The sequence below is a fragment of the Mycobacterium decipiens genome (assembly GCF_963853665.1).
Classification (GTDB): Bacteria; Actinomycetota; Actinomycetes; order Mycobacteriales; family Mycobacteriaceae; genus Mycobacterium; species Mycobacterium decipiens.
The window spans coordinates 2,705,187-2,760,208 of record NZ_OY970459.1; the positions used below are offsets into that span (position 1 = coordinate 2,705,187).

Annotated in this window: 61 protein-coding genes and 2 pseudogenes (1 of these 63 only partly in view); 29 read left to right on the plus strand and 34 right to left on the minus strand. The window is 64.7% G+C overall.

Annotated elements, in window-relative coordinates; translation table 11 throughout:
* On the minus strand, positions 1-1,136 hold the 5' portion of the coding sequence (locus tag AADZ55_RS12000) for an alpha-hydroxy acid oxidase (RefSeq protein ID WP_085326115.1). The gene continues 115 nt to the left of window position 1, outside the view; only the first 1,136 of its 1,251 coding nucleotides appear in the window; it begins with the start codon at positions 1,134-1,136; the stop codon falls past the left edge of the window.
* A 33-nt stretch (positions 1,137-1,169) separates the two neighbouring features.
* Here AADZ55_RS12000 and AADZ55_RS12005 point away from each other — a divergent pair, with 33 nt between their 5' ends.
* The 4 genes from AADZ55_RS12005 to AADZ55_RS12020 are packed head-to-tail and all read left to right on the plus strand — an operon-like array spanning position 1,170 to position 3,584.
* Entirely contained in the window at positions 1,170-1,607 is a 438-nt protein-coding gene (locus tag AADZ55_RS12005; RefSeq protein WP_085326029.1) for a DUF1810 domain-containing protein, read from the plus strand.
* A gap of 38 nt (positions 1,608-1,645) precedes the next feature.
* Complete coding sequence (locus AADZ55_RS12010; protein ID WP_207569118.1) at positions 1,646-2,347, plus strand: EthD domain-containing protein; 702 nt, start codon at positions 1,646-1,648, stop codon at positions 2,345-2,347.
* Positions 2,348-2,356: 9 nt separating this feature from the next.
* A complete protein-coding gene (locus AADZ55_RS12015) occupies positions 2,357-2,800 on the plus strand; it encodes a TIGR03618 family F420-dependent PPOX class oxidoreductase (RefSeq protein ID WP_085326027.1) in 444 nt (147 codons plus the stop codon).
* A gap of 28 nt (positions 2,801-2,828) precedes the next feature.
* A complete protein-coding gene (locus AADZ55_RS12020; protein WP_085326026.1) occupies positions 2,829-3,584 on the plus strand; it encodes an enoyl-CoA hydratase/isomerase family protein in 756 nt (251 codons plus the stop codon).
* On the opposite strand, the gene AADZ55_RS12025 is transcribed toward AADZ55_RS12020, so the two are convergent.
* On the minus strand, positions 3,565-3,777 hold the full coding sequence (locus AADZ55_RS12025; RefSeq protein WP_085326024.1) for a (2Fe-2S)-binding protein: 213 nt from the start codon (positions 3,775-3,777) through the stop codon (positions 3,565-3,567). The two genes, AADZ55_RS12020 and AADZ55_RS12025, sit on opposite strands and share 20 nt — an antisense overlap.
* Positions 3,778-4,110: 333 nt before the next feature.
* Here AADZ55_RS12025 and bfrA point away from each other — a divergent pair, with 333 nt between their 5' ends.
* From bfrA to AADZ55_RS12060, 7 genes are all read left to right on the plus strand, one after another.
* Complete coding sequence (bfrA, locus tag AADZ55_RS12030) at positions 4,111-4,590, plus strand: bacterioferritin BfrA (protein WP_085326111.1); 480 nt, start codon at positions 4,111-4,113, stop codon at positions 4,588-4,590.
* Positions 4,591-4,683: 93 nt separating this feature from the next.
* Positions 4,684-5,178, plus strand: coding sequence for a carboxymuconolactone decarboxylase family protein (locus tag AADZ55_RS12035; protein WP_085326022.1), 495 nt, complete (start codon positions 4,684-4,686; stop codon positions 5,176-5,178).
* 35 nt (positions 5,179-5,213) lie between these two features.
* The gene (locus AADZ55_RS12040; protein WP_085326109.1) at positions 5,214-6,566 is read left to right on the plus strand and encodes a glutamine synthetase family protein; all 1,353 of its coding nucleotides are present in this window, start codon (positions 5,214-5,216) and stop codon (positions 6,564-6,566) included.
* 2 nt (positions 6,567-6,568) lie between these two features.
* Positions 6,569-7,690, plus strand: a complete 1,122-nt coding sequence (locus AADZ55_RS12045) for an amidohydrolase family protein (RefSeq protein WP_085326020.1) — start codon at positions 6,569-6,571, stop codon at positions 7,688-7,690.
* Positions 7,691-7,850: 160 nt separating this feature from the next.
* Complete coding sequence (locus AADZ55_RS12050; protein WP_165759422.1) at positions 7,851-8,378, plus strand: 6-pyruvoyl trahydropterin synthase family protein; 528 nt, start codon at positions 7,851-7,853, stop codon at positions 8,376-8,378.
* 112 nt (positions 8,379-8,490) lie between these two features.
* Positions 8,491-8,979, plus strand: a complete 489-nt coding sequence (locus AADZ55_RS12055; protein ID WP_085326016.1) for a 6-pyruvoyl trahydropterin synthase family protein — start codon at positions 8,491-8,493, stop codon at positions 8,977-8,979.
* A 79-nt stretch (positions 8,980-9,058) separates the two neighbouring features.
* A complete protein-coding gene (locus tag AADZ55_RS12060) occupies positions 9,059-9,901 on the plus strand; it encodes an LLM class flavin-dependent oxidoreductase (protein WP_085326014.1) in 843 nt (280 codons plus the stop codon).
* Between the two features lie 58 nt (positions 9,902-9,959).
* Here the strand turns inward: AADZ55_RS12060 and AADZ55_RS12065 are convergent, their stop codons facing one another.
* The 8 genes from AADZ55_RS12065 to AADZ55_RS12100 all read right to left on the minus strand — a co-directional run bounded on the left by AADZ55_RS12065 (position 9,960) and on the right by AADZ55_RS12100 (position 15,652).
* On the minus strand, positions 9,960-10,421 hold the full coding sequence (locus AADZ55_RS12065; RefSeq protein ID WP_085326012.1) for a nuclear transport factor 2 family protein: 462 nt from the start codon (positions 10,419-10,421) through the stop codon (positions 9,960-9,962).
* Positions 10,418-11,734 (minus strand): cytochrome P450, encoded by a 1,317-nt coding sequence (locus AADZ55_RS12070; protein ID WP_085326010.1) that lies wholly within the window; start codon positions 11,732-11,734, stop codon positions 10,418-10,420. The genes AADZ55_RS12065 and AADZ55_RS12070 overlap by 4 nt, the downstream gene beginning before the upstream one ends.
* A gap of 63 nt (positions 11,735-11,797) precedes the next feature.
* On the minus strand, positions 11,798-12,220 hold the full coding sequence (locus AADZ55_RS12075) for a lipoprotein LpqH (protein ID WP_085326008.1): 423 nt from the start codon (positions 12,218-12,220) through the stop codon (positions 11,798-11,800).
* A 41-nt stretch (positions 12,221-12,261) separates the two neighbouring features.
* On the minus strand, positions 12,262-13,095 hold the full coding sequence (locus AADZ55_RS12080; protein WP_085326007.1) for an SDR family oxidoreductase: 834 nt from the start codon (positions 13,093-13,095) through the stop codon (positions 12,262-12,264).
* A gap of 52 nt (positions 13,096-13,147) precedes the next feature.
* Positions 13,148-13,624 carry an SRPBCC family protein gene (locus AADZ55_RS12085; RefSeq protein WP_085326005.1) on the minus strand — a complete coding sequence of 159 codons (477 nt, stop codon included), beginning with the start codon at positions 13,622-13,624 and terminating at the stop codon, positions 13,148-13,150.
* Positions 13,625-13,662: 38 nt separating this feature from the next.
* Positions 13,663-14,085, minus strand: a complete 423-nt coding sequence (rpfC, locus tag AADZ55_RS12090; RefSeq protein ID WP_278248621.1) for a resuscitation-promoting factor RpfC — start codon at positions 14,083-14,085, stop codon at positions 13,663-13,665.
* 118 nt (positions 14,086-14,203) lie between these two features.
* Positions 14,204-14,788: a chorismate mutase gene (locus tag AADZ55_RS12095; RefSeq protein WP_423202396.1), complete on the minus strand. Its 585-nt coding sequence runs from the start codon at positions 14,786-14,788 to the stop codon at positions 14,204-14,206.
* Positions 14,789-14,806: 18 nt separating this feature from the next.
* Positions 14,807-15,652: an alpha/beta fold hydrolase gene (locus AADZ55_RS12100; RefSeq protein WP_085326000.1), complete on the minus strand. Its 846-nt coding sequence runs from the start codon at positions 15,650-15,652 to the stop codon at positions 14,807-14,809.
* 60 nt (positions 15,653-15,712) lie between these two features.
* Here AADZ55_RS12100 and AADZ55_RS12105 point away from each other — a divergent pair, with 60 nt between their 5' ends.
* Positions 15,713-16,363 (plus strand): TetR/AcrR family transcriptional regulator, encoded by a 651-nt coding sequence (locus tag AADZ55_RS12105; RefSeq protein WP_085325998.1) that lies wholly within the window; start codon positions 15,713-15,715, stop codon positions 16,361-16,363.
* A 397-nt stretch (positions 16,364-16,760) separates the two neighbouring features.
* On the opposite strand, the gene ag85B is transcribed toward AADZ55_RS12105, so the two are convergent.
* Complete coding sequence (gene ag85B / locus AADZ55_RS12110) at positions 16,761-17,738, minus strand: diacylglycerol acyltransferase/mycolyltransferase Ag85B (RefSeq protein ID WP_085325996.1); 978 nt, start codon at positions 17,736-17,738, stop codon at positions 16,761-16,763.
* Between the two features lie 517 nt (positions 17,739-18,255).
* Between ag85B and AADZ55_RS12115 the strand changes: the two genes are divergently transcribed.
* A complete protein-coding gene (locus tag AADZ55_RS12115; protein ID WP_085325994.1) occupies positions 18,256-19,413 on the plus strand; it encodes a DUF7159 family protein in 1,158 nt (385 codons plus the stop codon).
* On the opposite strand, the gene AADZ55_RS12120 is transcribed toward AADZ55_RS12115, so the two are convergent.
* From AADZ55_RS12120 to AADZ55_RS12140, 5 genes and pseudogenes are all read right to left on the minus strand, one after another.
* Positions 19,380-20,105: a DUF4389 domain-containing protein gene (locus tag AADZ55_RS12120; RefSeq protein ID WP_085325992.1), complete on the minus strand. Its 726-nt coding sequence runs from the start codon at positions 20,103-20,105 to the stop codon at positions 19,380-19,382. The two genes, AADZ55_RS12115 and AADZ55_RS12120, sit on opposite strands and share 34 nt — an antisense overlap.
* An 89-nt stretch (positions 20,106-20,194) precedes the next feature.
* Positions 20,195-21,130 (minus strand): class I SAM-dependent methyltransferase, encoded by a 936-nt coding sequence (locus tag AADZ55_RS12125; RefSeq protein WP_085325991.1) that lies wholly within the window; start codon positions 21,128-21,130, stop codon positions 20,195-20,197.
* A 101-nt stretch (positions 21,131-21,231) separates the two neighbouring features.
* Positions 21,232-21,762: a YceI family protein gene (locus tag AADZ55_RS12130; RefSeq protein ID WP_085326107.1), complete on the minus strand. Its 531-nt coding sequence runs from the start codon at positions 21,760-21,762 to the stop codon at positions 21,232-21,234.
* A gap of 61 nt (positions 21,763-21,823) precedes the next feature.
* Positions 21,824-22,651: pseudogene (locus AADZ55_RS12135) on the minus strand (alcohol dehydrogenase catalytic domain-containing protein).
* Positions 22,627-23,907 carry a cytochrome P450 gene (locus tag AADZ55_RS12140; protein WP_085325989.1) on the minus strand — a complete coding sequence of 427 codons (1,281 nt, stop codon included), beginning with the start codon at positions 23,905-23,907 and terminating at the stop codon, positions 22,627-22,629. The pseudogene AADZ55_RS12135 and the gene AADZ55_RS12140 overlap by 25 nt, the downstream one beginning before the upstream one ends.
* Before the next feature lie 370 nt (positions 23,908-24,277).
* Here AADZ55_RS12140 and AADZ55_RS12145 point away from each other — a divergent pair, with 370 nt between their 5' ends.
* From AADZ55_RS12145 to AADZ55_RS12155, 3 genes are all read left to right on the plus strand, one after another.
* On the plus strand, positions 24,278-24,685 hold the full coding sequence (locus AADZ55_RS12145) for a hypothetical protein (protein WP_085326105.1): 408 nt from the start codon (positions 24,278-24,280) through the stop codon (positions 24,683-24,685).
* A gap of 22 nt (positions 24,686-24,707) precedes the next feature.
* The gene (locus AADZ55_RS12150; RefSeq protein ID WP_085326103.1) at positions 24,708-24,998 is read left to right on the plus strand and encodes a hypothetical protein; all 291 of its coding nucleotides are present in this window, start codon (positions 24,708-24,710) and stop codon (positions 24,996-24,998) included.
* 73 nt (positions 24,999-25,071) lie between these two features.
* A complete protein-coding gene (locus tag AADZ55_RS12155; RefSeq protein ID WP_085325987.1) occupies positions 25,072-25,290 on the plus strand; it encodes a hypothetical protein in 219 nt (72 codons plus the stop codon).
* 49 nt (positions 25,291-25,339) lie between these two features.
* Here the strand turns inward: AADZ55_RS12155 and AADZ55_RS12160 are convergent, their stop codons facing one another.
* Together AADZ55_RS12160 and AADZ55_RS12165 are read right to left on the minus strand one after the other, a co-directional pair.
* A complete protein-coding gene (locus AADZ55_RS12160) occupies positions 25,340-26,470 on the minus strand; it encodes a nitronate monooxygenase (protein ID WP_085325985.1) in 1,131 nt (376 codons plus the stop codon).
* A gap of 123 nt (positions 26,471-26,593) precedes the next feature.
* The gene (locus AADZ55_RS12165) at positions 26,594-27,058 is read right to left on the minus strand and encodes a hypothetical protein (RefSeq protein WP_085326101.1); all 465 of its coding nucleotides are present in this window, start codon (positions 27,056-27,058) and stop codon (positions 26,594-26,596) included.
* 198 nt (positions 27,059-27,256) lie between these two features.
* Here AADZ55_RS12165 and AADZ55_RS12170 point away from each other — a divergent pair, with 198 nt between their 5' ends.
* From AADZ55_RS12170 to AADZ55_RS12185, 4 genes are all read left to right on the plus strand, one after another.
* Complete coding sequence (locus tag AADZ55_RS12170; RefSeq protein ID WP_085325983.1) at positions 27,257-27,997, plus strand: glucose 1-dehydrogenase; 741 nt, start codon at positions 27,257-27,259, stop codon at positions 27,995-27,997.
* A gap of 114 nt (positions 27,998-28,111) precedes the next feature.
* Positions 28,112-28,651: a GNAT family N-acetyltransferase gene (locus AADZ55_RS12175; protein WP_085325982.1), complete on the plus strand. Its 540-nt coding sequence runs from the start codon at positions 28,112-28,114 to the stop codon at positions 28,649-28,651.
* Between the two features lie 128 nt (positions 28,652-28,779).
* Entirely contained in the window at positions 28,780-30,711 is a 1,932-nt protein-coding gene (locus tag AADZ55_RS12180; RefSeq protein ID WP_085325980.1) for a flavin-containing monooxygenase, read from the plus strand.
* A gap of 10 nt (positions 30,712-30,721) precedes the next feature.
* The gene (locus AADZ55_RS12185) at positions 30,722-31,747 is read left to right on the plus strand and encodes an alcohol dehydrogenase family protein (RefSeq protein ID WP_119185023.1); all 1,026 of its coding nucleotides are present in this window, start codon (positions 30,722-30,724) and stop codon (positions 31,745-31,747) included.
* On the opposite strand, the gene AADZ55_RS12190 is transcribed toward AADZ55_RS12185, so the two are convergent.
* Positions 31,737-32,648 carry a class I SAM-dependent methyltransferase gene (locus tag AADZ55_RS12190; RefSeq protein ID WP_085326099.1) on the minus strand — a complete coding sequence of 304 codons (912 nt, stop codon included), beginning with the start codon at positions 32,646-32,648 and terminating at the stop codon, positions 31,737-31,739. The two genes, AADZ55_RS12185 and AADZ55_RS12190, sit on opposite strands and share 11 nt — an antisense overlap.
* A 45-nt stretch (positions 32,649-32,693) precedes the next feature.
* Complete coding sequence (gene dtd, locus AADZ55_RS12195) at positions 32,694-33,125, minus strand: D-aminoacyl-tRNA deacylase (RefSeq protein ID WP_085325978.1); 432 nt, start codon at positions 33,123-33,125, stop codon at positions 32,694-32,696.
* 57 nt (positions 33,126-33,182) lie between these two features.
* On the opposite strand from dtd, the gene AADZ55_RS12200 reads away from it, so the two are divergent.
* On the plus strand, positions 33,183-33,524 hold the full coding sequence (locus AADZ55_RS12200; protein ID WP_085325976.1) for an MTH1187 family thiamine-binding protein: 342 nt from the start codon (positions 33,183-33,185) through the stop codon (positions 33,522-33,524).
* Here the strand turns inward: AADZ55_RS12200 and AADZ55_RS12205 are convergent.
* On the minus strand, positions 33,502-33,996 hold the full coding sequence (locus AADZ55_RS12205; protein WP_085326095.1) for a macro domain-containing protein: 495 nt from the start codon (positions 33,994-33,996) through the stop codon (positions 33,502-33,504). The two genes, AADZ55_RS12200 and AADZ55_RS12205, sit on opposite strands and share 23 nt — an antisense overlap.
* Before the next feature lie 79 nt (positions 33,997-34,075).
* Between AADZ55_RS12205 and AADZ55_RS12210 the strand changes: the two genes are divergently transcribed.
* Positions 34,076-34,384 (plus strand): hypothetical protein, encoded by a 309-nt coding sequence (locus AADZ55_RS12210; RefSeq protein WP_207569117.1) that lies wholly within the window; start codon positions 34,076-34,078, stop codon positions 34,382-34,384.
* Here AADZ55_RS12210 and AADZ55_RS12215 read toward each other — a convergent pair.
* Positions 34,381-35,745 (minus strand): adenylate/guanylate cyclase domain-containing protein, encoded by a 1,365-nt coding sequence (locus tag AADZ55_RS12215; RefSeq protein WP_085325974.1) that lies wholly within the window; start codon positions 35,743-35,745, stop codon positions 34,381-34,383. The genes AADZ55_RS12210 and AADZ55_RS12215 overlap by 4 nt on opposite strands.
* A 28-nt stretch (positions 35,746-35,773) precedes the next feature.
* Here AADZ55_RS12215 and AADZ55_RS12220 point away from each other — a divergent pair, with 28 nt between their 5' ends.
* The 5 genes and pseudogenes from AADZ55_RS12220 (at position 35,774) to AADZ55_RS12240 (ending at position 40,709) form a co-directional block, all read left to right on the plus strand.
* Complete coding sequence (locus AADZ55_RS12220; protein WP_085325972.1) at positions 35,774-37,066, plus strand: competence/damage-inducible protein A; 1,293 nt, start codon at positions 35,774-35,776, stop codon at positions 37,064-37,066.
* A gap of 180 nt (positions 37,067-37,246) precedes the next feature.
* Complete coding sequence (locus tag AADZ55_RS12225) at positions 37,247-38,851, plus strand: PE family protein (RefSeq protein WP_341286189.1); 1,605 nt, start codon at positions 37,247-37,249, stop codon at positions 38,849-38,851.
* Positions 38,852-38,895: 44 nt separating this feature from the next.
* Positions 38,896-39,488: pseudogene (locus tag AADZ55_RS12230) on the plus strand (amidohydrolase family protein).
* 33 nt (positions 39,489-39,521) lie between these two features.
* A complete protein-coding gene (locus AADZ55_RS12235) occupies positions 39,522-39,923 on the plus strand; it encodes a phage holin family protein (RefSeq protein WP_085327408.1) in 402 nt (133 codons plus the stop codon).
* Between the two features lie 354 nt (positions 39,924-40,277).
* Positions 40,278-40,709, plus strand: coding sequence for an anti-sigma factor antagonist (locus AADZ55_RS12240; protein WP_085327409.1), 432 nt, complete (start codon positions 40,278-40,280; stop codon positions 40,707-40,709).
* Between the two features lie 21 nt (positions 40,710-40,730).
* Here the strand turns inward: AADZ55_RS12240 and AADZ55_RS12245 are convergent, their stop codons facing one another.
* The 8 genes from AADZ55_RS12245 to AADZ55_RS12280 all read right to left on the minus strand — a co-directional run bounded on the left by AADZ55_RS12245 (position 40,731) and on the right by AADZ55_RS12280 (position 48,258).
* Positions 40,731-41,693 (minus strand): FAD-dependent oxidoreductase, encoded by a 963-nt coding sequence (locus AADZ55_RS12245; RefSeq protein WP_085327410.1) that lies wholly within the window; start codon positions 41,691-41,693, stop codon positions 40,731-40,733.
* A gap of 29 nt (positions 41,694-41,722) precedes the next feature.
* Complete coding sequence (locus tag AADZ55_RS12250) at positions 41,723-42,193, minus strand: hypothetical protein (RefSeq protein WP_085327411.1); 471 nt, start codon at positions 42,191-42,193, stop codon at positions 41,723-41,725.
* Positions 42,194-42,231: 38 nt separating this feature from the next.
* Positions 42,232-43,257 carry an MBL fold metallo-hydrolase gene (locus AADZ55_RS12255; RefSeq protein ID WP_085327412.1) on the minus strand — a complete coding sequence of 342 codons (1,026 nt, stop codon included), beginning with the start codon at positions 43,255-43,257 and terminating at the stop codon, positions 42,232-42,234.
* Between the two features lie 45 nt (positions 43,258-43,302).
* Entirely contained in the window at positions 43,303-43,524 is a 222-nt protein-coding gene (locus tag AADZ55_RS12260) for a DUF4262 domain-containing protein (RefSeq protein WP_242670368.1), read from the minus strand.
* Positions 43,525-43,670: 146 nt separating this feature from the next.
* Positions 43,671-45,884 carry a catalase/peroxidase HPI gene (gene katG, locus AADZ55_RS12265; protein WP_085327413.1) on the minus strand — a complete coding sequence of 738 codons (2,214 nt, stop codon included), beginning with the start codon at positions 45,882-45,884 and terminating at the stop codon, positions 43,671-43,673.
* Between the two features lie 39 nt (positions 45,885-45,923).
* Entirely contained in the window at positions 45,924-46,367 is a 444-nt protein-coding gene (locus AADZ55_RS12270; RefSeq protein ID WP_119185097.1) for a Fur family transcriptional regulator, read from the minus strand.
* A gap of 214 nt (positions 46,368-46,581) precedes the next feature.
* A complete protein-coding gene (locus tag AADZ55_RS12275; protein ID WP_085327428.1) occupies positions 46,582-47,175 on the minus strand; it encodes a YbhB/YbcL family Raf kinase inhibitor-like protein in 594 nt (197 codons plus the stop codon).
* Positions 47,176-47,247: 72 nt separating this feature from the next.
* The gene (locus tag AADZ55_RS12280; RefSeq protein ID WP_085327415.1) at positions 47,248-48,258 is read right to left on the minus strand and encodes a synaptic vesicle VAT-1 family membrane protein; all 1,011 of its coding nucleotides are present in this window, start codon (positions 48,256-48,258) and stop codon (positions 47,248-47,250) included.
* 103 nt (positions 48,259-48,361) lie between these two features.
* On the opposite strand from AADZ55_RS12280, the gene AADZ55_RS12285 reads away from it, so the two are divergent.
* Positions 48,362-49,084 carry an MBL fold metallo-hydrolase gene (locus tag AADZ55_RS12285; RefSeq protein ID WP_085327416.1) on the plus strand — a complete coding sequence of 241 codons (723 nt, stop codon included), beginning with the start codon at positions 48,362-48,364 and terminating at the stop codon, positions 49,082-49,084.
* Between the two features lie 7 nt (positions 49,085-49,091).
* On the opposite strand, the gene AADZ55_RS12290 is transcribed toward AADZ55_RS12285, so the two are convergent.
* Genes AADZ55_RS12290 through AADZ55_RS12300 form a run of 3 tightly spaced genes read right to left on the minus strand, consistent with a single transcriptional unit; the run spans position 49,092 to position 52,150 of the window.
* On the minus strand, positions 49,092-49,460 hold the full coding sequence (locus AADZ55_RS12290) for a hypothetical protein (protein ID WP_085327417.1): 369 nt from the start codon (positions 49,458-49,460) through the stop codon (positions 49,092-49,094).
* A gap of 43 nt (positions 49,461-49,503) precedes the next feature.
* Entirely contained in the window at positions 49,504-51,834 is a 2,331-nt protein-coding gene (locus AADZ55_RS12295) for a hypothetical protein (RefSeq protein ID WP_085327418.1), read from the minus strand.
* Positions 51,824-52,150: a hypothetical protein gene (locus AADZ55_RS12300; protein WP_085327419.1), complete on the minus strand. Its 327-nt coding sequence runs from the start codon at positions 52,148-52,150 to the stop codon at positions 51,824-51,826. The genes AADZ55_RS12295 and AADZ55_RS12300 overlap by 11 nt, the downstream gene beginning before the upstream one ends.
* Before the next feature lie 190 nt (positions 52,151-52,340).
* Here AADZ55_RS12300 and aceA point away from each other — a divergent pair, with 190 nt between their 5' ends.
* A complete protein-coding gene (aceA, locus tag AADZ55_RS12305; RefSeq protein ID WP_085327420.1) occupies positions 52,341-54,641 on the plus strand; it encodes an isocitrate lyase ICL2 in 2,301 nt (766 codons plus the stop codon).
* A gap of 178 nt (positions 54,642-54,819) precedes the next feature.
* Here aceA and AADZ55_RS12310 read toward each other — a convergent pair whose 3' ends face one another.
* Positions 54,820-54,999, minus strand: coding sequence for a hypothetical protein (locus AADZ55_RS12310; protein ID WP_085327421.1), 180 nt, complete (start codon positions 54,997-54,999; stop codon positions 54,820-54,822).
* Positions 55,000-55,022 lie beyond the last annotated feature (23 nt).

Below are 55,022 nucleotides of genomic sequence, written 5' to 3' on the forward strand. Positions count from 1 at the left end.
GTCTCGAGAATCTCGATCGCGCGTCTGACGCCGGCCTCACCGCCGGCCATCAGCCCGTACAGGTATGCCCGCCCAACCAGCGTGCACCGCGCCCCCAACGCGATCGCCGCCACGATATCGGCACCCGACATGATGCCGGTGTCCACCAGGATCTCGGTGTCTTTACCGAGTTCGCGTGCAACGTCGGGCAGCAGCTGGAAGGGCACCGGGGCCCGATCGAGTTGGCGACCACCGTGATTGGATAACACAATCCCGTCAATGCCGCGGTCGACCACCGCGCGGGCGTCGTCGAGAGTCTGGATTCCCTTGACGACCAGCTTTCCCGGCCACTGCGACTTGATCCAGGCCAAATCGTCGAAGGTAACGCTTGGGTCGAACATGGTGTTCAAGTACTCGCCGACAGTGCCCGACCAGCGATCCAGGGAAGCGAATGCCAGCGGTTCGGTGGTCAAGAAGTCGAACCACCACCGCGGGTGCCCCAACGCGTCGAGGACGGTTCGCAGCGTGAGCGCCGGCGGGATCGACATCCCGTTGCGGACATCACGCAGCCGCGCACCGGCGACCGGAACGTCGACGGTGACCAGCATGGTGTCGAATCCCGCGGCTGCGGCGCGCCGCACCAACGCCATCGAACGGTCTCGATCACGCCACATGTACAGCTGAAACCATTTGCGGCCCTGTGGAACGGCGACGACGAGATCTTCAATGGCACAGGTGGCCAGGGTGGACAGCGAAAACGGGATCCCGGCCGCGGCCGCCGCCCGCGCGCCAGCGATCTCGCCCTCGGTATGCATCAAGCGGGTGAACCCGGTTGGGGCGATCCCGAATGGCAATACGGTGGGCTGACCGAGGACGTTCCAACCGGCGCAGACATTGGTGACGTCACGCAGGATTGTCGGGTGAAACTCGATGTCGCGGAACGCTTGTCGAGCACGCTCGATGGACAGTTCGTCCTCGGCGGCGCCGTCGGCGTAGTCGAACGCCGCCTTGGGGGTACGTCGCCTGGCGATGCGTCGCAGATCCTGAATGGTCAGTGCGGCGCCCAAGCGGCGCTTGGTGGGGTCCAGCTGCGGCCTCTTGAACCGAAGCAGAGGCGCCAGGTCCCGGACTCTGGGCACTCGCCGCTTAACCGCCACTCGTTCATCTAACCAGTGTGCAACCGTAGTCATATGAATTCCGCAACCGACCCCTTCGACCTGAAGCGTTTCGTCCACGCGCAGGCTGCGGTGTACCACAGCGTTGTCGAGGAGCTGCGCGCCGGACGAAAGCGCGGTCACTGGATGTGGTTCGTCTTCCCACAACTCCGGGGGCTGGGCAGCAGCCCGCTGGCGGTGCGCTACGGCATCTCCTCGCTCGAGGAAGCCCAGGCCTATCTGCGACATGACTTGCTCGGGGCCCGATTACATGAGTGCACTCAACTGGTCAACCAGGTGCAATGCCGCTCGATCGGGGAGATCTTCGGCTCGCCCGACGACCTCAAGCTGTGCTCCTCGATGACCCTGTTCGCCCGTGCCACTGACGCCAACCAGGACTTTGTTGCGCTACTCGCCAGGTACTACGGCGGCGGCGAGGACCCGCGGACCGTTGCCAGGCTGACGATCACCTAGACCGCAAGTTCCGCTGCGGCGGAGGTAGGTTCGGGCTCATGGAGAAGGTAGTCGCCGTGCTCCGGCGGCCCGAGCCGGACGACGCCTGGTGTGCCCGGCAGCGGGGTGAAGTCGCCGACGCCCTGCTGGCGTTGGGCGTGGCTGGACTGTCGGTCAATGTCCGGGACAGCGCCGTGCGCGGCTCGCTGATGACCCTGACGACCCTCAACCCACCGGTCGCCGCGGTGGTCAGCCTATGGACCCAGCAATGCTACGGCGACCAGACGGCAGCCGCTCTCACCCTGCTTGCCCGGGAGTGTGACCAGCTCGGCGCCTACCTAGTGACCGAGTCGGTACCCCTGGCCTTTACATCGCTCGAGCCCGGTTCTCGCACACCGGGTTTGGCCAACATCGCACTACTACGTCGGCCCGATGGCCTGGACCAGGAGACCTGGCTCACCCGCTGGCAACGCGACCACACGCGAGTGGCCATCGAGACACAGGCGACATTCGGCTACACCCAGAACTGGGTGGTAAGAGCACTCACCCCGAACGCACCGGGAATCGCGGGCGTCGTCGAAGAGTTGTTTCCAGCGGAGGCGACAACCGATCTGAAAGCCTTCTTCGGAGCCGCCGACGACGACGACCTACAGAACCGGATAGGCCGGATGGTCGCCAGCACAACCGCATTCGGTGCCAACCAGAACATCGACACCGTACCAACCAGCCGCTACGTGTTCACAACACCATTCAAGGATTGAGGACTTGAGATGACAACACTCGACGAAGCTGCGGCACTGGCCACGGCGGAACACGGCCTGGCGGTGGTCTCCACCGTTCGTGCCGACGGCACCGTGCAGGCTTCGCTGGTCAACATCGGTTTGTTGCCGCATCCAGCCAGCGCAGAGCCGTCCCTGGGATTTACCACCTACGGCAGGGTCAAGCTCGCCAACCTGCGGGCGCGCCCGCAACTGGCCGTCACGTTCCGTGATGGTTGGCAGTGGGCGACCGTCGAAGGCCGAGCTGAGCTCGCTGGCCCCGACGACCCGCAGCCCTGGCTAGCCGGCGCCGACCGGTTGCGGCTGCTGCTCCGTGACGTCTTCTCGGCGGCGGGCGGCACCCACGACGACTGGGACGAGTATGACCGGGTAATGGCCAAGGAGCGCCGAGCCGTGGTGTTGATAGCGCCCACCCGCGTCTACAGCAACGGTTGAGCACCGCGGCAACGGCTAGGCTGCAGCCGTGACGCTAGAGATCGACGACCAAAACCGGGTGCGCACCCTGACGCTGAACCGGCCCGAGGCACTCAACGCCTTCAACGAAGCCCTATACGACGCCACCACGCAGGCGCTGTTGGATGCGGCCGAAGATCCGCAGGTCGCCGTTGTCTTGTTGACCGGCGCGGGACGTGGCTTCAGCGCCGGTACGGATCTCGGCGAAATGCAGGCACGCATCGCCGACCCGGACTTCACCGCCGGGAAGTACGGCTTCCCCGGCCTGATCGACGCCCTTAGCAGGTTTCCCAAACCGCTGGTCTGCGCCGTGAACGGCGTCGGCGTGGGGATCGGCACCACGATTCTCGGTTACGCCGACCTGGCATTCATGTCGTCGACGGCGCGCCTGAAATGCCCGTTCACCAGCCTGGGCCTAGCCCCCGAAGCGGCATCGTCGTACCTGCTGCCCCAGCTGGTGGGGCGGCAGAACGCTGCGTGGCTGCTGATGTCGTCGGAGTGGATTGACGCGCAGGAGGCGTTGCGGATGGGGCTGGTCTGGCGGGTCTGCGATCCGGATGCCCTGCTGCCCGAGGCCAGGCAGCATGCCGAAATCCTGGCTGCCCGGCCAATATCGAGCCTGATGGCCGTCAAGCACACGCTCGTCGAACCGATTCGCCCCGGGATCAAGGCCGCGACCGCGCGGGAAAATGCCCACTTCGCCGAGCTGATGGGCGCATCGGCCAACACCGCGGCTCTGGCCGATTTCAGCAAACGGCGTCGCTAGCGCGACGGGTGGGATCGAGTTGGGCGGCGCTAAGCCGGGAAGCTGCGATGATCGCCCGCAGTGTGCGCCGGCAGCGTCCGCAGTCGCCGCCGGCCCCGCAGACATCGGCAACTTCTTTCGAGGTTGACGCACCACGCGCCACTGCGTCGCACACGGTTTGGTTGGTGGCACCGACGCACAGGCATACGTACATCAGCAATCCCTTGGCAGGTGCTCCGCCATGGCATCTCGCGTCATCGCGATGGCCGCCGGAGCCGGCGAACAATCAAACCGCATATTAGTGGAGTCTAACCTAAGTAGATTAGTGGAGTCTAACCTAAGTTGAGGACGGCAGCCCGGCGCGCGCACCGGCGAGACGCGCCGACGACACGACAATCACTGCGCTAACCCCTACCCGCTGCACTAGATTTAGACCCGGCACGCACACGTGCCGCTATCAGCCCAAGATGAGCCCAACACCGGTGTGCTCCAGCCCAGCTCACCCGGCGCGGCTCGACCCGAGAGCGTTTACGCCATAGGAGTGATCATGCAAGGTGATCCGGATGTATTGCGCCTGCTCAACGAGCAATTGACCAGCGAGCTCACCGCCATTAATCAATACTTTCTGCACTCCAAGATGCAGGACAACTGGGGTTTTACCGAGCTGGCGGCGCACACCCGCGCGGAGTCGTTCGACGAAATGCGGCACGCCGAGGAAATCACCGATCGCATCTTGCTGCTTGACGGTTTGCCGAACTACCAGCGCATCGGCTCGTTGCGCATCGGCCAGACGCTCCGCGAGCAGTTCGAGGCCGACCTGGCGATCGAATACGACGTGTTGACCCGTCTCAAGCCCGGGATCATCATGTGCCGGGAGAAACAGGACAGCACCAGTGCCGTACTGCTCGAGAAGATCGTTGCCGATGAGGAAGAGCACATCGACTACCTGGAAACGCAGCTGGAGCTGATGAACAAGCTGGGCGAGGAACTGTACTCGGCGCAATGTGTCTCTAGGCCGCCGACCTAGCATCGGCTCGAGGGTTCTTCGAGACTGCGCGGTTGACCGAGATCGCCCGGCTACGCATCTTGCCGCGAGGAGCCACGGGCGTACCATCTCGCCATGAGCCGAATCGGAAGTTTCGCTGACGACGACGTTGCCAGCTGGGTCTTGAAATCGCCCGAAATCGGTGGCGCACTCGCCAACTTCAGCCGCGCAGTTTACAGCGGCAATCGGCTGCCGATCCGCACCCGGGAACTCGCCCGGGTGGTGATCGCCCACAACAACGAGTGCGCGGTCTGTGTCAACACCCGCGACGCTGATGGGCCGGCCGCAGGTGTGGACGAGGAGCTGTACGACCACGCGCTGCAGTGGCGCACCTGGCCGGGATACAGCGAACAGGAGCGGCTCGCGGCCGAGTTTGCGCACCGGTTCGCCACCGAGCACACCGCGCTGCGCGACGACGAAGACTTCTGGAGCCGGTGCGCCGATCACTTCTCGGAGGAGTTGCTTGCCGACCTGGCCTTGTCATGCGCGCTGTGGGTTGGCATGGGGCGGGTCTTGCGGACCCTGGATATCGGTCAGGCCTGCAAGGTGACCTTGCCCAGCCGCGCCTAGTCGCGCGGGCCGGCCGGCGCTGCAGAATGGCTGCCATGACAGCCACACCGCTTGCCGCGGCCGCGATCGCCCAACTGGAGGCCGAGGGCGTCGACACCGTCATCGGCACCGTCGTGAACCCAGCCGGGCTCACCCATGCCAAGACGGTGCCGATCCGCCGGACCAACACGTTCGCCGATCCCGGCTTGGGCGCCAGTCCTACCTGGCATGGTTTCGCCATCGACCAAAGCGGCATTGCGTTCACCGGAGACGTCGGTGTGGTCGGCGATCAGCGTCTCCGCATCGATCTGTCGGCATTGCGCATCATCGGCGACGGGTTGGCCTGGGCGCCCGCCGCATTTTACGAGCAGGACGGTACCCCCGTTCCCGCGTGCAGCCGTGGCACCTTGAGCCGGGTCGAGGCCGCGCTTGCCGAGGCCGGCATCACCGCGGTGATCGGCCATGAAATCGAATTCCTGCTGGTCGACGCCGACGGCCAGCGGCTGCCGTCGACACTGTGGGCCCAGTACGGCCTTGCCGGGGTACTCGAGCACGAGGCGTTCGTCCGCGATGTCAACGCCGCGGCGACGGCTGCCGGTATCGCCATTGAGCAGTTCCATCCGGAGTACGGCGCCAACCAATTCGAGATCTCGCTGGCGCCGCTGTCGCCGGTGGCGGCTGCCGATCAGCTGGTCCTGACCCGCCTCATCATCGGCCGCACCGCTCGACGCCACGGGCTACGCGTCAGCCTGTCGCCGGCTCCATTCGCGGGAAGTGTCGGATCCGGTGCCCACCAGCACTTCTCGTTAACCACGCCGGAAGGGACGCTGTTCTCCGGTGGGCCTGGTGCGGCAGGCATGACCCAAGCGGGGGAGGCCGCCGTGGCAGGGTTGCTCCGCGGATTGCCGGACGCCCAAGGCATCCTGTGCGGATCGATCGTGTCCGGCCTGCGCATGCGACCGGGCAACTGGGCTGGAATCTATGTGTGTTGGGGTATCGAAAACCGCGAGGCGGCAGTGCGATTCGTCAAGGGCGGCCCGGGTAGCACCTACGGCGGCAATGTCGAGGTGAAGGTCGTCGACCCGTCGGCCAACCCATACCTGGCGTCGGCGGCGATCCTCGGACTGGCTCTCGACGGAATCGAGAACAAGGCGGTGCTGCCGCGGGAAACAACCGTCGATCCGGGAGAGATTTCTGACCTGGATCGTGACCGCGCCGGCATTTTGCGCCTGCCCGCGGCTCAGACTGAAGCGATTGCTGCACTTCACAATTCGAAACTACTGCGGGGCATCCTCGGCGATCCCGTGGTCAACGTGGTGGCCGCGGTCCGACAGCTGGAGCATGAGCGCTACGGCGACCTCGATCCCGAGCGGCTGGCCGACAAGTTCCGCATGGCCTGGAGCCTGTAGCGGTGACCGACACCGCCGACACGGATCTGGACAGGCGCACCGGCGAAGTGCCGTTGATCGATCAGCACGTCCATGGATGCTGGCTGACCGCGGGGGACCAGCGCCGGTTCGAGAATGCGCTCAACGAGGCCAACACCGAACCCCTGGCGGACTTCGACTCGGGATTCGACTCGCAACTCGGTTTCGCCGTTCGCAACCACTGCGGCCCCATCCTTGGACTGCCCAAGCACGTTGATCCGCAAACCTATTGGGATCGACGCAGCCAATTCGGCGAAGCCGAGCTGGCCCGTCAATTTCTGCGGGCCGCCGGGGTGACCGATTGGCTCGTGGATACCGGGGTCGATGGTGTTGCAGATGTCCCTAGACTGAGCGAACTGTCCGGCGGCCGTGCCTACGAGGTGGTCCGTCTTGAGCAGGTGGCCGAACAGGCCGCGCAGGCATCGGGCGACTACGTGTCGGCGTTCGAGGAGATACTGCACCGGCGCGCGGCCACCGCGGTCGGTACCAAGTCCATCCTGGCCTATCGGGGCGGGTTCGACGGCGACCTGACCGAGCCGCCAGCGGCGCAGGTCGCCGAGGCCGCCAAACGGTGGCGTGACGGTGGCGGTGTCCGGTTGCAGGACCGGGTTCTACTTCGCTTCGGGTTGCACCAGGCGCTGCGCCTGGGCAAGCCGCTACAATTCCACGTCGGGTTTGGCGACCGCGACTGCGATCTGCACAAGACCAATCCGCTGTATCTGCTCGATTTTCTGCGGCAGTCCGGGAATACCCCGATCGTGTTGCTGCACTGCTATCCCTACGAACGCGAAGCCGGCTATCTCACACAGGCCTTCAACAATGTCTATCTCGACGGCGGGTTGAGTGTGAACTACCTGGGGGCCCGGTCACCCGCCTTGATCGCCCGACTCCTGGAGCTTGCTCCCTTTCGTAAGATTGTGTATTCGTCCGACGGATTCGGCCCCGCGGAACTCCACTTTCTCGGTGCGACGTTGTGGCGCATCGGCATTCGGCTCGCTCTGCGCGGATTTGTCGAGAGCGGCGACTGGAGCGAGGCCGATGCCCTCCGGGTGGTCGACCTCATCGCCCATGGCAACGCCGCACGCATCTATCACCTGGGCGATTAGCGTTGAACCACATTGCCTTGTGTCGACCTGCGCCACGGCAATAACTTTGTTGTGTACGACGGCTTCCGGCCAGAACAATCTGGGTTCATGATCAACCGGTCGGTGCGGCTCTCGGCCAACATCAGCACATTGCCCGCATGCCAGGAATATACTCATGCGCATGAGAAGCGATGTGGTCGCCGCGGAGCGGGACAACCCGAACACCGCCGCCGAACCAAGCCGTGCGGTATCCAAAGGACTTGTCCCCACGATTCGTACCATCGAGAAGACTTTTAGATTTGATGCTGGCCATCGATCCCTGGGTTTCGACTACACGAAAGAAGAAACGATCCATGGACACACCTGGGAGCTAAAGCTCATAGTCGAGTGCCGGCAAAAATTGGATGATATGAAGACAATATTCGACACTAATGAACTGAACGTTATCACTCGGCCAATAATCGACTCGCTGGACCACTCATTTATTATTTGGACTGAGGATCCGATATTCGATGCATTCGTGAAGGTGTGCGAGCTTGCGGGCGTAGCCGACAAAGTCTATCCCGTTGATTTTAATCCGACCATCGAAGGGATGGTGGAGCATATCTTCAATAGGGTGGATGAGCAGCTTGAACTCGATGGCTGCACGCTGAAGCGCGCCGAACTCCGGTGCGCGTCAACCCTAAATGCTTGCTATGAAGTCGGTTAAGACCCGGGTCTCGGCTTCGGCCTACTCGCAGTCAAATGCCGTAAGGTGACTCAGCGGAGGTTAGCTGATCTCGCAGGCGACGCCCCGCCAGTCGTTGGAGGAGGAGATAGTTGTGAGCTACACCATCAAGCAGACCTTTCGCATTGAAATGGGCCACCGAACCTGGACCCAAGACATGCGCACGAGCCGGGGAAAGGAATTCTATGATCCGGCATTGGTCGCGGACAAGTGCGCAAATCTACACGGGCACACAATGTTTGTCTCCGTAACTATAGCTGGCGACAGTCTCGACGATCAGTACTTCCTCATGGATACCGATCTTCTCACCGGGGCATTTAAACCGATCCTGGATGAGGTGGACCATGCCTTTGTCGTCGATAAGAATGATCCGCTGTATGGAGACATCGCCGCGGTAACGCAAAAAGGCGGGCTCAAATTGTGCACTGTCGATTTCTCGCCGACCTTTGAGGCGATGGTGCGACACTTCCATGACCGCCTGCAGTCCGCGCTCGATGAAAAAGGGCTGGGGGACGTACTCCGCATCAAAGAAGTCAAGGTTCTCGGTGAACAATCCGTGGAGGCCACATACTCCAATGGATGATCAGGATGCTCGTCATCAAGCGGTTGGTAGCCGCGATGATGCCGGGACTGTTCTGGCTCGTTGACCGTAAGGTTGATCAATGCGTCATGGGCTCTACCTGCCGCTATTTGGTGCGTTGGCTGATCCGCACGTAGCCGTGGACGTCGCTCGTTGTGCGGAGCAGTCTGGCTGGGACGGGCTATTCGTCTGGGATCACGTGCTAACTCCCGTTCCGGGCGAGTGGGATATCGCTTGCCCGTGGATCGTTATGGCGGCCGCGGCCGTCGTGACGAGCCGTATCCGGCTCGGACCGATGGTGACCCCACTGCCGCGCCGTCGGGTGATGAAGCTTGCCCGCGAAACCGTCACCCTGGACCGGCTAAGCCGCGGTCGGCTGACCTTGGGATTGGGTGCCGGCGGCGACATCGGGCGAGAGTTCTCGGCCTTCGCCGATTGCGTCGATGCACGTCAACGAGCACAGGTATTGGAGGAGGGGGCCGCGGTTCTGGTCTCGCTATGGGCTGGGGAGTCGGTCAACCACCGTGGCGCGGTGGTCGCCGAGAATGTTCGAGCTACCCCCGGGCCGATCCAGCAGCCCCGGATTCCCGTCTGGTTCGGCACCGCGCGTACCACGGGTGGCCCGGTCGAGCGGGCCGCCCGCTACGACGGCGTCTTCACCTTGGGAGGCACCTTCGAGCGTTCCGCCCGCGACGACACCGCGATCAAGTTCGGCGTGGATCCGGCACGGGTGGCGCGTATCGCAGAGACGGTTGCGGGCGTGCGGGGAACATGCGATGGGTTCGATATCGCTGTCGTCGCTGGTCCCGATGACGATCTCGATGGGTTGCGTGCGGCGGGTGCCACCTGGGCGATGCAAGCATTTTGGCCATGGCATCGGGCAGACGAGGTGCTGCGTGTCATTGAGCGCGGCAAACCAGGCTGATCGCCGCGTTTCGCAGGCGTCGGGGCACGCATCGAGAGGATGTTGCTTGGCGATCGGCTCAGATCAGCCCGGTCGCGTCGAAGACCCACGACGTATCCGCAGTGGCAAGGTCGTCTAGCCAGGCAGCGGGTGCGAAGCCGGTGAGGCTGGCCATGTCCCAATAGTCCTTCCAGACCGAGACTTTCCCATCGACGACCCGGTGGACCGTTACGAACCTCAGCACACCTTGCTCGCCAGTCGTGAACGTCCATGTCTCGGAGTGCTCGTACATGACGTCGGAGCCGTCGGCCACCAACAGTCCGTCGTGATTCTGGTAGCCGGCCAGGGGCTCGAGCCCGACCTTGAGCCGCTTCACGACGTCGTCGGGACCGCGTGCGGCCAACGTGGGACCTACCGGCATGTCGACGTAGATGCAGTCCGCCGACAAGAATGTCTTGACCGCATCCCAATCCCGCCGCGAAAGCGCCTGCCACAGCCCAAGTACGGCATCGCGGGCCACGCTCGTGGAATCCTTGGTCACGGGCTAACCATGGACCGTGCCGGGCCCAGCGCGACCGGCAACGTCGACCAACCGCGCAACACCCGGGTGTCACGCCGACTTCCAGCACCCACGGCCCGTACATCGGGAAAGCGGTCGAAGAAGGTTTTCAGCCCGACCTCACCTTCGGCGCGGGCCAGCGCGGCCCCCAGGCAGAAGTGGCGGCCCGTGGAGAACGCGAGATGCCTTCCGGCGTTGGGGCGTTCGATGTCAAAGCGGTGCGGATCGCTAAACACAGACGGATCGCGGTTGGCGGCGGCCAGATAGATCACCACGACTTCACCACGTTTGATCACCGCGCCCGCCACCTCGATGTCATTGCGAGCTACCCGAGCGGTGAGCTGAACCGGCGATTCCAGCCGCAAGATTTCTTCAACCGTGTTGGCCCAGAGCTCCGGGCGCTGACGCAGCGTGTCCCGATGCTCGGGATTATCCAGCAACATGCGAATCCCGTTGCCCAACAGATTCACTGTGGTTTCGAATCCTGCGACCAAAACCAACCCGGCGATCGCCCGAAGTTCGGTCTCGTCGAGATGTGTCTCGGCACCACCGCTTTCAGAGGTCCGGATCAACTGACTCATCAGGTCCTCACCCGGGGCGCGCCGCAACCGCCGCAGATGCTCCTCGAGCCAGGAATTGAATCCCACTATTCCTTGCTGCACCCGCATGTACTGCCGCCACGGCACCCCGAAATCGAGGCTCGGCGCTGCCAACTCACCGAACTCCAAGACGCGCCGCCGGTCATGTTCGGGCACTCCCAAAATTTCGCTGATCACCGCGATGGGAAGTTGCGAGCAATAGCGTCCGACGACGTCGACGACGCCGGGCTGCTCAGCGAGCCGATCCAAGAGACCGGTCGCGGTCTGCTCGACCCGATCGCGTAGTGCGGTGACCGCCCGTGAGGTAAACACCGCCGACACCGTTTTGCGATAGCGAGTGTGATCGGGTGGCTCGACGGCCAACAACGACGGTTCCCGCAGCGGGTGAAGTCGATCGTCGCGGGTACGGCGCTCCAGCCAGCGCAGCGGTGCCGGCAGATTCTCGCCGAACGAGATGACGTGGAAGTCGTCGGATCGCAGCAGGTAATGCGCGAGCCGATGGTCGACGGTCAGAAGGTTCGCGCGGCCGCGCACCAGGGGGCCGTGAGCCCGGATTTCGTCGTAGAACGGCACCGGGTCGGCGGCGACGGCCGGATCGGCGACCAGCCGGGCCTGCAAGTCGCCTCGCCGAATCCCGATTACCGCGATGCCGCGGATAATCCCGTGCATCGCCAACCAGTGCAGCCGGTCCTTCACAGCTCCTCCGAAGTTCGATTGGTATTCACCAAGACTAGGCCCGGCGGGGCGGAGCCACGATTTTCAGCACTCCGCGACAATCTTGAAGTCCGTCGTCACGACCTTGTTGGGATTGATGCTGGCGATGCCGTAGGCGCTGCCGGTAATGGTGTACTCGTTGCGGACGAGGTCGACGTGCGCGTCGCCCACCCCACCTTGCCAGAAGCTCCCGTTGAACCCGTCGACGTTGCGGATCTTCACCCACTGCGGGATCACCCTGTCACCGCTGAGCAACACCACCGCTTGGACGTGGCTGTCGTGGTCACGGATGTCGATAGTCCGGTAGGACTGCTCCTGGCTGCAGGCGGCGGGGCGTGCTGTTTGAGTGGCACCATCGATGGTCAGCCGTGCGGCCTTTCGGGGCGCTGTCTGGGCCTGGCCACAAGCCGAGACGACACCGACGACGACCGCTGCGACTCCTGCCACCTTGACCAACCGGTTGCACACCAGCCACCTCCGTTTCGGGCCTGAGCGTCGTACACGAGACATTACTGCTGCTTTGGCTCCAGTACGGCCTGGTATTTGGCAATGCGACTTCGGACAAGCTCCGGACTGATGCCCTTGAGCCGGTCGATCCAGCGAACGCTTGGAGGCACATACCAATGCAACCGCGTCGGGTGCCGGTAGGCCTGCCATGCGACCTCGGCGACGCTGACCGCCGGCACCAGGCGGAACATGCCCTTCTTGGGCGCGGCGGCGCGGACCTCGTCCGGGGAGATCGTGGACTCGCCCGCACCGCCGTGCTGGGGCGTCGAGGCGAGGATGGCGGTGTCGATCAGACCGGGTAGCACGTCGGCGACGCGCACCCCGTGCCGCCGCCACTCCACGCTCAACGCCTCGGTCAACCCCTTGACGGCGTGCTTGGTTGCCGAGTAGACGGCGATGCGGGGCATGCCGTAGGTGCCAGAGGACGATGATGTCGAGAACATCAAACTCCCTGGCGCCTTCTTGAGGTAGGGCAGTGCGGCGTAGGCGCCAGCGAGCACCGCCTTGAAGTTCACGTCCACGACACGCATCGCGGCCTCGTACGGCACGTCCTCGAACCAACCTCCTTCGCCGATGCCCGCGTTGTTCCACATCATGTCGAGGGCGCCGCCGACGTTGCCGGCACAGAAATCGGCGAGGGCACCCTCAAGGGCCGTCCTGTCGGTGACGTCGACGACGCGGGTCCACAGCCGTTCGGCACCAAGCTGCGCGCTCAGGGCAACAAGGCCGTTGCCGTTGCGGTCTATCGCACCCACTCGCCAGCCCTTGGCATGGAAGAGCTTTGCCCCCTCTCGCCCCATTCCGCTGCCGGCGCCGGTGATGAATATGGCTTTCATGCGACTCGCCGAGGAGGAGCCGCGCAATCAAGCATGCGCTGAGCCAAACCCGTCAGCTCACTTCGACCACATCTTTGATGCGCTGCAGCGTCTTGGTCATGTCCCGAATGTTGTTGCGCCTCCGCAGCCAACCGCCGAACATCCAGTAGTACACGGTGGTAAACGTTGACGGGGTGAGCCGAAACGACTCGGTGACGTCGGTGCCGTCGCCGGCGGGCACCAATCGATAATGCCAGTTGTTCACCGGTCGGTCGCCGAGCAACACAGCAAATCCGAACTCATGGCCGGGTTCGCACGCCGTCACCTCGCATACCGTCCAATAGACCGGCCCGATCCCGTTACGCCGCACATGCCCACGGAATCGCGCGCCCAGCGCTGGACCCGTTGCATCACCCAGCCACTCGGCCTCAAACGTTTCCGGTGAGAACCGACCGGTGTTGCCGACATCCGCGATCAGGTTCCAGATCTTGTCCGCGTGCGCCGCCATGTGAACCGTGGCCGAACCTTCCATGAACTGATCAAAACACATGCGTGGACCGGGTCATAGACCGCACGCGCAGCCTGTCCTCAGCGCGGAATGCTCGCCTGGATGCTGGCCCAGATGATCTCGTTGATGATTTGCTTGAGGCCCTGCGCGGGTTTCGACCAAAGTGCGATCGGGAGGCCAGAGGAAGCGCCGCACTTCGGCCATGCGTCCAATCCCTGTTCAGCCAAAACTCGGTTGGCTACCACGATTTGTTGCTCCCGGGAGGCGGCCGCCGGATTGCCGACACCGCCGAACGCGGCCCAGGTAGCAGGCTTGAATTGCAGCCCACCATATTTGCCGTTGCCGGTGTTGGCTGCCCAGTTGCCGCCGGATTCGCACTGCGCGACCGCGTCCCAATTTGGGCTTGGGAGAGCATGTGCAGCGGCGGTGGAGAGTGACATCGAGGCCGCGACCGAACCGGCCACGAGAGCGGACTTGATGAGAGGCTTAGCGACGTTGGTCATGTCCGACATGTCGCCGGGAGTGGCCGAAGCGTTACCAATTAGAGAAGCATGTGAGATCCGACGTCCATCCCGCCAAGGATTCCGCCGGCAGTCGGCAAATGGCGCGGCGGCAACCGAATCAGGCCGGTAGCGGGACCTGACAGTACGACTGCGTCGCCCTCGTCAGAGCCCGTTGATAGAGGCCGTCGAAGTGACGGACCCCGATCGTGTCGCGTCGGGCGCGGTCGAGTTGGGCCGCACAAGAGGGAGCCGCCAGCAAATTCCAGTTAAGCCCAATCTGAGACAGAATCTTATGATTCAGGGCATCGATCGCCGACCGCGACACCGACAGATCCGGCGGCTCGGCGGGCGCACTGGGCGGGTTGAGCTTCCAATCCGCGAATCGGCTGTATTGGATGGCCTCGGTGGCGCTGATCTGGTCCCGGAAGACGCGGGTTACGTATTCCGGGTCGATGTCCTCGCTGGTGGCATCGTCGCGCAACTTGGTGAGTTGTTGCTCGACGCGAGCAGGGTCCTCGATTGCGGAATGCATGCTCCACTTGAAGGCGGCCACCGGGTCGGCGACCTCCAACCGCTCTGCGGCGGCGTCGACCAACTCGATTAGCTGGCTGGAACTGTCGGCTTGCACCTGCGGTGGGATCAGTGGGGCAACCGGCGACAGGAGGACGCCCATCAAAACGACGAGGCGGCTGAGAGTGCAGATAAAGCCGATCCTAGCGCATCAGCCACGATGTGCGCCGACTGTCGCTATAGCATCGATCACCGCCAGCGGATTATCAAGTGCGACGAACGTTTTCGCTCCGGGTACCTCGATCATTGTGGAGTTCGGGAACAGCGCGGCCAGTCGCCGAGCCAGCGATGGGGTGAAACACCGGTCGCCCATTCCCCACACCAACGTGACCGGTTTGGTGAATTGCGGGAAGCGCGTTGACACTTCAGTCAGATCGGTGGCCGCGACGTGTCGAAGCAGCGTCGCGAGATCGCGGCAAATCCGTGTGTCATTGCGACAGGGCTGAAGCCACGATGCCGTGAGTTCTGGGTCCGGGTGGTTGAGCAGCAGGCCGTAGCCCAGCGGGGAGTGCCGGAGCGGTGTCCACCTCATCGTCGCGAACAACGTCTTGATGGATTTGGCCCCACGCAGCAGCGCAAAGACGGCGGGGAAGGGGAACGGGGGGAACGTGTCGAATGCATCGCAATTGGTGAGCACCAGCCGGCCGATTCGGTGCGGATTGGCGTCGATGACCAGCTGGCAAAGACCGCCGCCGGTGTCATTGCCAACCAGTGTCACCTCGGCGAGCTCATGGGCCGCCATAAAATCGCTGATCACCCTGGCAACTCCGGCGGGGGAGAGGTCGGCGCCGTCGTTGACCGGAGTGGTGTGTGAGCCCAGCGGCCAAGTCGGCAAGAAACAGCGAAACCCCTTCCGAGCAAGCCCTTCCGCGACTCGGTCCCATAGGCGTTCATCGACCAGGATGCCGTGAACGAACAGCACTGGGGGATACGGTGAGTCCGTCGGCCCCAGCACTCGGTAGTCGATCGTCGCCTGCTTCAACTCGGTCTGTGCCATTTCGGCTATCCTTCTTTCTGAACTTACAAACTCACAGTACGAAAGTTACGTGCAGCGTGCATGAAAGTCAATAATGGTTCGGCCGTCGTGACTGCCGGTGCGCCCAGAACACGCCGCACCCAGGCGCAGCGCACCGCCGCGACCCGTTCGCGGCTGACGGAAGCCGGACGAAAGCTGTTCGCCGACAAGGGATTCACGGCTGTCACCACTCAGGAGATCGTGGCCGCCGCTGGCCTAACACGCGGTGCCCTATACCACCAGTTCGACAGCAAGGCAGCACTGTTCGCCGCGGTTTACGAAGAAGTCGAGCACGATCTCGTCACCGAAGTCGCCGACCAAATCCTTGCCGCCCAACCGCGCGACCAGCTAGACGCGATGCGGACGGGCGCGCGGGTTTTCCTGCAGCGCTGCGCCGCCCCCGAGGTGGTGCGGATCGTTCTCATCGACGCCCCCACCGTACTCGGCTGGGACCACTGGCGCGCGGTGGGTATCAAGTACGGACTCGGAGTCATTGAAGGCACGCTAACCCAGGCCATTGCCGACGGTGCGGTACCCGAACAACCCGTGCGGCCCTGCGCGCACGTGTTGCTGGCAGCGCTCGACGAGGCCGCGCTATATATCTCGCGCGCAACCGATCCCGATCGGGCGCGAGAAGAAATGTACGCCGTCTGTAACCGCCTGATCAGCGGCATCGCCGAACGCGGTACTTAGTTGCCTACCCGGGACAATGGCAAGAGCGCAGACTGGCTGCGCACTCGGGGCCGGGCTGCGATTGCCGCCGCGCTCGCGTTCTCATTGCTGCTGGGCGGAGCCTTCCTACTTGGATAGGTTCCATTCCTCGCCCGCCGACACCCTCAGCCCCGTCAACCCGGCGACCGACGGCCGACGACATCTGCCGGCTATGTGTTGATGTGCTTCTCACCTATGGCTCTACCGAGGGCCTAGCGGCCAAGCGAACACATATACGGCTGCCGCCACCGCGACGACACGACGGCGTGGATCGATCTCACCGGCCAGTTCAAGCCGGCACGGCAAATGACTCCTGGGCCTGACGGCCCGCGCATGCGAGGCGATCAGGCCCAGGAAATCAAGCAGCCGGTTGCTCCCGTCAGCGGGCGCCCAACGAACTCTGTAGGTCACCCTTCATGGCGTTGAGCTGGGCACCCCAGTACTCCCAACTGTGCGTGCCGTTGGCGTCGAAGTTGAACACTGCGTTGTGGCCACCGGCGGCGTTGTAGGCGTCCTGGAACTTCAGGTTGCTGCCCCGCACGAAGTTCTCCAGGAACTCCGCTGGCAGGTTTGCGCCACCCAGCTCCGACGGCGTGCCGTTGCCGCAGTACACCCAGAGGCGGGTGTTGTTGGCGACCAGCTTGGGGATCTGAACCGTCGGGTCGTTGCGCTGCCACGCCGGGTCACTCGAGGGCCCCCACATATCCGCGGCCTTGTAACCACCGGCGTCACCCATGGCCAGGCCGATCAGCGTTGGCCCCATCCCATTGGAGGGGTCCAGCAGGGCCGACAGCGAGCCCGCGTAGACGAACTGCTGCGGGTGGTAGGCGGCCAGGATCATGGCCGACGAGCCGGCCATCGAGATGCCGACCGCGGCGCTGCCGGTGGGCTTCACGCTCTTGTTGGCGGACAGCCACTGGGGCAGCTCGCTGGTCAGGAACGTTTCCCACTTGTAGGTCGAGCAGCCGGCCTTACCGCAGGCGGGCTGGTACCAGTCGGTGTAGAAGCTGGACTGTCCACCGACCGGCATGACGATCGACAGGCCCGACTGGTAGTACCACTCGAACGCCGGGGTGTTGATGTCCCAGCCGTTGTAGTCGTCCTGGGCGCGCAGGCCGTCGAGCAGATACACCGCGGGTGCGTTGTCCCCGCCGCTCTGGAACTGAACCTTGATGCTGCGACCCATCGACGGCGACGGCACCTGCAGGTACTCCACTGGCAGACCCGGCCGGGAGAATGCTCCCGCGGTTGCCGCTCCGCCGGCGAGTCCGATAAGGCCGGGGAGGGCTGCAGCTGCCGCCGCGCCGACCACCAGTCGGCGGCCCCAGGCCCGTATCTTCCCGCTCACGTCTGTCATACCTGTGCCCCTTGTCCTGTATGTCGTCGTGCGCTTCCGGCAGAACTTACCGCGCGGGTAAGCCAAATGTCGATTCGGATGCGAAGTCGTTTCAGTTCTGTATCGGTTACCGACGCGGGCCTAGCAACTGTGCTATAGGGCACGCACCATCATCACGGTATCCGCTACGACCGCCTTGACCTCCGGGAACCCGGAGGAACCCGGCGGGAGGCGAATCGCATTGAGCAATCTATCGAGGGTTTACCGGCAACGCCAGCATGGCCGACCGCGTGTCGCACGGCGATCATCCGACGGATTCGAAACCCAGTCCGAGCATCGACCGCTGCCGATTGCTGGTTTGCCCACCCGGGAGGCCGAACTTGCGTCGACCGCGTAGGCTCGCTCGAAGCAAGCCGACGAAGACCACGCTATTCCGGTCTGTTCCGGCGCTCCGAGCACCACCGCTGTGGGATTCCTGGCGTGCGATGGTGCCGGCTAAGGGCGTCGGAGGTTCCGGAAACGATTGAGGTGCGAGAATTTGGATACGGTACTTGGGCTATCGATAACGCCGACCACTGTCGGGTGGGTCCTCGCTGAAGGACACGGCGCAGACGGCACCATCCTGGACCGCAACGAGTTGGAGCTACACGGCGGCCGTGACGTGCGGGCCGTAAATACCGCAGAGCAGCTGGCGACGGAAGTTCTGCGCGCCAAAGAGGTGGCAACGGCGGGCGATCATCGTTTGCGCGTCATCGGCGTGACCTGGAACGACGAAGCCTCGGCTCAGGCCGCGCTGCTGCTGGAGTTGCTGACCGGTGCGGGTTTCGACAACCTTGTGCCGATCCGGATGCTCGACGCCATCGAGACGCTGGGGCAGGCCATCGCACCCATCATCGGCTACGAGCAGACCGCGGTGTGCGTTCTCGAACATGAGTGGGCGACCGTCGTGATGATCGATACCCACGACGCGGAGACGCGTACCGCCGTCAAGCGTGTGCGCGGCGGCTTGTCAGGACTGACCTCCTGGCTGACCGGTATGTTCGACCGCGATTCCTGGCGCCCTGCCGGCGTGGTTGTGGTCGGCTCGGACAGCGACGTCAGCGCGTTCGCGTGGCAGCTCGAAAAGGTCTTGCCGGTGCCGGTTTTCGCGCAAACCATGGCGCAAGTGACGGTCGCGCGGGGTGCTGCCCTGGCAGCAGCCCAGAGCACCGAGTTCACCGACGCCCGGCTGCTGGCCGATACCACCAGCGAACCGGCCGTCGCGCCCACGCGATCTCGGCACTACGCCGGGGCCGCGACCACGTTGGCCGCCGCCGCGGTGACCTTCGTGGCTTCGCTGTCCTTGGCGGTGGGCATGCAACTGGCTCCGCATAAAGACCCCGAAACGACAAGCCACCGAGCCCACGCTTCGACGCCACGTATCGCAGAGGCCGAGGCGCCCGCCAAGCCGTCCAGGACGGTCGAGCCACCCGCCCCCGTAGCAGCACCCGAACCCGCAACGCATCAGGAACCGCCCGTGCACCTCACCTCCGGTGCAGCGCTCGCGGAACCGAACCCAACCGAGGCCCCAGCCGAGGGGGAGCCGAACGCTTCTGCGCCGCAACAGGATCGGAATGACCGGCAGCTCATCTTGACAAGAGTGCTGGAACACATACCTGGTGCCTACGGTGACTCGCCGGCAGATCCAGCTGAGTAGTCGGAGGATCCCGTAGCGGGTTGCGAAACTTGGGATTCGCGCGGACCCATGTCGAGACGAAGCGGTGGGTACTCATCGCGCATCAACCCCTTGTAGGCCCGGACCCGGATAGCCCACCGGTTGATGCCGATCACCAGGTCGTATAGCCCAGCGGGATAGCGGCCGGTGAACAGCAGTGTCACCGCCGCGATGACCAGCAGGATCGCCAGCAACGACGGCAGCAGTATGCCGACACGATCGTGCTCGCCGATCATGAAGACCCGCCAGCCGGCGGAGAAGAAGACCGCAAGGATCAGATAGTGGGGGATGGCCAGGAGCCACCACTTGATCAGCACCAGGCCGCGATTCAGCCGCTGCGGATAGGCGACCTCCAAGTCGGCCGGATATTCCGCATTCGCGCGCAAGCTGAACGGCGGGTATCGGTCGGTGCCCAGCGCCGACAGTGCGTAGAAGGCAACCCGCCAACGCCACCGCATAACACCGACATTGAAGTCGAACAGCGCCCGTGGGTACCTGCCGGCGAACAGGATGGCAAAGAACGCGATCACGGTGACCACGAGGGCGGCGACGTGCAAAAACAACAGGACAATGTAGTGCGGGAGGGCCAAAATCCACTTGACCAGCCACTGCCAGCGTGACAACGCGGGATCGAGTTCACCCCGGACCCAGACCGGATAGGCGTCAGGTTGCATGATCGACGGCTCCTTTGCATGCGCGTCGGCTCGATCGACGAATCCATTGTCGCGTATTTTCCCCGCGCGGGCGAAGCCCGCGCGACGTGCTACTGGTGCCGGATCGACGTGCAGTAATGGTGTTCGGGCGTCAACTGCTGGTTCGCGGACGAGGGTGGCACGGGTAATCCATTATCGTCCAACAACTTACTGAGCGTGGTGCGAGCGGATTGCCAGCCGCGGCTGTCCAGGTATGTCGCGACGTCGTTGCGCTCAGCCACGTCATATCGCAGGTTGGCGATTTCGATGTCGAACCCGTGCTTGCGCCACCGTTGCGAGGCGGCATCTAGCAGATCCGGTACTGGTGCTCCGTCGTCATCGGTTGGGTTCTCGAAGATCTCGGCGGCCAACCGACTCCCCGGCGCGCTGAGCGCGGTGATGTTGTCCAGCAAGCGATCCTGGGCGTCTGGTGGCAAGAATGGCAGCAGCCCCTCGGCGAGCCATGCGCTCGGCTGGTTGGCGTCAAAGCCCGCCTGACGCAATGCCGTGGGCCAGTCGTGTCGTAGATCGATCGGCACCCCCCGCAGTTCGGCTGTCAGAGTCGCATCCAGACCGGCAAGGGTGGCCGCCTTGAACTCGATGACTTGCGGCTGGTCGATCTCGAACACGGTCGTGCCGCTGGGCCAGAACAATCGGTATGCACGCGCGTCCAGACCGGAAGCCAGGATGACAACCTGACGAATACCCGCGGCCGTCGCGTCGTGCAAAAACACATCGAAGTGCCGGGTCCGGGCGGCCATCAGGTCGGCCAGACGCTGCAGCCCCCATCTGTCGTCGGGGCCGTCGACCTCAGCCGCGATGATGTCTCCGGCGGCCCAGCGAGTGAAGAACTCAATCCCCACGGCCCGCACCAGGGGTTCGGCGAACGGATCGTCGACCAGCGGGTTGTCGGCCCTGGTGGCAACCGCGCGAGCAGCAGCCACCATCGTCGCCGTCGCTCCGACGCTGGTGGCAAGGTCCCACGAATCGTTGTCTGTACGCGGCATCGACGGTCCTTTCGGCTCGGCTAGCAAATATGTACTTAGTCAAAATAAATGATTCGCCGTTGAGGATACACCTGCCTGCGAAGTCCGCCACTGCGGTGGAATCAAACATCCTTAGCCCGAACGGCGGTGAATGACACGCTCACCACGTCGGCAACCTGCATTGCGCCCATCACCAGCGAGTAGGGCTTGACACCGTAGTCGGACTGGCGAACCGTGGATTCGGCAGAGATGCGCCACGAATCACCGAGATCCTCCGTGTGCAAGTCGATTACGTGGTCTCGAGCCCTTCCCCGGATGTGCAGCACCCCGGTCAGGCGGTAGCCATCCCCGGTCCGGACAACGGCTTCTGAGGTGAAGCGAACGTAGGGAAAGCGGCTGGCGTTGAGCGATCTCAGCGCGTTCGACCGCACCAGAACCTTTTCGGTCCCGGATAACCCCTTGACGCCACCCTCGCCGCGCAGCACTTCGAACGACTCCAGTTCGACGGCAAGCTCGGCGGCGACGGGTTCGGCGCCGGCCCAGTTCACCACAGCCTGCCACCGGGTCATCGTGATGGTGAGCCGATGACCCAATCGCGCTGCCCTGCCCGCGACTCCGGTGCGAAGGATCAGCTGGCCGTCGGAGGCATCCATGGTCCACAACGCGTCGCTCACACGACGACTGTATTCAGACGATCTGTCGGGCCACTCAGCGTCACATGGTCAGAACGGCGCGGTCGCGTGCTCGCCCTTGCTCCATCGCCGCGTATCCGTCGCCCGCTTGTGCCAGCGGTCGCTCCTCAATCCACGCCCGTACCCCTGACAAGACCGCGAAATACATGGTCTCCTCCTCGGCAGCGGGTCGGCCGTCACACCTACGACGACCAGCTCACCGCTAGGCAGCAACCCGCCCACTGTTTCAACCATGGCCCGCCTAGTTGCCAGCGGTCGCCAGGGCAACATTTGCCCCGCCCAGTGCCCGCAGTGCTTCGGCGACGGCACCGCTGGTGGAGGCGATGTAATGGTGCGCACGAGTGATCGCGATGGTTTCGAGGCCCATCGCCCTGGAACACTGAACCCGAAGGTGACCGAGGCCACCGACACCGAGAACCGCAACACGGTCACCCGGCATGGCCTTCGTGTGGCGCAGCGCGTTGAAAGTCGTGACCCCGGGCGCAGCCCATCCGGGCGGCTTCTGCACAGGACAGCTTCGCTGGGATCCGGGCCAGCGCATTGGCCGGTGCGGTCACCGAATCGGCGTGGCCGCGAGGATATTGCCAACTCGGGACCTTCATGTTCGCGCAGTGCATGCGAAATCGACGACTCCTTCGCCGAGTTCGGCTATTGTTCCAGCGATTTCGTGTCCGAGGGTTAGCGGCCAGGATACGCCCGGGAAGCCGCCGTGAACGAAGGCGCGGTCGGTTCCGCACACACCGCACGCCGAAACCGCGATGCGTACCTCGTCGCGACCAGGTGGCGCAATTTCGACGTCGACCATAGGTATGGGGTTCGGACCAGTCAAACTTGGCGCAAAACAGGGCATTTCGCTGCCCCTTTACTGTGGTAATCCACTTGCCAGTGCTTGATCCCGTTGAGCCAGCCCGACCGTAGCCGCTCGGGTTTGCCGATGGATTCCAGATCGGGCATGGCGTCGGCGATCGCACTAAACATCAGGTCGATCGTCATCCGGGCCAGGTTCGCGCCGATGCAGTAGTGCGCGCCACTGCCACCAAACCCCACGTGCGGGTTGGGATCACGCAGGATGTTGAAGGCAAACGGGTCTTCGAATACGTCTTCGTCGAAGTTGGCGGAGCGGTAGATCATCACCACCCGTTGGCCCTTCTTGATCCGCACCCCAGACAATTCGTAGTCCTGTAGGGCCGTTCGCTGGAATGACGTGACCGGGGTGGCCCAGCGGACGATCTCGTCGGCCGCGGTGGTGGGACGCTGCCTTTTGTAGAGTTCCCACTGATCGGGGAAGTCGGTGAAGGCCATCATGCCTTGGGTGATGGAGTTGCGGGTGGTCTCGTTGCCGGCGACGGCCAACAGGATGACGAAGAAGCCGAACTCGTCTGCGGAGAGCTTGTGGCCGTCGATATCGGCCTCGACCAGCTTGGTGACAATGTCGTGCCCGGGGTTCTTCGCCCGGTCGGCGGCCATTTGCATGGCGTACATGATCAGCTCGACCGAGGCCGCCATGGCCTCGTTAGTGGCGAACTCGGGATCTTGGTCGCCTACCATCTGGTTGGACCAGTGAAACAGTTTCATGCGGTCCTCCTGGGGCACACCCAGCAACCCCGCGATGGCCTGCAGGGGCAGTTCACACGACACCTGCTCGACGAAGTCGCCGGCACCCTCGGCCGCCGCCATCTCGACGATGCGCCGGGCGCGCTCGTCCAGGTCATCGCGCAGCTGCTCCACCGCTCGGGGAGTGAAGCCGCGAGAGATGATTTTGCGCAGCCGGGTGTGCTGCGGGGCGTCCATGTTGAGCAGGACAAACTTGCCTCTGTCGATTTGCTCTTGGACCGTCCCGTCCTTGTAGCGTGGCAGGGCAGTCTTCTGCAGGCTGGAAAAGACATCGCTGCGCAGCGAAACCTCCTTGACGTCCTTGTGTTTGGACACCACCCAGAAGCCGCCGTCATCGAACCCGCCCTTCCCGATCGGCTGCTCGTTCCACCAGATTGGTGCGGCCCGCCGCATCTCGGCCAGCTCTTCGACCGGCAGCCGCTCCGCGTAGATGTCTGGGTCGGTGAAATCGAACCCGGGCGGCAGATTGGGCGTTGGCTTGACAGTTGGCATGCGGACTCCTCGAAACGCCGATTCTGGTGGTCGTCAAGTGCCGACAATTCATTGCTACACCACAGCTAGGAAACACCGAAGCAAGATCGCGAAACATCGACGCCAACTTGTTCAGCCATCAAATCTTGGTGCACCGATCGGATGCGCCATAGGCCCGAGCCGGGCCAACAACCTGGTGATATGGCGCGGGCTGGCCCCGGTTCGACTCATCGACGCGTCCATCACAGACCGGTGCCCGGTCTGCGTTTCCGAACATGCCGCTCCCAGCAAAGGCAATCGAAAGCCTCCCGGCGCTGTCCTACTCCCTTGTGGGCCCCGCCACAATCGTTATGCTTTGGTGAAGCTCGCCGGTGCCATGGAGGGGTGCAACATGATTCGCGAACTGCTCACCACCGCTGCGATCGCGGGCGCCGCGATCGGTGGGACGCCAGTCGCCGGTGCAGACCCGCAGCATTATGACGGCGACGTGCCGGGGATGAATTATGACGCTTCGCTGGGTGCCCCGTGCCCTAGCTGGGAGCGCTTTATCTTCGGACGGGGCCCCTCCGGCCAGGCTGAAGCCTGTCATTTCCCGCCCCCCAACCAGTTCCCGCCGGCCGATACCGGGTACTGGGTCATCTCCTACCCGCTGTACGGCGTGCAGCAGGTCGGTGCGCCCTGCCCGAAGCCACAGGCGGCGGCGCAGTCCCCGGATGGGTTGCCGATGCTTTGTCTGGGAGCTCGTGGGTGGCAGCCGGGATGGTTTACCGGTGCCGGGTTCTTCCCGCCTGAGCCATAGCAGGTGGGTGTTTCTCTCGATCATGCGCGAAGGCAGTCCCACCGAAGCACCGATCCCGCGGTGGCTGCGCTTCGTGCTCGCGTCAGATCGGACGGGCTCGGCCTGGTACATCGGGGCGGGTTTCTTCTTCGCGCCGGTGCTGGCGGTGCTGTCGCCGTGGCCGACCGTCACGGTGGTGCTCTGGTGGGTCATCGGATTGGCGGGGTTGTGGCTCGGCCTGCTCGGAATCGCAATGGCCGTCGGCCTAGCGCGGATATTGCGCTCCGGTGCGCAGATTCCGGAAGACTACTGGCGCAGTCTCGTTGACTATTGACTTGGCAATGCGGTCTGCACATTTCGCCAGGTCTACAGTCGTATCAACGTCGGTCAACGAATAGGAGACTCCGATGGGCTTCAATCCCAAAGATGCGGTCGACGCGGTCCGCGACATCGCGACCAATGCCGTCGAAAAGGCCTCGGACATTGTCGAAAACGCTAGCGACATCATCCGCGGTGACATCGCGGGCGGCGCCAGTGGCATCGTCCAGAACTCCATCGACATCGCCACCCACGCGGTCGACCGGACGAAGGAAGTGTTCACCGGAAAGGTCGACGACGAAGACTAGTCCGGAGTAGTCGGCGTTCTCCGGCACACGCGGTGCTTGCCCGCTGCTATCAGACGGAAGCTGCGGCGTTGAGTTCGTCCAACCGGGCGGTCGCCTCGAGGTACTCCTGCACCCAGCGTTCGATGACGGTAGCCGTCTTTTCTACCTTGCTGAACTGTCCGACAACCTGCCCCACCGGGTTGAACGCGACGTCGACGGTCTCGTTCGGGTATTTGTGTGTGGCCTTGACGGCCATTCCGGAGACCATGTACTGCAACGGCATGCCGAGCGGCTGGGGGCTCTCCGGTTGCTCCCATGCCTCGGTCCAGTCGTTGCGCAGCATCCGGGCCGGCTTGCCGGTGAAGGAACGGCTGCGGACGGTGTCGCGGCTGGTCGCTTTGGCGTATGCAGCTTGCTGAACTGGGGTGTTCGCGGCCTCCTCCACCATCAGCCACTGGGAGCCGGTCCACGCCCCTTGGGCCCCCAGCGCGAGGGCCGCTGCGATCTGCTGACCGCTGCCGATGCCGCCCGCCGCCAACACCGGAACAGGGGCCACCTCCCTGACCACCTGCGGCCACAGCACAATTGAGCCCACCTCGCCGCAGTGCCCCCCGGCCTCACCGCCCTGGGCGATGATGATGTCGACGCCCGCATCAGCGTGCTTGCGCCCCTGCGACGGCGATCCGCACAATGCGGCCACCTTGCGACCTGACTCGTGGATGTGCTTGATCATGTCGGCTGGGGGGGTGCCGAGCGCGTTGGCGACCATCGTCATCTTCGGGTGCTTCAACGCCACGTCGACCTGCGGGGTTGCCGTTGCCTCGGTCCATCCGAGCAGCTGCAAGCTGTCCTGGTCACTGTCCTCAACCGGAACGCCGTGATCGGCGAGGATCTTGCGGGCGAAGTCCAGATGTTCCTGCGGGACCATCGACCGCAGCCTCTGGGCGAGCTCATCCGCCGACACCCGGGAGTCCATGCCCTCGTACTTGTTTGGGATGACGATGTCGACCCCGTAGGGGTGGTCGCCGATGTGCTCGTCAATCCAGTTGAGCTCGATCTCCAGCTGCTCCGGTGTGAAGCCGACGGCTCCGAGCACACCGAAACCGCCGGCCTTGCTGACGGCGACCACCACATCGCGGCAGTGGGTGAAGGCGAAGATCGGGAACTCGATGCCGAGTTCGTCGCATATGGCGGTGTGCATGCCTGCTCCTGGGGCGTTCGCCGAATTGAAACGTGTTCTAGTTTAGTACGGAAGCCCTCGACCTGGCCAGCGAGGTCCCGCGCGTCGTAACTACGGCCCATCATCCACCGTGGCAGCGATCGGTCAGGTCACCAGGGTGTGCGCCAACCACAAAACCAGGAACGCGAACATGCAACCGGCGCAGATGAGGTGATCCCGACAGATGGATCGGGCGAGCCGGCGCTGATCGAGTGAACTGTCGATACGGTTTCCGAGTCGCACTGCGGAGGGGACGGTGTGGACCAGTGCCAGCACCACCGGGACACCCGCCAGACCAGCCGACGTCAACAGCAACCAACCGGGGTCCTGACCCCGAGCAGCCTGAAACCCTAACGCGCCCAACAAAATCATCATCACCAACACAATGAGCCGGCTCATCGGGCGCGACGTGGTCGTGGCGCGGTGGTAGTAGCCCGCGATGGAGGCCAACACCGGCTCGGGTAGTTCAGCGTCGGCGCCCCGGCGGCCGAAAACCTGGACATCGAAGATCAGGTCTATCCACAAGACAGCAAGCAAGAAACCGCTGCAGGCCGTGAGTAGCGGGGCCACGTCGCTCATCCACCTCCGGGTAGTCCGCCCAGCCAGGTCGGCCGCCGTTGCTGCGCGTGGCCAACCAATCGTTCCATTGTTTCGCAATCCGCCGAAACGCTGTCCGAGCCGCGGCCGACACATCGGCACGCCACCGGCCGTTGCGGCGAATTTGGAACAGGTTCTAGTGCTGCATCATCCCGAGTAGCCTGACCCGACATGGGACGCGTGGACACGAAAGTCGCACTGATCAGCGGGGCGGCCCGGGGCATGGGGGCCGCTCACGCACGGTTGTTGATCGCGGAGGGCGCCAAGGTGGTGATCGGCGACATCCTCGACGACGAAGGTCAGGCCCTGGCCGATCAGTTGGGCGCCGCCGCGCGCTACGTGCACCTCGACGTGACACAGCCGGCCCAGTGGGCGTCCGCGGTAGCCACGGCGGTGGCGGACTTCGGCAAGCTGAACGTTTTGGTCAACAACGCCGGCATCGTCAACTACGGGCCGCTTAAGACTTTCGACCTGACCAAGTGGCAACAGATTCTCGACGTCAATGTCACCGGCACATTGTTGGGCATTCAGGCCGTGGTCGACCCGATGACCGCCGCCGGCGGCGGCTCGATCATCAACGTCTCCTCCATTGAGGGACTGCGCGGTGCCGCCTGGGTGCATGGCTATGTGACCTCCAAGTGGGCAGTTCGCGGTCTGACCAAGTCCGCGGCGCTGGAATTGGCATCAGACAACATTCGGGTCAACTCGATTCATCCGGGCTTCATCCGCACCCCAATGACCGCCAAACTTCCCCAGGACTTGCTCAACATCCCGCTGGGACGGCCCGGCGAACCACAGGAGGTGTCGACGTTCGTGCTCTTCCTCGCCAGCGATGAATCCTCGTATGCGACCGCGGCCGAATTCGTGATGGATGGCGGCTTGGTGGCCGACGTCTCCCACAAGACCCAGTAGCTCCGCGCGCGCTGCAATCGGTTGCGTAGCGCATTCCGCAGTTGTTCATCGCATGCGTGCTAGGTCGGTTGCCCTGGCCGCGCACGTTGGGCGAGCGCCTGAAAAACTCCATCCATGAAGCAGAGCAGCTTTGCGCGGCCGGCTGCCTCGGAAGATGCGCGCGCTTGCGTTGCGATCTACCGTCCTTATGTCGAACAAACGGCGATCACGTTCGAAACCGAAGTCCCAGACACCCACGAGATGGCTGCGCGCATCGCCGCAGCGCGCGAGACCCACGAATGGCTCGTCCTCGAACAGGGCGGTGAGGTCATCGGCTACGCCTACGCCCACACACTCAATCCCCGATCTGCCTACCAATGGGCGGTGCAGGTCAGTATCTATATTGCGGCCGACCAGCACCGTACCGGTAGCGGCCGCGAACTCTACACACAACTGCTGGGCCGGCTCACCGAACGCGGCTACCGGCGTGCTTACGCTGGCATCACGCAGCCCAACGACGCCAGCAACGCCTTTCACCGATCCTTCGGTTTCCGGCACGTTGGCTTGTTCTCCCGCGTCGGATGGAAAAACGGTGCCTGGCACGACGTCGCATGGATGCAGCTGGATCTGCTCGGTGCCGCCGAACACGATGGCCCGCCCGGCCGAATCAACTAGGGTGCGATCCTGCCGGGCGGACGCCGCGCACCCTCTTGATCCAGCAAGCCGTCACCAGGTAGCGTGGGGCTGGCAATTACGCAACGAGCAGTAGCGTAATTGCCAGTCCACCCGAAAGGATCGGCTCGATGCGCAGCCTTCACGCCGGCCTACCCTTCACCACGTCCACACCGGAAATTGTTGCCGCGCTGCACGACGTCAGCATCCCAACCCTGCTGCTATCGCTAGTGCACGTCACGGGGGATCCCCGTTTCATCCGCGAGTTCAAGCCCATGGGCCTATTCCTCAACGAAGTCCAGGGATTCATGTCAGAGGAAGACAAGGCACGGGCCCGCGCCGAGGCGCTCCCCGTGATCGCCGACTATCGAGACCGCGGCTGCCCCGAGCCACAGCCGCTACGTATCGAACTGATCAGGGAAATGATGGACTGGGCCGCATGCGAGCACGTTCCCGACGACTATCTACCCCTGCTCTTGGAAGAGATGGACCTCGACGGGGTCGACCCCCGTCGCCCGGCCGCCCTGCCCCGCCAGAGCGCGGCAGAAATCCCGGTTGTGGTGATCGGATGCGGCGAATCGGGAATCTTGGCCGGAATCCGCCTCCAACAGGCCAACATCCCCTTCACCATCGTGGAGAAGAACGCCGGCCCCGGCGGAACATGGTGGGAGAATAGCTATCCTGGCGCCCGTGTCGATGTGGCAAACCATTTCTATTGCTACAGTTTCGAACCCAACAACGACTGGACTCACTTCTTCGCTGAACAATCGGAGCTGCAGGACTACTTCACCCAGGTGCTGAACAAGCACGCCCTGACCGAGCGGGTGCGGTGGAACACCGAGGTTGTGTCGCTCGAATGGAGCGACGACGAGGGCGTGTGGAGCATTTCCCTGCGTTCGGCCGACGGCCAGACGAGCACGGTGTACGCGCGGGCCGTCATCACAGCGGTCGGTCAGCTAAATCGACCGCATATCCCCGAATTCGACGGCATGGACACCTTCGAGGGGCCGTCGTTTCATTCCGCTGCCTGGGACCACTCCCTCGACCTCACCGGCAAGCGTGTCGCCCTGGTCGGGGCCGGCGCCAGCGGCTTTCAGATCGCACCCGCGGTTGCTCCGGATGTCGAACACCTCACCGTGTTCCAGCGCACTGCCCAATGGATGTTCCCGAACACGATGTATCACGAACGAGTCGGAGCAGGCGTGGGCTGGGCGATGCGCCATTTGCCGTGCTATGGAAGGTGGTACCGATTCCTCCTACTATGGCCGGGCGCCGACAAAGGCCTCGACGCCGCACGGGCCGACCCAAACTATGCCGACCAGGACTATGCCGTCAGCGACCTGAACGCGGCCGCGCGAATGATGTTCACCCAGTGGATCAGCAGCCAAGTCCGGGAGGGCGACGAGCTGTTGACCCAAGTGATGCCCGACTATCCCGCTACCGGAAAACGGACGCTGCAGGACAACGGCAGCTGGCTGCAGACCCTGCAACGAAACAACGTCGAACTGGTGCGCACACCGATCCAGCGGATCACGCCTTGCGGCATCGTCACCGAAGACGGCGTGGCACACGACGTCGATGTCATCGTTTACGCCACCGGGTTCCGGCACACCGATGTGCTATGGCCGCTGAAAGTCATCGGCCGCAACGGAATCGACCTGCACGCCCGGTGGGGAACACGCCCATACGCCTACCTTGGCATCACGGTTCCGGGATTCCCCAACCTGTTCCTTATCTACGGACCCGGCACCCATCTTGCCCACGGCGGCAGCCTGATCTTCCAGTCCGAAGTCCAGATGCGCTACATCAACCAATGCCTGCACCGCATAGCCGAAATGAACCTGCATTCCCTGGAACCGACGGCCGACGCCGCCAGCGAATGGCATCACCGGACGCAGGCCGAAATCAAGAAGATGGTGTGGTCACACCCTGCGGTTAAACATTCCTATTTCAAGAACGCCGATGGGGAGATCCATACGGTCAGCCCGTGGCGCCTCCACGAGTACTGGGCGGCGGTACGCGAGCCCGACTGGTCTCAATTCGTTCTGCGACAAGGAAAGTGAGTACGTCAATATGCGCGCGGTAGTCATCGACGGGCCCGGAAGTATCCGGGTGGACACCCGACCCGATCCGGAACTTCCCGGACCCGACGGGGTGATTGTCGCGGTGACCGCCGCCGGCATCTGCGGTTCCGACCTGCATTTCTACGAAGGTGAATATCCGTTGGCTGAGTCCGTGGCCCTCGGGCACGAGGCGATCGGCACCATCGTCGAGGCCGGGCCCCAGGTGCGCACCGTCGCGGTTGGCGACCTGGTGATGGTTTCTTCGGTGGCCGGTTGCGGTGCCTGCCCGGGATGCGAAACCGACGATCCGGTTATGTGCTTCTCCGGCCCGAAGATCTTCGGCTCCGGCACGCTCGGCGGCGCGCAGGCCGATCTGCTCGCCGTTCCGGCCGCCAACTTCCAGGTGCTCAAGATCCCCGATGCGATCAGCACCGAGCAGGCGCTGCTGCTCACCGACAACCTCGCGACCGGGTGGGCCGCGGCCCAGCGCGCCGACGTTTCGTTCGGCTCTACGGTGGCGGTCATCGGCCTGGGAGCGGTCGGCCTATGCGCGATCCGCAGTGCGTATACCCAAGGTGCTGCAACAGTTTTCGCGGTTGACCGGGTAGCCGGTCGCCTACAGCGTGCGGCGAACTGGGGCGCCACGCCGATCACCTCGCCGGCGGCCGAGGCGATTGTCGCCGCTACAGGCGGCCGCGGCGCCGACTCGGTGATTGACGCCGTCGGCACCGACGCCTCGCTGACCGACGCGCTGAACGCGGTCCGGCCGGGCGGCACCGTTTCAGTCGTCGGAGTACACGATCTGCGGCCGTTTCCCCTGCCCGCGCTGGCGTGCCTGTTGCGCAGCATCACGCTGCGAATGACCATGGCACCGGTACAGCGGACCTGGCCGGAATTGATCCCGCTGCTGCAGGCGGGCCGGCTCGATGTCGACGGAATCTTTACCACGACACTGCCCCTGGACCAAGCCGCCAAAGGCTATGCGACCGCGGGATCACGGTCGGGCGACGACGTCAAGATTCTGCTTACGCCCTGATCGCCGTGATGTACTGGGAGTGCATAAAACCGTCGATCTTGACGTCCACATCCGGGGGCGTCATTCCATAACTGGCCTGCAGCTCGAGCGTGCTGCGAACGGGTTCGACAGCCCATCCGTGCGCAGTTAGCCATTCTGCGGGGTCGGTCTTGTCCTCGTAGGTGAGCGCGGAGAAGTCCACGTCACCGGACATATTGACGCCCGGGTGCGCCGATTCCAGGGCAACGAGCTGCTCGTGGTCCAACCGCGACCCCAAAGCGCCCAAGGCAACTCGGCTGCCGGGCGCACACAGCTCATCGATCCGGGCGAAGAGGCCATGTTGCGCATCGCCGGTCAAGTAGGGCAGTAGTCCCTCGACCGACCAGGCGCTGGGTCGTTGTGGATCGAAACCTGCCGCCTGCAACGGCACGGGCCAGTCGGTGCGCAGATCCGCCGCCACCTCAATCCTATGGGCTTTGGGTTTGGCACCCTGCGCGCCGAGCACCCGCGTCTTGAATTCCAGTACTTTCGGCAGATCGACTTCGAAAACCGTTGTCCCGGAATGCCATTCAAGACGATACGCGCGGGCATCCAGCCCGGCGGCGACTATCACCGCCTGTCGGATACCAGCCTCGCTAGCGGAGGAGAAGAAGTCGTCGAAGAACCGGGTCTGCACGCCGTAGAGCCGGGGGAAAGCGGTCTCGTCCTCAGAGACTCCCGGGTTGGCCAGCAATCCCGTCAGATAGGGGTCGGCTGAAGCGGTGATGAAATTCTTCGCGTATTCGTCCCGGACCAGCGGTGCGGGGCCCATGGCGTGCAGCGCTCGCCAACCCGCCACCAGCAGGGCGGTGTAGCCCACACTGCTGACGATGTCCCATTTGTCGTCGTCGGAGCGAAGCGATCCAAATTCAGGTGTAGTCATGGCCATTCCTCCCAATACGACGCGAACCTACCCGCAGCGAGACCGTCAGACTTCCAGCATTACGGTCACCGGACCGTCGTTGACCAGTTCGACCTGCATGTGGGCACCGAACACGCCTGCTTCCACGTGCGCGCCGAGCCCTCGCAACGCCGCCGCGAACGCCGCTACCAGCGGCTCAGCCACCGCGCCCGGCGCCGCGGCGTTCCACGACGGCCGCCGGCCCTTCGCTGTGTCGGCGTAGAGGGTGAACTGGCTGACCACCAGGATCGGCGCCTTCAGCTCGGAAGCGGATTTCTCGTCCGCGAGAATGCGCAGATTCCATAGCTTTTCCGCGAGCCGCTGTGCCGCGTCCGCATCGTCGCTGTGGGTGACGCCGACGAACGCGAGCAGGCCCTGCCCGTCCGGCCGGACGGCGCCGACCACCCGGCCATCGACCGTCACCGCCGCCGATGAGACCCGCTGCACCAGAACTCGCATGAGGCTCGATGCTGCCAGGCCGGCCGTATGGGTCACGGGGCTGGGTAGGCTCGTCGTGTGTCTGTCCTGGTCGCGTTCTCCGTCACCCCCCTGGGTGTGGGGGAGGGCGTCGGCGAAATAGTCGCCGAAGCGATTCGCGTAGTTCGTAACTCCGGGTTACCCAACAAGACGGATTCCATGTTCACCGTGATCGAAGGCGATAGCTGGGAAGAAGTGATGGCCGTGGTGCAGCGCGCGGTCGAGGCCGTGGCCGCTCATGCACCCCGGGTTAGCGCGGTCATCAAGGCGGACTGGCGTCCCGGGGTCGCCGACGCGATGACGCAGAAGGTCGCTTCGGTCGAACGCTATCTGGCCAAGCCGGCGGTCGATCAGCCTGCTACTCCTGCACGGCCGCACTAAACACCCGTTCGGCCGCATCCCCATGGACCGCAAACACCACCCGCTGCAGCGAGCCCGGCCGGTGCCGTCGAACGACGTCGACCATGAGCCGCGCCGCTTCCTCGATCGGGAAGCCACCGACGCCGGTGCCGAACGCCACCAACGCCAGCGAACGGCAACCAAGCTCATCGGCCTTGCGCAGCGTCGAGCCGGTGGCGCGGACGATGATCTCCGGCGAGGTCGGGCCGCCAAGCTCCATCGTCGCCGCGTGGATCACGTAGCGCGCCGGCATGTCACCCGCCGTGGTCTCGACCGCCTCGCCAAGCCCGATCGGCGCCTTCTCGTTCGACTCCCGCTGCACGCCCGGTCCGCCGGCACGCGAGATCGCTGCGGCGACGCCACCACCGTGCCGAAGCTGTGTGTTGGCCGCGTTGGTGATCGCGTCGACGTCAAGCTTCGTCACGTCAGCCTGTAGTACCTCCAACTCGATCATCGACACATTCTCTCCCGAACCCGTACCGCGCCTAAAGTGGCTGATGCGGGCGATTTGGTGGCGCAAGGGAGGCAGACCGATGATTCACCAGGCTGGCGACGAGTCCAACTTGGACGACGACCGCGCTGACACCACCGCCCCTGGCGGGCCTGGCGGCGCCGGAGGCCGGGGCGGCGCCGGAGGTAGGGGCGGCGCCGGAGGTAAGGGCGGCGCCGGAGGTAAGGGCGGCGCAGGAGGTAGGGGCGGCGCGCCCGGTCTCGGCGGCCAGCCCGGCGAGGGAGGCGAGGGTGGCGCGGGCGGGGCGCCCGGCCCCGGCGGAACCCCCGGTCAGCCCGGTCAGCCCGGTCAGCCTGGCCAGCCCGGTCAGCCTGGCCAGCCCGGTCGCTAGGACCCGCTAGTCGCAGGCTCTCGGACGAGCGCGTACAGGCGCCACCGACCTGGCATTCCTTTGAGTTCGCGTTCCCCGCGTTCGGTGAACCTGTGCCGCGAGCCGGTGACGATATCGCGGACCGTCGAGGACACCAGCACCTCGCTGGCCTCGGCCAGTGCCGCCACCCGCGCACCGATGTGCACCGCCATGCCGGCGACATCAGCGCCGCGCACCTCGACCTCGCCCGCATGAATACCGACCCGGACCTCGATACCCAGCACCCGGACCGCGTCGACGATCTCGTCGGCGCACCCGATCGCGGCACTCGGGCCGGTGAACGTCGCGACGAATCCGTCACCGGCGGTGTTGACTTCGCGACCGCCGAATCGCTGGATTTCGTGGCGCACGATGGCGTCGTGGTTGTCCAGCAGGTCACGCCACCGCCCGTCGCCGAGCGCGGCGGCACGCTGGGTAGAGCCGACGATGTCGGTGAACACGATCGTGGTGAGCACGCGCTCGGTGACGAAGCCACGCACGCCGGTGATGAACTCCTCGACCTCGTCGAGCAACGCCGCGGTATCGCCGACCCAGTACAGGACATCCGCCCCCGGTAGCTCCACCATCCGCGCTCCGGCGATGTGCTCGGCGAGGTAACGACCGTGTCCAACCGGGATGTAGGCCGAACCGGCGCGATGCAGAATTAGCGTTCGAGCCTTGATGCGCCCCAACGCATCTCGTACGTCCGCCTCGGCCATGACCTGCGAGACGGCACGCGCCATACTCGGCGGTCCGGCACGGTTGCCAGCGAGATCCCACCACGCCCGGAACACGTCATCGCGGGCGACACTGGGCGCAACGATGCCGAGCACGTCGAACCCCTGCTCCATGGCATCCGGTTCCAGCGCCACGGTCAGGAATGGGTTAACCCGATGGGCTTTGGCGCCGACCGGATAGTCCGGTGCCCACATCGCACGTGCCGAGCCGTTGACGACGATCAGGCTACGCACCCGCTCGGAGTAGTCGGCGGCAAGAACCAGTCCGTTCATCGCGTGGAAGTTGGGCGCAAAGATCGTCGCCTGCTCGCATCTCACCGCGTCCATCACCGCGATCGCGTCCTCGGCCCAGAACTTCGGCCCCAGCATGGTCATCGAGGCCATCCGTGACGAGAGCCCGACCCCACGGTGGTCGAACCGGATCACCCTGCTGAACGACGCAAGACGGCGATGGAAGCGGTACAGCGAGGGCTCATCATCAATCGAATCGATGGGGACGAATGGCCCCGGCAACACCAGCAGATCCGGCGGACCGTCCCCAAGCACCTGATAGGCGATGTCGATATCGCCGCACCTGGCGTAGCGAGTCCGCGGAGCCTGCGCCACGGCCTCAGGCTAGTTCATGCGTAGGCTCATGGCGATGAGCGCACGCGCGGGCATCGTGGTCACCGGAACCGAAGTCCTGACTGGGCGGGTCCAAGACCGCAACGGCCCGTGGATCGCCGATCGGCTCCTGGAACTCGGAGTCGAGCTGGCGCACGTCACGATCTGCGGCGACCGTCCGGCCGACATCGAGGCGCAGTTGCGATTCATGGCCGAACAGGGCGTGGACCTGATCGTGACCAGCGGCGGCTTGGGGCCGACGGCCGATGACATGACCGTCGAAGTTGTGGCGCGTTTCTGCGGGCGCGAGCTGGTGTTGGACGACGAGGTCGAGATGAGGATCGCCAACATCCTCAGGTCCCTGATGTCGCGCGCCAGTTCCGTTTTTGATCCCGGCACTTTCGACTCGGTGCGAGCCGCCAACCGCAAACAGGCCATGGTCCCCGCCGGGTCGCAGGTGATCGATCCGGTGGGTACTGCGCCAGGTGTCGTTGTTCCCGGCAAGCCAGCGGTGATGGTGCTGCCGGGGCCGCCACGCGAGCTGCAGCCCATGTGGCGCAAGGCAATCGATACCTCAGCGGCTCGGGAGGCGATCGCCGGCCGAGCGATCTACCGGCAGGAAACCATGCGGATGTTCGGGCTGCCCGAGTCGGGTCTGGCCGAGACACTTCGTAGCGCCCAGGCTTCCATCCCAGGCTACGACGCACTCGAAATCACAACCTGCCTGCGGCGTGGGGAGATTGAAATGGTCACCCGCTACGAGCCGGACGCCACGCAGGCGTACACGCAGCTGACGCGGCTGCTGCGCGAGCGACACGGCCCACAGCTCTATTCCGAAAACGGTTCGCGGGTAGACGATCTGGTCGCAGAATTGCTGACCGGCCGTCGGATAGCGACTGCGGAATCCTGCACCGCAGGGATGCTGGCGGCACGGCTCACCGATCGGCCCGGGGCGTCTGAGTACATGGCGGGTGGCGTGGTGGCCTACTCCAACGGGGCGAAAACACAGCTACTCGGCGTCGACCCGGTGTTACTCGAGGCGCACGGGGCGGTTTCCGAGCCGGTCGCCCAAGCAATGGCGACGGGCGCACTGCACCGCTTCGGTGCGGACACCGCCGTCGCGATCACCGGAATCGCCGGTCCGAGCGGGGGAACGGCGGAAAAGCCGGTGGGGACAGTCTGTTTCACCGTCATGCTGGACGATGGCCGGACTGTCACCCGGACCGTGCCGCTACCCGGGAACCGGTCCGACATCCGTGAGCGCTCAACGACGGTGGCGATGCACCTGCTGCGCCGCACGCTGAGCGACCCGGAACCCAGCTAGCTCACGCCACTTTGCCGGCCGGCAACGCACTATTCGCCGTGGCAGCGGCTCGGCAATTTCAACCGGATCTTGCTCATTAACTCAAACACAAAGACCGAGACGTTCTATTTTGAGTATTCAATCTTCTTTGGGTGATATGTCCGGCACTGACCGGGCGGCCTCGATGTGTGGGAGTTTGTGATGGCGTTTGTGATCGCCGCACCTGAGATGGTGCGGACAGCGGCCACCGAGTTGGCGGGGATCGGCTCGGTGGTGAATGAGGCCAATGCGGCCGCGTCGGCTTCGACGACGGTGATCTTGGCCGCCGGCGGTGATCAGGTGTCGGCCGCGATCGCGGCGTTGTTTTCCTGGCACGCCCAGGCTTATCAGCAGCTCAGTGCGCAGGCGGCGGCGTTTCATGCCCAGTTTGTGCAGTCGTTGGCCGCCGGCGCCGGCGCCTATGCCAGCGCCGAAGCCGCTAGTGTTTCGCCGCTGCAAGGCGTGCTTGGCGCGGTCAATGCGCAGTCTGTCGCGTTCTCTGGGCGCCCGTTGATCGGCAACGGCACGAACGGGGCTCCAGGTACGGGGGCTGACGGGGCGCCGGGGGGTTGGTTGCTCGGTAACGGCGGGGCCGGCGGGTCCGGTGCGTCTGGGCAGGACGGCGGAGCCGGCGGTGCTGCGGGGTTGATCGGGCACGGCGGGCATGGTGGGGCCGGCGGGGCCGATAACGCTGGGGCCGGTGGGGCCGGCGGTGCTGGCGGCCCTGGAGGATGGCTGCAGGGGAACGGTGGCAACGGCGGGGCCGGCGGCACAAGTCGTGGCGCCGGAGCCGATGGTGGGGCCGGCGGGGCCGGCGGACCCGGCGGGCTATTCGGCGCGGGCGGCGCCGGGGGTATCGGCGGGGTCAGTGACAATGTCGTCGGCGGTACCGGCGGTGCCGGCGGGGCGGGCGGGCTGTTCGGTTCCGGGGGCGCCGGAGGCGCTGGCGGGCTGGGCGCGGAAACGTCCGCCGTCGGTGGAGCCGGCGGGGTCGGCGGCCGCGCCGGCCTGCTGTCCGGAACCGGCGGCGACGGCGGTGCCGGCGGCTCCGGAGAGACTACCGGCGGTGATGGAGCTACTGCTGGGGCCGGTGGGTTTTTCGGTAACGGCGGGGCCGGCGGGGCTGGCGGGGCCGGCGGGATTGACGGCGGTAACGGTGGGGCCGGCGGCGATGGCGGCGGGCTGTTCGGCGCCGGCGGGGCCGGCGGTGCCGGAGGTAACGGCAGCCCCAACGTCGGCGGAGCTGGCGGGGCCGGCGGAGCTGGAGGGTTGTTCGGTAGCGGCGGGGCCGGCGGGACCGGCGGGGCCGGCAAGAACACTGGCGGCGACGGCGGGGTCGGCGGCCACGCCGGCTTGCTCTACGGCGTCGGTGGTAACGGCGGCGATGGCGGCAGCAGCGGCACTGACGGTGGGTCCGGGGGCGTCGGCGGCAACGCCGGCCTGCTCTTTGGCGCCGGCGGAAACGGCGGCGCCGGCGGGTCCGGTGGGTTCGACGCGGTCGGCAAGGGCGGGGCCGGCGGGACCGGCGGCAGGGCCGGGCTGATCGGCAACGGAGGTGGTGGCGGTGCGGGCGGGGATGCTGTAGCCGTCGTGGGCAGCACCGGCGGTAACGGCGGCGACGGCGGCACCACTTTGCTGATCGGTAACGGCGGTAACGGAGGTAACGGAGGTATAGGCGGCGGTACCCCCGGTTCCGTCGGTACCGCCGGCACTGGCGGCACCGGCGGGCTGCTGATCGGCGTAGACGGGATCAAAGGGCAGCCGTAGTGGTAGCGCTACCGGCGGACGCTTCCCGAGCAAGTTCGGGGTACATGCGAATCATCGACGCCGATGGACACGTCGCCGAGAACCCATCGCTGGCCCTCGAAGCAGTCAATCGCTGGCCGAACCAGGTGCGGCTCAGCACCGACAGGCGGCCGCGCCTGACAATCGAAGGCCGCAACTACCCGGAGGACCAAGGCCCCGGCGCGGGTTGCCCGCCCGAGCACGGCCTAACCACGGCACCCGATGTCAACTGCTCATCAGCGCCTGGTGAATCCCGAGTTCGCCGCTGCGGGTCGCGTTCCTTGAGGCCGGCGCGGGGTGGGTTCCATTCTTTCTCGATCGCCTGCACGAGCACTACGAGAAGCGGGGGGATTGGATCGAGCGCGGCTGGCGCCGCGATCCGCACGACTACCTGCGGGCGGGCAACATCTGGGTGACCTGTGAGCCCGACGAGTCCATTCTGCCCGGCGTGATCGACGTGCTCGGCGATGACTTCATCATGTTCGCCAGCGACTATCCACATTGGGACGGCGAGTGGCCCGAAAGCACCAAGCAGCTGCGCACCCGCACCGACATCGGCGAAGGATCGCGCGAAAAGATCGGCGGGTTGAATGTGCAGCGCTGCTACGGCCTGGCCTGAAGCGGCTAGGCCGTCACGTGGCAGGATCGGGCAATGGTGCCTTTTCTGGTGCGGGCCGCATTGACCGGGTTCGCATTGTGGGTGGTCACATTTTTCGTCGCCGGGTTGCGGTTTGTGGGCGGCGATACGGCCTTGCAGCGGATCGGCATCATCTTCGTCGTGGGGGTAATTTTCGGTCTGGTCAATGCATTCATCAAACCCATCGTGCAGATCCTGTCGATCCCGCTGTACATCCTGACTCTTGGTCTATTTCACATCGTCGTTAACGCGTTGATGCTCTGGATTACCGCTCGGATCACAGCGAACACCACCCACTGGGGATTGCACATCGAGAACTTCTGGTGGACCGCAATCTGGGCAGCAATCTTGTTGTCGATCGTTAGCTGGATGCTGTCCCTGTTGACTCGCGACTTCCGCCGCGTCACTCGCCCCTAAATCGCCGTCGCCCCAGGGGAGCGACGCCCCACACCGGGCCAGCGCGCCTGCCACCGGGGGCCATCGCATTTGGCAACACGATGTTGCTGGGACCCGCGAGCGACGCGCAGCTGACGGCGTTCACTTTCCTCGATCCACAATCGACGAGCCGAGGGGTCGCTAACCCGAAGCCACAAAATTTGGTGGGACATCCTATGTTGTCAGGGCAAGTTGCACATATGCTTACTAGCACTGCCTGCCAACCTCGTCAAAGACAGGCGCGCTGTCTTCAGCTTGACGACGCTGACCTCCCGCCCTCCAACACGCCGGACCGCAGTACCTAAAACAAAACACGACGACGGGATATTGCAAAAAATGCACACTGTCGCAATCGGATCGTTTGCCGGTCCTTCGAGCACGCGGCCGAGTTCGCAACCCAGTGACCCGCACAGCGGCCTACGCGCGGTTACCGAGTGCACCGGCTCGGCGGTGGTCGTTCACGTCGGCGGCGACATTGACGCCAGTAACGAGGTCGTTTGGCAACGTTTGGTGAGCAAGAGCGCCGCCATTGCCATCGCACCGGGTCCATTCGTCATCGACATTCGTGACCTCGATTTCATGGGGTCGTGTGGGTACGCTGTCTTGGCCCAGGAGTCGGTGCGGTGTCGCCGTCGCGGGGTGAATCTGCGGCTGGTGGGCAGCCAACCGATCGTGGCCCGCACGATTGCCGCCTGCGGACTGCGCCGCTTGTTGCCGATGTATTCGACAGTCGAGGCCGCGTTGTCGCCACCGCCTAGCGGCCATTGAGCGCTTGCCGCTAGGCGGCCGTCATAGTGCGGCGACCAGACGCGCTACCTCACGAGCGCACCCCCACGACAACGTCACTCCGTCGCCCCCGTGACCGTAGTTGTGGATGCACCGCGCTGGCCCAAGCGGCTCGGCCTCCACTCGCACCGACGGCCGATCGGGTCGCAGCCCGGTAATCGTTTCGATCAGCTCGGCCTCGCCGAGCCGTGGCTCGATCCGCTGGCAGTCCCGCAGGATCCGCTCGGTCACCACCGGATCTGGCGTGGTATCCCACCTGCCGGGAATGCTTATGCCCCCGCAGACCACCCGCCGCGGGTGCGGGAAATAGCAGATCCATTCCGTGCAGCTGCTGCGTTCCATAAACAGGTGCCCCAGGCCAGGGTTGGTGAGGACCACGTGCTGGCCGAACATCGGCAGCACCGTCTCATCACCCACCAGCTCGCGGGCGCCGAGACCGGCACAGTTGACCACTATCGGTGCGGCATCGGCCGGCTCCGTCAGCGACCGGACGGGGTGCATCTCGATTTCGCAGCCGGCAGCGGCCAATCGCTGTGTCAGGTAGTCGAGATATTGGGGCATGTCGATCATCGGCATCGTTGCGTGAAACCCGGACTGGAAGCCCGCCGGGATGTCGGCCGCGCCGGCTGTCCGCAGCTCGGGGATGAGCTCGACCTGCAGCGATGCCGCGTCGGCATTGGGCAACTTCCCGACGGTCAGCGCCGGCGTCATGCGCACCCCGGTGGTGGGATCATTGGCCAGGTCGCGAAACTCGTGCAGTGATTGTTCGGTCCACGCGCGTACCTTGGCAACGGGCTCCCTCAGCCGTGGTCCCCAGACCGCACCCGCCACCGCCGAAGTGGTCTGCAGCGGCGGTGCGGCCGCCCACACCCGCACCGGCCACCCCGCCTCTGCCAGGCATACGGCCGACGTCAGCCCGCTGACGCCTGCCCCAATCACGACGACCTGTTGCTCACCTTTTGCCACAGCAGGACCGTAACCGAAGACAGCATGGGTCAGGGCTGGGGCACTCGCCCTCCGGTCGGTCCGAGTAGCCCGTTGAGGATGGCGAGTTCGTTTTGTAGTTGCGCTTCTGCGGCAGGTCCGGGGAGTTCAGCCGGTGCACCACCTTCGCCGCCCGTGTTCTGCCAGGGCTGGCAGCCGTGGGTCTTGAATGCCTTGTCGGTCGCCTCGATCGTTACTACCTGCGGTTTCTTGCTGAGAGCGTTGTCGATGAGCGCGCCATCGGGGTTACCCATCCGCTTCCAATAGCAGGTGCCATCGCCAACGGGCCCAGCGGAGCTGTATGTGCCGGGTGCGATGTCAATCCCCACCGCATAGGTGCCGTCGCTATCCATTGTCGTCTTCGGTCCCGGTGCCGGCTCCGGATCGGCACCGGCGGCGCCCACAGATCCCGCGCAGCCCGCGATGATCAGGCCGGCGACGGCAAATCGTGCGGCAATAGGTGCGGTTGGCTTCACGCGCATAGAACAACAGCCTACTGGGGCCCAGCGGGATCCGGAGCTCACTCGGCCTGGAAACAATAGCGCGTTCCCACCGCGGATTGGCTTATTCGGTCCCCATATGCGCCTGCGAGCGCATGCACGGCGCGCCAGCCCGTGCAGTGTCCGGCGATGATGTGGCGAATCCCGAACGGCGCCAAAGCTTCCACCGTGTCACCGATAATCTCCTCCATCACACCGCCCAGGTGCAAACCGCCCATGACCGCGTGTATCGGGATGTCCGGGAAGCGGCTCGCCACCTCCGTGCACACGTTGACGATGCCGGCGTGCGAACACGCGCTAAAGACGATCAATCCGAGGCCACGCACTTCGGCTACCAGCATTCGCTCGTCCACAAGCGACGGATCGGGTTCCCAGTCTGCGTCGTCGGCCGGCCGGCGAAGGTGGTCCGAGCGACCCGTCTCAAACGGGCACGCCCGGGGAATCTCTCCGCTGTAGTAGAAGTGGTTGTCGAGCAACCACCGTTCGCCGGGATCATTGACCACCAGCGCCCCGTGCGTGCGCATCTGGTCGGGCGTCGGGACTTTCGCGGTCGGGATGACTTGTCCGTTGGCCAGCACCACACCACGTTCGGCGAACATCAGCGGGTTGACGTGAACCGTCACCGAGCCGCCCCGCGCGACGATCGCGTCGATCGCGTCGATCAGGGCACCCATGTGGTCCCAGTGCCCGTGCGTGATCGCGATTTCCTCAATGGTGCCCAGATCAATGTCGAGGTTGCCGCAGTTGCGCAGAAACGCGGCGCCCTCGGTGCCGGTGTCGAACAACATCACGTGCTCAACCGACCTGGCCGTCGACCGGAGCCGCAGGCCATAGCCCAGGTTCGCGACCAGCATGTTCTGGCCCGAAATCACCGCGGCGCCAGCCGCTACCACATTCGCGATCTCGGAGCGCGCGAACGGCGTTTTGGTCACATATGTGTCGCTGACGTTGTCGCTGAGCACGTCGACAACCAACGAATCAAGGGGAACAAGGACTTCGGGTCCGCTGGCCATGTCGACCACCTCCTCGCCCTGCCTGCGCCCCATGCTGTCACTAAAATCGATGTCCGGCAACGCCTTTACGAGCGCAGGTCAGGCTGACCGTCTGGCGGCTCGCATCCCGAGCACCGGCTGCGTGCCGCGACCGTCGTCGAAGTCCGCCGCCGATGGCCAGCGACCACGCCGGTCTGCCCACACCAACTGCAAGGCCGTTACCTTGTCGCCAAAGATTGCGATCGCACAGCACAAATGCGCGTCCGGATGTGTCACCTCGACCGTTTCGACAACAGGGCCGGCAGGGAGGGTGATCCGCATACCGGGAGTCAGCGAGTCACCGAACAGAGCACGCAGGGTCTGACATCAACTCGCGCCGGACAAACACGAGCACCCCGCGAGCGGGTCAGCTCGCGGGGTGCCGCAGCGGGTTGTGGGTGATCGGCGGGTAGCGCCGCTCACCCGAATCAGCGCACGTCGAACCGATCGAGGTTCATCACCTTGGTCCATGCGGCGACGAAGTCCCCTACGAACTTCTGCCGCGCGTCATCGGCACCGTACACCTCGGCGAGCGCCCGCAGCTCCGAATTGGCCCCGAAGACCAGGTCGACGCGGCTGGCGGTCCACTTCACCGCACCGGTTTGGTCCCTGCCTTCATAGGTCCCGTCGTCCGCCGCCGACGGCGCCCACGTCGTGCCCATGTCAAGCAGATTCACGAAGAAATCGTTCGTCAGTGACTCGGGGGCTTGGGTGAACACGCCCAGTGCCGACTGCTGGTAGTTCGCGCCGAGGACTCGCAGGCCACCGACCAGAACCGTCAGCTCAGGTGCACTCAGAGTAAGCAGGTTCGCCTTGTCGAGCAGCATGAACTCGGCCGGCAACGGGTTGGCCTTTCCGAGGTAGTTGCGGAAGCCGTCCGCCTTCGGCTCGAGCACGGCGAAGGACTCCACATCGGTGTGCTCCTGTGTGGCATCCGCTCGGCCCGGGGTGAACGGCACCGTGATGTCCTGCCCGGCCGCCTTTGCCGCTTTCTCGATGGCGGCGCAGCCGCCCAGCACAACGAGATCGGCGAACGATACCTTCGTGTTGCCCGACGCCGAGGAGTTGAACGATTCCTGGATCCGCTCCAGGGTCCGCACCACCTGGGCCAGCTCGTCAGGTTGGTTGACCTCCCACCCGGCTTGCGGCTGCAGGCGGATACGACCGCCGTTGGCACCGCCACGCTTGTCGCTGCCACGGAACGACGACGCCGCCGCCCATGCCGTGGAAACCAGTTGCGAGACAGTCAATCCCGACGCCAAGATCTGGCTCTTCAGCGCTGCGATTTCGGCGGCCCCGACGAGGTCGTGGGTGACGGCCGGGATCGGGTCCTGCCACAGCAGTGTCTCCGACGGGACCAGCGGCCCGAGATAGCGGGCGACCGGCCCCATGTCGCGGTGGATCAGCTTGTACCAGGCCCTGGCGAACTCGTCGGCCAACTCCTGGGGGTGCTCCAGCCAGCGTCGGGTGATCCGCTCATAGATCGGGTCAACCCGCAGCGAGAGGTCGGTGGTCAGCATCGTCGGGGAGCGCTTGGACGACGGGTCGAAGGGGTCGGGGATGGTCCCCGCGCCCGCGCCGTCCTTTGGAACCCACTGATGAGCACCCGCGGGACTCTTCGACAACTCCCACTCGTAGCCGTACAGGATCTCGAGGAAGCTGTTGTCCCACTTCGTCGGCGTGTTCGTCCAGACCACCTCAAGGCCACTGGTGATCGCGTCCTTACCCACCCCGGTACCGAAGGAACTCTTCCAGCCCAGGCCCATCTGCTCCAGCGGAGCGGCCTCGGGCTCCGGGCCGACGAGCTCGGCGTCGCCGGCGCCGTGGGTCTTACCGAAGGTGTGTCCGCCGACGATCAACGCGGCCGTTTCGACGTCGTTCATCGCCATGCGGCCGAATGTCTCGCGGATGTCGACCGCCGCGGCCATTGGGTCAGGGTTGCCATTCGGGCCCTCCGGGTTCACGTAGATCAGCCCCATCTGCACCGCGGCCAGCGGGTTTTCGAGATCCCGCTTGCCGCTGTAACGCTCGTCGCCAAGCCAGGTGGTCTCCTTGCCCCAGTAGACCTCGTCGGGCTCCCACTGGTCGACCCGGCCGAAGCCGAATCCGAACGTCTTGAAACCCATCGATTCCAGCGCGCAATTGCCGGCGAAGACGATCAGGTCGGCCCATGAGAGCTGCTTGCCGTACTTCTTCTTCACCGGCCACAGCAGCCGACGCGCCTTGTCCAGGCTGGCGTTGTCGGGCCAGCTGTTGAGCGGCGCGAACCGCTGCATGCCGGCCCCGGCACCGCCGCGGCCATCGTGGATGCGGTAGGTGCCCGCGGCGTGCCACGCCATTCGGATGAACAACGGCCCGTAGTGGCCGTAGTCGGCGGGCCACCAGGGTTGCGAGGTCGTCATCACCTCCTCGACGTCCCGCGTTAGCGCGTCCACATCGATGGTCGCGACCTCCGCGGCGTAGTCATACGCCGCTCCCATCGGGTCGGCGACGGCGGGGTTCTGATGCAGCATCTTCAGGTTGAGTTGGTTTGGCCACCAGTCACGGTTCCCGCCGCCCTCGACCGGGTACTTCATGACGGGGCAACCGCTGGGCGCGGCTTCGGTGTTGGCCTCGGCAATGGGTGGGTGTTCCTGAGGCATTTCAACATTCCTTCCAGGAGTGGGTGTATCGGGCTGTGATCACGGGTGTGATCGGGAATCGTCTGATATCGAGCAATCAGGGCATCGCCCCCAGTAGATAACCTCGGCCTCGTCCAGCAGGAAGCCGTTATGGTCTGAGGCCGTCAGACAGGGTGCCTCGCCAACAGCACAGTCGACGTCTGCGATAACGCCGCACGATCGGCAAACGATGTGATGGTGGTTGTCGCCGACCCTGGATTCGTAGCGCGCGACGGACCCCGACGGCTGGATCCTTCGTACCAAGCCCGCCGCGGTTAGGGCATGCAGCACGTCGTACACGGCTTGCCGGGATACCTCGGGCAGGACGGCGCGCACGGCGCCAAAGATCGTTTCCGTGTCGGCGTGCGGATGCGCATTTACTGCGTCCAGGACCGCGACGCGCGGGCGGGTCACGCGCAAATCAGCCGTCCGTAGCTGCTCGGCGTAGTCCGATATCGAGGACACACTAGACAATATGACTCCCTTTTCTGGAATCAGTCAAGTCTATCCGTTTCTGCGGTGGCGAGTCGGGGCAGGCAGGGGTACAGCGCAGCCACCGGATCGAAACGCTGCTCGAACTGCTCCGGACGCATGTTCCCCTCGCAGCTGAACACGTTCCTGCACAACCGATCTCACGTGCGTCTGGTTGCGGCCCGCCAGATCGCCGCATGCCGCTGTATCAGCCTTCGAATGTTCCGATGAGCCTGGCCTGCGCCGTGGCGGCCTGCGCTATCGCCAGCGCCGCTTGTGTTCCAGCCAGCCCCGCAAGCGGGGGCACGGCAGGAAGATGGTAGAGGGTAAACCGGTAGTGGTGTGTTCCGCTGCCCGCCGCCGGGCAGGGGCCGGAGTATGCGGTCTGACCGCTGGAGTTCGGCAGGCTGAATGCGCCATCAGGCGTCTCACCATCCGCGGTGCTGCCCGAGCCAGGGGCAATTCCGATCACGATCCAGTGCACGTACGGTTCCCGGGGTGCGTCCGGATCATCAACAACGAGAGCGCCGCCCGATGGCGCCGACCAGGTCAACGGCGGCGCGATATTGGCTCCTTTGCATGTGTACTGTTCCGGGATCGGCGCACCGTCGGCGAATGCCGGACTGGTGATCGTCATTGCATCGCCGTTAGGCGCTTCCGGCATGGTCCGGCCGACCGCCGACAGTTTCAGCGCGAGCGGCGCCGCGGTTCGACTGTCGCTGTCGCCGGCGTAGCCAACCAACGTCACGGGGAGCGCCACGGCCACCACGGCCAACGCGATTCGGTGCAGCGCCCGTGCCATTGTCGATTCCATATAGATCATTGTCGCTAAGCATGATTGGAGAAGCCAGCATTTCGACCAACGCCAATGCGGCTAGGACTCCGGCACCAATACGACCTTGCCGACATTCGCCCGCGCAGCCAGAATCCGGTGTGCCTCAGGAGCTTCGGCGAACGGCACGGCCGCATGAACTACCGGCGAGATCGTCCCGTCGGCGAGCGCCTTGGTCAGCGGCGTGATCCAGGGCTCAAGCGTGCCGCGGTCGTCCCACAATCGCAGCATGTTCAGACCGATCACGGTTTTCGAGTCCGAGAGCTGGTCCATTAGGTTGAAACCGCGCAGCATTGACAACGCGTGCGGTATCACCCGGCGCAACGATCGCTTCTCGCCCTGCTGCATATTTGAAATCCCGTAACCGACCAGCCTTCCGCCCGGACGCAACAGATCGTAGGACCGCCGCAGCGAAGTGCCGCCGAGCGCGTCGAGCACGAGGTCATACGGGCCCAATCCCTTCCACCAGCCGTCGCGGCGGTAGTCGATCGCACGGTCCACACCGAACTCGGCCAGCTTCTGGTGCTTTCCCGGCGATGCGGTGCCATGCACTTCGGCCTTCGCGGCTTTCGCGAACTGGACCGCCGCGATGCCGACACCACCAGCCGCGGCGTGAACCAGCACCCGCTCACCGGCGCGCAACGACCCGTAGCCGTGAATCGCCGCCCAGGCGGTCGCGTAGTTCACCGGGACCGCGGCACCCTGCTCGAAGCTCAGCGCATCGGGCAGCACCACCGAATCGGTGGCCGTGACGTTGACGATCTCGGCGTAGCCACCGAATCGCGTACCGGCCAGGACGCGTTCGCCGACCCGGTTCGGATCGACCCCGTCACCGACGGCCTCCACGGTCCCAGCGACTTCGTAACCGACCACCGCCGGAAGCTTCGGCGCGTCCGGATACAGACCGACGCGGGCGAGATGGTCGGCGAAGTTCACCCCTGCCGCGCGTACGGCGACCTGCAGCTGGCCCGCGCCCGGTGGTGGCGGGTCGGGTCGCTGCTGCACCTGCAAGACCGATGGGTCGCCATGTTTGGTGATGACGACTGCGCGCATTGGTTCCTCCTTGTCGGGACTCGTCGAAGTGCCGCGAGCTGGACTACAGAATGCCGGACCAGCAACCGGGCACAACGGCCCGGGGTTCGCTACCTTGCTCCTTGTGCACTACGTGTGGGAGCAGCTAGCGGGCAACGTGCATCGTTGCCGGCTGCCGTTCTGTGACGTCACCATCGGTCTGATACCGGGCCGCACCGGGACACTGCTCGTCGACACCGGTACCACGCTCGACGAAGCCGCCGCGATCGCTGCCGACGTAAAGCAGATTGGTGGTCGCCCGGTAACGCATATTGTGTTGACGCACAAGCATTTCGACCACGTGCTGGGTTCCTCGGTGTTCGAGGAAGCGGAGGTGTTCTGCGCACCCGAGGTTGTCGAATACCTGTCGTCGGCTACCGACCAGCTCCGCGAACACGCGCTGAGCTACGGCGCGGACGCCGGTGAGGTCGACCGCGCGATCGCCGCCCTGAAGCCACCGCAGCACGGGACCTACGACACGATAATCGATCTCGGAGATCGCACCGTCACCATCACCCGCCCCGGTAGCGGTCACACCACAGCAGACCTAGTCGTGGTGGCACCCGCCCCCGCCCATGAACATGGTCCGGTGGTGGTCTTCACCGGTGATCTTGTCGAGGAGTCAGCCGACCCCTATATCGATGCCGATTCGGATTTGGCGGCCTGGCCGGCAACGCTGGATCGGGTACTCGCGATCGGCGGACCCGACGCCGTCTACGTGCCGGGCCACGGGAAGGTCGTCGACGCGGAGTTCGTCCGTCGGCAGCGCGATTGGTTGCGAAAGCGTGCCGACCGCGAGCCTCGCTGAACGCGAGCTACTTGGCCGTGCAGGCGGCGACGAGGGCATCCGGGTCGGTCACGCTGACCCACAATTCCCGCACCGCCATCGACTTCTTCCACATCTTGGCCTGCGCGGGCGGATCGATCGTCAACGCGACCAAGCCCGTACGCGACCCGTTGACCAGCCAGCGGCCAAAGCCAAAGTGCACTCCGGCCGCGTAGACGCGGGCGTTGGTGGCTTCCGCCTTCGTGATCGATGTCAAGGGGATGTCGGCGGCAAACGCCCATCCCATCTTTATGTGAAGGCTCCCCACTTCGACCCGCAACTCGCTGTTCTTGGGGCCAAGCCCGAGCGGCACGCAAAGCGGGAGAAACCAAAGGTCAAAGCGCAACTGGGTCACCACGACACCGACCCTAGCTGCGGGTGAGTCATCGCGGCGGGTTTCGTCAGCCGATCACCGGCGCCGGCGCGAGAACCTCGACCACACCAAAGTTCGTCGACCACGCCCTCCGATAGTCGCGCCACGTCGGGGTCAGGCGGCCTCGGCTGGTGCATCGCGGCTCGTAGTGAAGGCACCGCTGAGCCGAGGCCGCGTGCGCGGCCTCGTCGACGACGGTGACCGATAGCAGCATCTCGACGGGCTCGTTCGTTGCGACCGTCAGCAACAGGGTGGTTCCGTCGATCTGATAGTGCGCGACCGCACCACCACCGAGGTCTTGCTGGCCGCTGGTCCCGGCAAGTTCGTCGCCGTTGAGTTGCCAGTTGGCCTTCTGGTCCGGCCCGAAACCGCTTGTAATCGCATCGAATCGGCCCTGCGGACGCCTCGGCCGCACGATGGGTCCGACGAACGTGCCGAGGCGCCGGTCGATAAGCGGTAACGCGCGAATGGCCTCTTTCACGGCATCGACATCTCTGGCCGACGCCGGAGCGGGGACCATGGCGCGGACCGCCTCGCGCATCTGGCCACACGGATCGGGTTGCACACCGGTTGCGCCGATTCCCGTCGTAACTTCGCCCCGGCCGGCCCGCAGTGCGGGTGACGGCACGAACACCGCAGAACCGGGCTTGGCGAGCTCTCCGAATGTACCGAAAATTCCTGGTGGACAGGTAAAGTCACCCACGATCTGGACTGCAGCAACCGCCTTTTCCCAGGTGATGTAGCGGAACCGGATGTTGTCGAGACGCACGTCAATGGCCTGGACGGCCGCCCATCTACCTTCGTTGGTGCGCACACCGTAGATCCGCAGCGATTCCTTGAACGGATTGCCGCTCAGGAAACCGAACGGATCGATGCTGGCCAGGTCGTCCAGCGGAATCGGGTTGGGCGCGTCATAGGAGTAGCCGTACACCGCCGCGCGGTAAAGGCCGTCGAAATCACGCAGGCCGGTGCGGGCCCAGCGGGCACCGCACACCGCCTGCACCGTGCGGTTAAACGCGCCGCCGCGTACCGTGAGGTCCCCACTGGGCATGTCGCGGGCGCCAACTCGACCGCTGTCAAGGTCAAACGCCGCACCGTTTGGCACGACAACTGTCCCGGCGGCCCGCACCGGCGCGGTGTCGATAGGCCGAACCCGGCACCCGATCTGCACGTCGTCGATGAAGGCGTCGCTGAAGATCAGGTTGAAGCCCACCGCTGGGACGTTAACCGGGATCAGAAGCTGGTTGAGCGCGTCAGCGATATGGGCGGCGACGCTGTTGATGGTGCCCTCGATCACCTCTTCGGCGATGTACATGATGAGCGGGATCAGCACCGCGCCGATAATCACACCGACGACGGTCGGGAGAAGCGCGCCAAGCAGCGCCCCGATTACCGCGCCCGCCACCCAGCAGTACCAGGGAATGTCGACGTCGACGGTGGGATCGTCCGCATCGACGTCCACGACCAGCTGGCCGCTGGCGACCGCGATGGTGATTTTCGCCCCGACCGTGCCGGTGGCCGAATAGCAGAATCCAGACTTGGCGATCTTGACCTGAACGTGCAGCGCCCCGTCGTCGCCTGCGCTGATCGACAGACCGGTCAGGTCCACCTCGTTGTCCTCGTCGATGCGGACAGTGCGGGTGAGCCTGCAGTTGGTGAACGCGCCGTCAAGTTGCAGCGAGTTGTCGATCATCGGACTGATGACCCGGCAGATCCAGCCCATCGACGCGACGATGCCCCCGTTGCCGCCACCGGAGATGAAGCTCTGCGTGAACGCCGCCTTGTTACCGGGACTTCCGCCGCCGAACGTAACCAGAAACGCGGAGGCATCCTTGTCGGCCGGTGCGGTGTCGTCGACGATATGCACGTCGGCGTTCTTCATCTGGGTGGTGGCGGTGGTGGCACGGTCGACCGGGAAGGGCACCAGCGGGATCAGTTTCACGTTCTGCCGCAGGAACGCGGCGAACAGCCCATCCAGACCCGGGATCGGAAACCCCGCAACGGCGATCTCGGTCAACCACAGCTTCTGCTCCAGATTGATTCGCACCAGGTCGATTCCGTTGGTGGTGGCGTCCACATCCACGCTGGCGACGATGCGCAGCGACCCGAGTGCACCCGCCTCGCCAAGCAGCACGCGGATGTCGACCACGTCGGTGGCAGCGGGCGGCAGGCCGCTAGGCCGGTCGAAGGCGACCGTAACCGAAAACGGGGTGGCCGGGTCGAGCTGGATGCCGAGGCCACCCAGGATGGTGCCCAGCAGAAAGCCCCCGGTATCGAACACCACGCTGAGCAACTGCTGATACGCCTGTTCGGCGAACTCGACGACGAGGTCGTAGCCGTGGGTCTGCTCACCGGCCATCGGACACACCACCTCTGGTCACGTTGGGGGCGCCGGTGAAGCGGATGTTCACGTTGGCGGTGAGAACCTGCCCGTTCGGCAGCCGAAACGACCGGGGCCGGTGCAAGTCCGGGGCATCACCGGTCAACGAGGCCGACTTGAGGCGCTGCTTGATGATCGGCGGCACATCGATTTTCAGTTCGGCCAAGGTGGCCTGCGGGTCGGCGGCGAACCGCCGGGCGATTTCCGGTTTCGCCAAGGCGGCAAGGATTTTGCGCTCCGACTTCTGCAACTCTTCGAACTCGGCGCGCAGGCGCGGACCAAGTCGATCAATCACTGGACTGAGTCCACTGTTCGGTGTGCGGCTGGTTCGCCGCGGATTCCTTGGTGCCATGCCATGACGTTAACCCCGAAACGATCGAGTGGCGTAGCTGATTTTGGGGACCGTTGGCCAGTGATCCAGCTCACCCGTGCGGGGATACACTCTGTCCGTCAGGTGAATCGGGACTGCAGAGGAGCGTAGGGCCATGGCCACCGCCGAAACGGACACTGAGGTCCACACACCGTTCGAAGAAGACCTTGACAAACGCCTAGCCGCCGCGCAGCGATACTTCGACAGCTCGCGCTTTGCCGGGATCATTCGGCTCTACACGGCCCGTCAAGTTGTGCAGCAACGTGGCACGATCCCCACCGACTACATCGTGGCACGAGAGGCTGCGGCGGCTTTCTACGAGCGCTTGCGGGAGCTTTTTGCCGCGCGAAAGAGCATCACCACGTTCGGGCCCTACTCGCCGGGGCAGGCGGTGAGCATGAAGCGGATGGGCATCGAGGCGATCTACCTGGGTGGTTGGGCAACTTCAGCCAAGGGCTCCACCACCGAAGATCCCGGGCCCGACCTCGCCAGCTACCCGCTGAGTCAAGTGCCCGACGACGCCGCGGTACTGGTACGCGCCCTGCTCACCGCCGACCGCAACCAGGAGTACCAGCGCCTGCACATGAGCGAACGCCAACGCGCCGCGGCCCCGTCTTACGATTTCCGCCCGTTCATCATCGCTGACGCCGACACCGGACACGGCGGTGACCCGCACGTACGCAACCTGATCCGCCGCTTCGTGGAGGTGGGGGTGCCGGGATACCACATCGAGGACCAGCGCCCGGGCACCAAGAAGTGCGGCCATCAGGGTGGCAAGGTTCTGGTGCCATCGGACGAACAGATCAAGCGCCTCAACGCCGCCCGCTTCCAGCTTGACGTCATGCGGGTACCCGGCATCATCGTCGCGCGCACCGATGCCGAGGCAGCCAACCTGATCGATAGCCGCGCCGACGAGCGCGATCAGCCGTTCCTCCTTGGCGCCACCAACCTCAACGTTCCTTCTTACAAATCCTGCTTCCTGGCATTGCTGCGGCGCTTCTACGAACTGGGCGTCAAAGAACTGAACGGCCATCTTCTCTACGCGCTTGCCGACGGCGAGTACTCGGCCGCCGGCGCATGGCTTGAGCGCCAAGGGATCCTGGGCCTGGTCTCCGACGCCGTCAATACCTGGCGGGAGAACGGGCAGCAATCGATCGACGACCTTTTCGACCAGGTCGAGTCGCGGTTCGTGGCCGCCTGGGAGGACGACGCCGGGCTAATGACCTACGGCGAAGCGGTGGCGGAGGTGCTCGAATTCGGTGTGCGAGAGGGCGAACCAATCGGCATCAGCCCGCAGGAGTGGCGAGTGTTTGCGGGCCGGGCGTCGCTCTACGCCGCCAGGGAAAAGGCAAAGGAGTTGGGCGCCGACCCCGGCTGGGACTGCGAGCTGGCAACGACACCAGAAGGCTACTACCAGGTCCGGGGCGGTATTCCGTATGCGATCGCCAAGTCGCTGGCCGCGGCACCGTTCGCCGATATCCTCTGGATGGAGACCAAGACCGCTGATCTCGCCGACGCCCGGCAGTTCGCCGAGGCGATCCATGCGGAGTTCCCAGACCAGATGCTGGCTTACAACCTTTCGCCCTCGTTCAACTGGGACACCACCGGCATGACCGACGAGGAGATGAAGCGGTTCCCCGAGGAGCTGGGCAAGATGGGCTTCGTCTTCAACTTCATCACCTACGGCGGACACCAGATCGACGGTGTCGCGGCCGAGGAGTTCGCCACGGCGCTGCGACAGGACGGCATGTTGGCGCTGGCCCGGTTGCAGCGCAAGATGCGGTTGGTCGAGTCGCCCTACCGTACGCCGCAAACCCTGGTGGGCGGACCACGTAGCGATGCGGCACTGGCCGCCTCGTCCGGGCGCACGGCCACGACCAAGGCGATGGGCAAGGGCTCGACCCAGCACCAGCACCTGGTTCAAACCGAGGTGCCGCGCAAGCTGTTGGAGGAATGGCTGGCCATGTGGAGCGGCCACTACCAGCTCAAAGACAAACTGCGCGTGCAGCTTCGGCCCCAGCGCGCCGGCTCGGAGGTACTCGAACTCGGCATCTACGGCGAAGGCGGGGAGAAGCTCGCCAACGTGATCTTCCAACCGATCCAAGACCGGCGTGGCCGCACCATCCTCTTGGTGCGCGACCAGAACACGTTTGGTGAAGCGTTGCGTCAGAAGCGGTTGATGACCTTGATTCACTTGTGGCTCGTCCATCGCTTCAAGGCCGACGCGGTGCACTACGTCACGCCAACCGACGACAACCTCTATCAGACTTCGAAGATGAAATCCCACGGCATATTCAGCGAAGTCAATCAGGAGGTGGGCGAGATCATCGTCGCCGAGGTGAACCACCCGCGCATCGCCGACTTGCTGACACCCGATCGCATTGCGCTGCGGAAGTTGATCACCAAGGAACGGTAGTCAGCAAGCGGGCGCGAGCGTGACCCGAAACCGTTCTACACCAGAATATTTCTCACCTAGGAGCTCAATCCCGAATCCATTTGATCGGTAGAAGCCAACAGCCTCGGCATCGGTTTCCGCGACGATCCAAACCCGGCTGGAATCAGTCGACGCAAGGCCTTCAGCAAGCTCGTAGCGATTATTGCTCGGTCACAGCGACGAGTAGCCTCAGGGTGGGGTCGTCGCGGTATTGCTGAATAGCCTGGTCAAGCCGCTCAGCACCGTCACCCACCGCAAAGGCGAGCAGTCCGGCGATCCCAGAATCGTCAACGGAACCGGCCACCACCTGCATTCCGTCGGCTCGCGAGCTATCCGGCATGGCGCGATTGTGGCAGTGCACTC

Coding starts and splice junctions, on each gene's coding strand:
- AADZ55_RS12005 (WP_085326029.1), top strand. CDS start 1,170: ATGAATTCCGCAACCGACCCCTTCGACCTGAAGCGTTTCGTCCACGCG.
- AADZ55_RS12035 (WP_085326022.1), top strand. CDS start 4,684: ATGAGCCGAATCGGAAGTTTCGCTGACGACGACGTTGCCAGCTGGGTC.
- AADZ55_RS12155 (WP_085325987.1), top strand. CDS start 25,072: ATGGGCTTCAATCCCAAAGATGCGGTCGACGCGGTCCGCGACATCGCG.
- AADZ55_RS12175 (WP_085325982.1), top strand. CDS start 28,112: ATGAAGCAGAGCAGCTTTGCGCGGCCGGCTGCCTCGGAAGATGCGCGC.
- AADZ55_RS12120 (WP_085325992.1), bottom strand. CDS start 20,105: ATGCAACCTGACGCCTATCCGGTCTGGGTCCGGGGTGAACTCGATCCC.
- AADZ55_RS12130 (WP_085326107.1), bottom strand. CDS start 21,762: ATGGATGCCTCCGACGGCCAGCTGATCCTTCGCACCGGAGTCGCGGGC.
- AADZ55_RS12150 (WP_085326103.1), top strand. CDS start 24,708: ATGCGCGAAGGCAGTCCCACCGAAGCACCGATCCCGCGGTGGCTGCGC.
- aceA (WP_085327420.1), top strand. CDS start 52,341: ATGGCCACCGCCGAAACGGACACTGAGGTCCACACACCGTTCGAAGAA.
- dtd (WP_085325978.1), bottom strand. CDS start 33,125: ATGCGAGTTCTGGTGCAGCGGGTCTCATCGGCGGCGGTGACGGTCGAT.
- AADZ55_RS12040 (WP_085326109.1), top strand. CDS start 5,214: ATGACAGCCACACCGCTTGCCGCGGCCGCGATCGCCCAACTGGAGGCC.
- AADZ55_RS12050 (WP_165759422.1), top strand. CDS start 7,851: ATGAGAAGCGATGTGGTCGCCGCGGAGCGGGACAACCCGAACACCGCC.
- AADZ55_RS12125 (WP_085325991.1), bottom strand. CDS start 21,130: ATGCCGCGTACAGACAACGATTCGTGGGACCTTGCCACCAGCGTCGGA.
- AADZ55_RS12010 (WP_207569118.1), top strand. CDS start 1,646: ATGGAGAAGGTAGTCGCCGTGCTCCGGCGGCCCGAGCCGGACGACGCC.
- AADZ55_RS12140 (WP_085325989.1), bottom strand. CDS start 23,907: ATGCCAACTGTCAAGCCAACGCCCAATCTGCCGCCCGGGTTCGATTTC.
- AADZ55_RS12205 (WP_085326095.1), bottom strand. CDS start 33,996: ATGATCGAGTTGGAGGTACTACAGGCTGACGTGACGAAGCTTGACGTC.
- AADZ55_RS12225 (WP_341286189.1), top strand. CDS start 37,247: ATGGCGTTTGTGATCGCCGCACCTGAGATGGTGCGGACAGCGGCCACC.
- AADZ55_RS12260 (WP_242670368.1), bottom strand. CDS start 43,524: ATGCGGATCACCCTCCCTGCCGGCCCTGTTGTCGAAACGGTCGAGGTG.
- AADZ55_RS12160 (WP_085325985.1), bottom strand. CDS start 26,470: ATGCACACCGCCATATGCGACGAACTCGGCATCGAGTTCCCGATCTTC.
- AADZ55_RS12170 (WP_085325983.1), top strand. CDS start 27,257: ATGGGACGCGTGGACACGAAAGTCGCACTGATCAGCGGGGCGGCCCGG.
- AADZ55_RS12185 (WP_119185023.1), top strand. CDS start 30,722: ATGCGCGCGGTAGTCATCGACGGGCCCGGAAGTATCCGGGTGGACACC.
- AADZ55_RS12310 (WP_085327421.1), bottom strand. CDS start 54,999: ATGCCGGATAGCTCGCGAGCCGACGGAATGCAGGTGGTGGCCGGTTCC.
- AADZ55_RS12295 (WP_085327418.1), bottom strand. CDS start 51,834: ATGGCCGGTGAGCAGACCCACGGCTACGACCTCGTCGTCGAGTTCGCC.
- AADZ55_RS12280 (WP_085327415.1), bottom strand. CDS start 48,258: ATGCGCGCAGTCGTCATCACCAAACATGGCGACCCATCGGTCTTGCAG.
- AADZ55_RS12235 (WP_085327408.1), top strand. CDS start 39,522: ATGGTGCCTTTTCTGGTGCGGGCCGCATTGACCGGGTTCGCATTGTGG.
- katG (WP_085327413.1), bottom strand. CDS start 45,884: ATGCCTCAGGAACACCCACCCATTGCCGAGGCCAACACCGAAGCCGCG.
- rpfC (WP_278248621.1), bottom strand. CDS start 14,085: ATGACCAACGTCGCTAAGCCTCTCATCAAGTCCGCTCTCGTGGCCGGT.
- AADZ55_RS12100 (WP_085326000.1), bottom strand. CDS start 15,652: ATGGCACAGACCGAGTTGAAGCAGGCGACGATCGACTACCGAGTGCTG.
- AADZ55_RS12145 (WP_085326105.1), top strand. CDS start 24,278: ATGATTCGCGAACTGCTCACCACCGCTGCGATCGCGGGCGCCGCGATC.
- ag85B (WP_085325996.1), bottom strand. CDS start 17,738: ATGACAGACGTGAGCGGGAAGATACGGGCCTGGGGCCGCCGACTGGTG.
- AADZ55_RS12025 (WP_085326024.1), bottom strand. CDS start 3,777: ATGTACGTATGCCTGTGCGTCGGTGCCACCAACCAAACCGTGTGCGAC.
- AADZ55_RS12180 (WP_085325980.1), top strand. CDS start 28,780: ATGCGCAGCCTTCACGCCGGCCTACCCTTCACCACGTCCACACCGGAA.
- AADZ55_RS12190 (WP_085326099.1), bottom strand. CDS start 32,648: ATGACTACACCTGAATTTGGATCGCTTCGCTCCGACGACGACAAATGG.
- AADZ55_RS12105 (WP_085325998.1), top strand. CDS start 15,713: ATGAAAGTCAATAATGGTTCGGCCGTCGTGACTGCCGGTGCGCCCAGA.
- AADZ55_RS12080 (WP_085326007.1), bottom strand. CDS start 13,095: ATGAAAGCCATATTCATCACCGGCGCCGGCAGCGGAATGGGGCGAGAG.
- bfrA (WP_085326111.1), top strand. CDS start 4,111: ATGCAAGGTGATCCGGATGTATTGCGCCTGCTCAACGAGCAATTGACC.
- AADZ55_RS12085 (WP_085326005.1), bottom strand. CDS start 13,624: ATGTGTTTTGATCAGTTCATGGAAGGTTCGGCCACGGTTCACATGGCG.
- AADZ55_RS12255 (WP_085327412.1), bottom strand. CDS start 43,257: ATGGGGCGCAGGCAGGGCGAGGAGGTGGTCGACATGGCCAGCGGACCC.
- AADZ55_RS12015 (WP_085326027.1), top strand. CDS start 2,357: ATGACAACACTCGACGAAGCTGCGGCACTGGCCACGGCGGAACACGGC.
- AADZ55_RS12210 (WP_207569117.1), top strand. CDS start 34,076: ATGATTCACCAGGCTGGCGACGAGTCCAACTTGGACGACGACCGCGCT.
- AADZ55_RS12240 (WP_085327409.1), top strand. CDS start 40,278: ATGCACACTGTCGCAATCGGATCGTTTGCCGGTCCTTCGAGCACGCGG.
- AADZ55_RS12275 (WP_085327428.1), bottom strand. CDS start 47,175: ATGGCACGGGCGCTGCACCGAATCGCGTTGGCCGTGGTGGCCGTGGCG.
- AADZ55_RS12250 (WP_085327411.1), bottom strand. CDS start 42,193: ATGCGCGTGAAGCCAACCGCACCTATTGCCGCACGATTTGCCGTCGCC.
- AADZ55_RS12220 (WP_085325972.1), top strand. CDS start 35,774: ATGGCGATGAGCGCACGCGCGGGCATCGTGGTCACCGGAACCGAAGTC.
- AADZ55_RS12060 (WP_085326014.1), top strand. CDS start 9,059: ATGCGTCATGGGCTCTACCTGCCGCTATTTGGTGCGTTGGCTGATCCG.